Origin of the sequence: Yersinia alsatica, assembly GCF_025133195.1 — a bacterium.
Classification (GTDB): Bacteria; Pseudomonadota; Gammaproteobacteria; order Enterobacterales; family Enterobacteriaceae; genus Yersinia; species Yersinia alsatica.
This window is the reverse complement of record NZ_CP104006.1, coordinates 4,777,938-4,835,608: the sequence shown is the minus strand read 5'-3', so window position 1 is coordinate 4,835,608 and position 57,671 is coordinate 4,777,938. Positions and strand designations below refer to the sequence as shown.

Genomic DNA, 57,671 nt, shown 5'->3' with positions numbered 1-57,671 from the left:
TGTTACTGCGAAGGGGGGACGGAGAAGGCTAGGCTAGCCGGGCGACGGTTGTCCCGGTTTAAGCATGTAGGCGGAGTGACCTGGTAAATCCGGTTGCTTATCAACGCTGAGGTGTGATGACGATGCACTACGGTGCAGAAGTAGTTGATGCCAAGCTTCCAGGAAAAGCCTCTAAGCATCAGGTAACATTGAATCGTACCCCAAACCGACACAGGTGGTCAGGTAGAGAATACTCAGGCGCTTGAGAGAACTCGGGTGAAGGAACTAGGCAAAATGGTGCCGTAACTTCGGGAGAAGGCACGCTGGCATTAGGTAAAGAGACTTGCTCTCGTAGCCGAAGCCAGTCGCAGATACCAGCTGGCTGCAACTGTTTAATAAAAACACAGCACTGTGCAAACACGAAAGTGGACGTATACGGTGTGACGCCTGCCCGGTGCTGGAAGGTTAATTGATGGGGTCAGCCGCAAGGCGAAGCTCTTGATCGAAGCCCCAGTAAACGGCGGCCGTAACTATAACGGTCCTAAGGTAGCGAAATTCCTTGTCGGGTAAGTTCCGACCTGCACGAATGGCGTAATGATGGCCAGGCTGTCTCCACCCGAGACTCAGTGAAATTGAACTCGCTGTGAAGATGCAGTGTACCCGCGGCAAGACGGAAAGACCCCGTGAACCTTTACTATAGCTTGACACTGAACATTGAGCCTTGATGTGTAGGATAGGTGGGAGGCATCGAAGCGTGGACGCCAGTCTGCGTGGAGCCAACCTTGAAATACCACCCTTTAATGTTTGATGTTCTAACTCGGCCCCGTAATCCGGGGTGAGGACAGTGTCTGGTGGGTAGTTTGACTGGGGCGGTCTCCTCCCAAAGAGTAACGGAGGAGCACGAAGGTTAGCTAATCACGGTCGGACATCGTGAGGTTAGTGCAAAGGCATAAGCTAGCTTGACTGCGAGAGTGACGGCTCGAGCAGGTACGAAAGTAGGTCTTAGTGATCCGGTGGTTCTGAATGGAAGGGCCATCGCTCAACGGATAAAAGGTACTCCGGGGATAACAGGCTGATACCGCCCAAGAGTTCATATCGACGGCGGTGTTTGGCACCTCGATGTCGGCTCATCACATCCTGGGGCTGAAGTAGGTCCCAAGGGTATGGCTGTTCGCCATTTAAAGTGGTACGCGAGCTGGGTTTAGAACGTCGTGAGACAGTTCGGTCCCTATCTGCCGTGGGCGTTGGAAGATTGAGAGGGGCTGCTCCTAGTACGAGAGGACCGGAGTGGACGAATCACTGGTGTTCGGGTTGTCATGCCAATGGCATTGCCCGGTAGCTAAATTCGGAAGAGATAACCGCTGAAAGCATCTAAGCGGGAAACTTGCCTCGAGATGAGTCTTCCCTGGGGCTTTAAGCCCCCTGAAGGAACGTTAAAGACTATGACGTTGATAGGCTGGGTGTGTAAGTGCAGCGATGCATTGAGCTAACCAGTACTAATGATCCGTGAGGCTTAACCTTACAACACCGAAGGTGTTTTGGTTATTTGAGAGTATATTTTAATTTTCAGCGACGTTTACAGATTGAATTGGCTGGCTGCATGGGAGTTATAGTGTAGCGGGTTGATTAAAACAGAATTTGCCTGGCGGCCATAGCGCGGTGGGACCACCTGAACCCATGCCGAACTCAGAAGTGAAACGCCGTAGCGCCGATGGTAGTGTGGGGTCTCCCCATGCGAGAGTAGGACACTGCCAGGCATCAAATCAAGCCGAGACCCCATGCCAAAAGCGTGGGGTTTTTGCTATGTGGGATTTAGGATACAAGAGAAAGCCTTCTGCTGCGCAGAGGGCTTTTTTTATGCCTGCACTTAAAACAAAATACAATATGAGTATTATGATCGGTTAGAACAGCGCATGCACTGGTCCCAACGAGGTGAGACTCACCCAGAAATGAGGTGAATAGAGTAGGAAAAACCGCCGGTAACGATTTTTAACGTTGTGAGAATGCTAAAAAACGACGTGAATGTTATTGGCCGTGGATATTGATACGTAGTGCGAAGAATAAAAGAGAAGGCTACCCTAGCGGGTGGCCTTTTTGCTTTTATGATCCTGACGGGGCTGTTCTAAGCCAATGGCAGATAAACTCTGCAATCTGCTCCGGCTGATTAATATCTAACTGTGTCACTAGGGTATCAATCGGTTTATCACTTGCTAAAGCAATAACATAGCTATCAATCAAACCAGAAATAGGTTTACCAACCGCTTCTCTATAGAGTGCTATTTTATTGATTGGCTCATGTTTAAAACCTTCAACCAAGATCAAATCAATAGTTGTGGCATCTAACCTGCTGGCAAGGTAGTGGAGATCCAACGGCTTTTGTTCTGGGGTTTCCGTCATTAATGCCCAACGACAGTCGCTAGCGACCAGAGTCTGATGAGCACCCGCCTTACGTAACTCATAACTATCTTTGCCGGGTGTATCAATTTCCATATTGTGGTGTGTATGTTTGATTAAACCTACCCGGACTTGACGCTGTTGTAGCAGGGGAATCAGGCTTTTTAGTAATGTTGTTTTCCCTGTTCCACTGTATGCAGCTATACCTAATAGCGGCGGTGCTTTCTGACTCATAACTCCCCCTGGTTACCTTGTTCCCATAAATCGCAATCTGCGGGCGTATTGAGATTGCTGAATTGGTCGCGCTGCCCACTAAACATAACGGGTTGAGCATGGATACTATCCATAAATATCATAAGTTTGCGATCGCCATTTGCTAAATATTCAGCCAACAGTGGTTTCAAACTCACATGCATTAGCGCTAATGTTGGATGTGCACGCTCACCATCGTGGACATAAGCCGCCAATGCTTGCTGTTTACCCTGCCAAAGTTGAGACACTAAGTCGGTAGGGAGCATTGGGACGTCACAGGGAACGAATACAACCCATTCAGTAGGGGAATGACTCAAGCCCGCATGCATCCCCGCCAGCGGGCCCACAAAGCCGGTAATAGCATCGTTAATGACAGGAAGACCACTCTCTTGATAGCGTTCCTGATTGCGATTAGCATTAATCAGTACATAGTTAACTTGGGGGTTGAGTCGCTCAATTACATATTGAAACAACGGTTTATCATGAAGAAGAATAAGTCCTTTATCGTTTCCCCCCATTCGGGAAGAGCGACCTCCCGCAAGAATAACGCCGGTAATATTGGGCTGCATTTCTATCACTCCGTTGTATTCAACTAGCAGACGAATTGTATCTTTAAATAGGAGAATACGTCAGGATTTACTTTTATTGACAATAGGCTCTCTTTCCCTGTGTGAATATCCCTGTTACTTTGTCAGCATATTTTTGAATAGGATAAATTTGCTATGAAATGTCATCGCGTTAATGAACTGATTGAGCTTTTACACCCGGCCTGGCAACAAGATCCTGATTTAAATCTGGTGCAGTTTTTACAAAAGCTGTCAGACGAAGCCGGTTTTGAAGGTGAGCTCTCAGAACTAACAGACGATATTCTTATTTATCATCTAAAAATGCGCGGCTCAGCATCAACAGAAGCTATTCCTGGTCTGAAAAAAGATTATGAAGAAGACTTCAAAACAGCCATATTGCGTGCTCGAGGCATCATTAAAGATTAGACATACTCCTGTCTGCGTAGATAGGGGCTTTGATGATACTATTTCTTATTCTCAGCGAGCCGCTGTCACTTATATAGACTGAATGTTGCTATGAACAGCTCTGCTTTTAATTTTCAGACGTTGTCTCCTGACCTGATTATGGATGCCCTTGAAGGGGTAGGGTTACGGGTGGATTCAGGGCTAACCGCTCTTAATAGCTATGAGAATCGCGTTTATCAGTTTATGGATGAAGATCGTAAACGGTACGTGGTGAAGTTCTATCGCCCTGAGCGCTGGAGCAGCGAGCAGATCATTGAGGAGCATCAGTTTTCAATTGATTTGGCAGAGTCCGAGATCCCGGTTATTGCCCCATTACCGCTTAACGGGCATACCTTACATACTCATGGTGGCTTTTTCTTTACCGTTTTTCCGAGTGTGGGTGGGCGTCAGTATGAGATAGATAATCTCGACCAATTGGAATGGGTTGGCCGCTTTCTGGGTCGTATTCACCAAGTGGGTCGCGATAGCCTTTTTGTTGCCCGCTCAACGATCGGCATTGAGGAGTATCTGACTGAGCCGCGTCAGTTGCTGGCCAGTAGCGAATTGGTACCAGCAAAACAGCGAGATAAGTTCCTGGCGGCGACCGACTTACTGATAAGCACTATAAAGCAGTATTGGCATACCGACTGGCAACCATTACGGTTACATGGCGACTGCCATCCAGGTAATATTTTGTGGCGTGATGGGCCGATGTTTGTCGACCTTGATGATGCCAGAAACGGCCCAGCAGTGCAGGATCTTTGGATGTTGCTGCATGGGGAGCGTAATGAGCAATTAATCCAGTTAGATATTTTGTTAGAAGCCTATGGTGAGTTTGCTGATTTTGATCAGCGAGAACTCGCCCTGATTGAACCTTTACGCGCGATGCGGATGGTTTATTACCTTGCATGGGTAGCCAGACGTTGGCAGGACCCGGCATTTCCTAAAAGTTTTCCGTGGATGGCGGAGTCTGATTTTTGGTTACAGCAGACTGCCTCATTTACCGAGCAGGTTAAGCTGTTGCAGGCACCCCCTTTGCAGCTGATGCCAATGTACTAAAGCTAAGATAATGGAGATTGTTATAGTATGAAAAATGTATGGTTAGCACTCGTTGGCATGGTGATGGCATTCAGTGCATCGGCCGCACAATTTACTGATGGCACTCAATACCAGACGTTAAACAAGCCAGTAACTGGTGAGCCTCAGGTTTTAGAGTTTTTCTCTTTCTATTGCCCACATTGCTACCAGTTTGAAGAGGTTTACCATGTTCCTCAGACAGTAAAAAAAGCACTGCCTGAAGGGGTCAAAATGACCCGTTATCATGTGGAATTCCTGGGTCCATTGGGTAAAGAACTGACCCAAGCATGGGCTGTTGCGATGGCTTTAGGTGTTGAAGAGAAAGTGACTCCACTGATGTTTGAGGGTGTACAGAAAACCCAAACAGTACAAACTCCTGATGATATCCGTAACGTATTTATCAAAGCGGGTGTGAGTGGCGAAGACTATGATGCGGCATTAAACAGCTTTGTGGTTAAATCACTGGTTGTTCAGCAGCAAAAAGCGGCTGAAGATTTACAATTACGTGGTGTGCCAGCCATGTTTGTTAATGGCAAATATATGATTAAGAACGATGGCATGGATACCAGCTCAATGGATAACTATGTTAAACAGTATGCGGATGTCGTTAAGTTCCTACTGACTCAAAAGTAATAGTACAAAAAAGAGGAGTGGATTTATTCACTCCTCTTTTACTGACCTAAATATCTGCTCGGCTTCAAGTCTGTTTCTCTCTTCGCCATAAATCATCATATTATCTAATGTGACAGTCATATAATTAAATGCTCACTGTTATTTATTATAGTGTTGTTTATGATTGATTTATCTATTTCAGTGATAGGTAAACGCCGATATTCATGGGGTGAAAAGATAAAAGGAGGTTATGGTGAGTAATAAATAAAGTCGTGAGGATAAATTTACCATAAGTAAAATTTATTTACCTTATGCAGGCGACTGAATAAGTAATATCCACAATTTAGATAAAGAAATAATGACAGTAAAATAAAAAAACAATAACTGTAACACTATGATTATTCTAATTTTAAATATTACGAATTCAAGACTCTGCCGACAGATATAAAATGCACACGTTTTTACGCACAAAGTTATCCACAGGTTAGATCTTGTGGATCTTCACGCAAAAATGCTCTGTTTCGCACAAGAATGGACGCTAAAATTCGTCTCTTGCTGCCAGCTATGGCATTCTTAGCGTCAGACCTTGCTAAATAAAGATGAAGAAACCCTATGGCCCAGATTGCAGAAAACCCATTGATCCTCGTTGACGGTTCCTCTTACCTCTATCGTGCTTACCATGCCTTCCCGCCGCTAACCAACGGCAGTGGTGAACCTACTGGTGCCATGTACGGCGTGTTGAACATGCTACGCAGTCTGTTGCTGCAATATCGGCCAAGCCATGTGGCAGTGGTGTTCGATGCTAAAGGCAAAACATTCCGTGACGAGCTTTTTGCTGAATATAAATCCCACCGTCCACCAATGCCTGATGATTTAAGAGCTCAAATTGAGCCACTTCACCAAATGGTTAAGGCGATGGGGTTACCTTTATTGGTGGTTTCAGGGGTTGAGGCCGATGATGTTATTGGTACTTTGGCACAGGAAGCTGAAAAAGCAGGTCATGCAGTATTAATCAGTACTGGTGATAAAGATATGGCGCAATTAGTTACGCCAAATATCACTCTCATCAATACAATGAATAACGCTATTTTAGGGCCACAGGAAGTGTGCGACAAATATGGCGTTCCTCCTGAGCTGATTATTGATTTTCTGGCCCTGATGGGCGATTCCTCCGACAATATTCCGGGCGTCCCGGGTGTTGGCGAAAAAACCGCTCAGGCTCTGTTACAAGGTTTGGGTGGGCTGGATGCGCTGTTCAGTAATTTAGATAAAATATCCACACTGACATTCCGTGGCGCAAAAACTATGTCTGCCAAGTTAGAGCAGAATAAAGATGTTGCTTATCTCTCTTATAAATTAGCCACTATTAAGACGGATGTTGAATTGGACATAACCTGTGATGAGCTAAAAGTCTCACCACCGGATGATGACCAATTGCATCAGCTGTTCAGCCGTTATGAATTTAAGCGCTGGCTGGCAGATGTTGAAGCAGGTAAATGGCTGGATGGTAAAAAAGGCCGGCCAACGGCGCAGACCAATAATAGAGCCTTTGTCACCGCAGAACCAGTTGCTGCGGCTGAAGTTACCGCCGTGTTATCACAAGAAAATTATCAAACTATTCTGGATGAGAAGTCTTTAGCTGACTGGATTGAGCGCCTTAAAAAAGCCGAAGTTTTCGCGTTTGATACTGAGACTGATGGCCTTGATACCCTCAGCAGTAATCTGATTGGTTTTTCATTCGCTGTTGCTCCGGGTGAGGCTGCTTATTTACCTGTGGCACATGACTATCTGGATGCCCCTGCCCAGCTTGATCGTGATTGGGTTCTGGCCCAACTTAAGCCATTATTGGAAGACGATAAGGCGCTTAAAGTCGGTCAGAATCTTAAATTCGACCAAAGTATGCTGGCGCGTTATGACATAAATCTGCGTGGTATAGCTTTTGATACCATGCTGGAATCTTATGTTTTAGACAGCGTTGCGGGCCGACATGATATGGATAGCCTGGCAGAGCGCTATCTCAACCATAAAACCATTACCTTTGAAGAGATTGCCGGTAAGGGTAAGAATCAACTGACTTTTAACCAAATTGCATTAGAACAAGCTGGGCCTTATGCCGCAGAAGATGCCGATGTCACTCTACAGCTGCATTTGGTGTTATGGCCGAAATTGCAACAAAGTGAAGGTCTGAAGCGGGTGTTCCAAGAAATTGAGATGCCGTTGTTGCCGGTTTTATCTCGTATCGAGCGAACTGGCGTCTTGATTGACCAAAATATCTTAGCGGCTCACTCCAAAGAACTCACCATTCGTCTTGATGAACTGGAAAAACAGGCGCACGAATTGGCTGAAGAGCCGTTTAACCTCGCCTCACCTAAGCAGCTCCAGGTCATTTTGTATGAAAAACAAAAGCTGCCTATCTTGAAGAAAACCCCTGGTGGTGCGGCTTCAACCAATGAAGATGTGCTGGCAGAGTTGGCGCTGGATTACCCTCTGCCGAAGGTTATTCTTGAGTATCGCGGCTTAGCCAAGCTGAAAAGTACTTATACCGATAAGCTACCGCTGATGATTAACCCGGTGTCTGGGCGTGTCCATACCTCTTATCATCAAGCTGTTACTGCGACTGGGCGTCTGTCCTCCCGTGATCCTAACCTGCAAAACATTCCTGTACGTAATGAAGAAGGGCGTCGTATACGTCAGGCTTTTATTGCGCCACAAGGTTACCGCATCATGGCGGCTGACTACTCACAGATTGAGCTGCGCATCATGGCCCATCTGTCGCAGGATAAAGGATTACTGGCGGCCTTTGCGGCTGGAAAAGATATTCACCGCGCTACAGCGGCCGAAGTTTTCGGTTTACCACTGGAAAAGGTCACTAATGAACAGCGCCGCAGTGCCAAGGCGATTAACTTTGGTCTGATTTATGGTATGAGTGCATTTGGTTTGGCGCGGCAGCTGAATATTCCCCGTGGGGAAGCCCAGCGCTATATGGATCTCTATTTTGAGCGCTACCCCGGTGTGCTGGAGTATATGGAACGCACGCGCAAGCAAGCGGCGGATCAAGGCTACGTCACTACTCTGGATGGGCGTCGTCTCTATTTACCGGATATTCATTCACGTAATGCCACTCGCCGTAAAGCCGCTGAACGTGAGGCTATCAATGCGCCGATGCAAGGTACTGCCGCTGATATTATCAAGCGCGCCATGATTGCCGTGGATGCCTGGTTACAACAAGAGCTGGAACCAAAGGTGCGAGTCATTATGCAGGTCCACGATGAATTGGTGTTTGAGGTACATGAAAGTGTATTAGAAAGCGCTGAGCAGAAAGTTCGTGAGCTGATGGAGCAGAGCATGCAACTGGCAGTGCCATTGAAGGTGGATGTCGGTGTGGGTGATAACTGGGATCAGGCCCACTAGTTGTGCGGGTAAGTGGCGATAAATAAAGCATTTTATGTAATTAAGCTACATTTAAGGGCGATAATGCGGGGATGTTGTGCGCTGAATCGTGACAATTTGTGTAACTATACAACAAAAAATTCTTTTGCCCTGCGAAAAAATGATGTAGAGTTACAGATGTAGGGTACAGAGGTAAGATGTTCTATCTTTCAGACCTTTTACTTCACGTAATCGGATTTGGCTGTATATTAGCCGCCCCAGTCATTTATTGACTGGGGCGTTTTTTATTGGGTTTTTGCTGGCAGGATGGATAAGTTTGATGGGCCGAGAGACAGCCCTTGCGGGCTGCTTTAGTCATTACTCACCTTCGTCGTCATACTCATCAATCATGACTTCTGGTGGAATTTCGCTAAACCAGGTATCCAGTTTTTCCCGTAACTTATCAACGCCAATCTTTTTCAATGATGAGAAAGCTTCAACCTGAATATCACCCATAAATGGAATGATTGCTTCCCGCACCATGTTCAGTTGGGCTTTACGCGCACCTGAAGCCAGCTTATCCGCTTTGGTCAGTAATAAAAGAACCGGAGTTCCTACGGCTACTGCCCAAGTGATCATCTGCTGATCCAAATCTTTTAGCGGATGACGAATATCCATCAACACAACTAATCCTTTCAGACAGTTACGCTTCTGTAAATACTCCCCTAATGCGCGCTGCCACTTGAGTTTCATCTCTTCCGGAACTTCGGCATAGCCATATCCCGGTAAGTCGACCAAACGTACACCCTCAACCACTTCAAATAAGTTAATCAGCTGAGTACGGCCCGGCGTTTTACTGGTTCTGGCCAAGCTTTTCTGGTTGGTCAACGTATTGAGGGCGCTTGATTTGCCTGCATTCGAGCGACCAGCAAATGCCACTTCAATACCTTCATCACGCGGCAGATGGCGAATATCCGGAGCACTGATGACGAAGTGCGTCATGTGATAGTTATAATTTCTGATAGTCAAAATTTGTCGTCTCCGTGAGAGATAGCTTACATGGAGCGATTATAACTGCATCAGGCCGAAAAAAGGGGGTTTATCTTTATCCCCTTGGTACTTGAAGCTACAGAGGGGCTAACGAATCTCTTTTCTTGCTTTTTCCGGTGCAATTCCAATTTTTGTGAGTTGGCGGTCATTGTAGATAAGATTAATGGCTTATCATTTATCAACTGTTAAGAAAAACTTTATTAAATATGCGCTATTATTATCAACGGTTGGTTTTTTTCGTAATGTTTTTTCGAATAAAAACAAACGACTGATTACGTTTTCAACAGTGCGGGATGTACTGGCAAGGAGCTTAATCACTCAGGAAGAGTGGCTTATGCTTAAGGAATGTAATGGATATACTGTGAGCCAAGGATGATATAGGGAGCTTATTTAAACGGATGTTTATGGACACAGGCCGGAGTGCTGGGTGAGTCGCCTTCAAGGTTGGAGGGATGGCAAGGATAGCGTATTGCAGAAGGGAGAAACCGGGATGTTATCTAAGTGCAGGGAATGCGCTGTAAGGATATCCTTCCGCAGAAGGTGCGAAAAAAGGCGACAGGTTAATCTGCCGCCTTTTTTCTTTCTCTGCTTTCTGCTAGATTCCGGCCCAATCCTATACCCAATAAATTTCAAGATGCAGGAAGGCGACAAGTTGAGGGATTCTCGATGAACTTACCTAGGTAAGTGATTTGGGTGATTGCGCGTCGCTAACACTTATGCAACTTGAAAGATGACGGGTATATACTCAATCCAATCCCATACTCATTTAAGAGCACAGGTTATGAAGCAGCCAAGTAAAGCACCACGCACCAATAGCGGAGCCCCAAAAGGCACCGCGACGCCAAAGCGTCATAAAAAGACCCGTGTAGAGCTTGATATAGAAGCACGCGAACGTAAGCGCCAGAAGAGACACAGTGGCAATCGCTCTGGTGCAAGAACCAATGTGGAAGGCGGTAATAAAAAGGGTCAGACTCAAACTCAAGAGAAAGATCCACGGATTGGCAGTAAAGTGCCGGTGCCTTTGGTGATGGATAGCAAAGTAAAAGCTAAGCCAGCCACTAAGCCGGTAGCTAAAGTCGAAGCCAAGCCACGTCTGACGCCAGAAGAAGAGCTGACTAAGCTGGAAAACGACGAACGTCTGGATGCATTACTGGATCGTCTGGATAACGACGAAGTATTGAGCAAAGAAGACCAAGCTTATGTTGATCTGACCTTAGACCGTATCGATGCCCTGATGGAACAATTGGGTATTGAACTGGGTGATGAAGATGACGAAGAGAAAGAAGAAAAGCAGGAAGACATTCTAAAATTACTGAAGAGTGGTAATCCAAAAGACGCATTTTAAAGTATGAAGTGGGTGATCCCGACAATAGCCCTACTACTTACATGTTATCTATTGTGGTTATTGGGTAAACTATGGCGGCTGTCGCAACGTAGATCACGATTGCGCAGCGCTACTGCGGCCAGACAACGAAAACATCTGCCCTCTAACCGGCCCGGTAAGCGAAAATATCGGAAGGAATGAACATGTCTGAGCACGCTATAGTTTGGGATCTGTCCCTGATTCAAAAATATAATTATTCAGGGCCGCGTTACACTTCGTACCCCACTGCGCTTGAGTTTAGTGAAGATTACAATGAATCTGCTTTTCAGCAGGCGGTGAAACGTTATCCGCAGCGCCCTTTGTCGCTGTACGTGCATATCCCGTTTTGCCATAAGCTTTGTTACTTCTGTGGTTGCAATAAGCTAGTGACGCGCCAGCAACATAAAGCTGATGAATATCTGGCGGTCTTGGAAAAAGAGATCCGCCAGCGGGCAGCGCTGTTCGCCGGGCGTCAGGTTAGCCAGATGCATTGGGGCGGCGGCACGCCAACCTATCTGAATAAAACGCAAATCACTCATTTGATGAATCTGTTGCGTGAAAACTTTGATTTTCTGCCCGGTGCGGAGCAGTCAATTGAAGTCGACCCACGGGAAATTGAGTTGGATGTCCTTGACCATCTTCGTGCTGAAGGCTTTAACCGCCTGAGCATGGGGGTGCAGGATTTCAATAAAGAGGTGCAACGGCTGGTTAATCGTGAGCAAGATGAAGACTTTATCTTTGCGCTCATTGCCCGCGCCAAAGCCTTAGGTTTTAACTCCACCAATATTGATTTGATTTATGGTTTGCCAAAGCAGACACCTGAAAGCTTTGCTTTTACCCTCAAACGGGTGGCCGAACTCAGCCCTGATCGTCTGAGTGTTTTCAATTATGCCCATTTGCCGAGCCTGTTTGCCGCGCAGCGTAAAATTAAAGATGCTGATTTACCCAGTGCCGAACAGCGGCTGGATATTTTGCAGCACACCATCAGCTTCTTAACTGAGTCCGGCTATCAGTTTATTGGCATGGATCACTTTGCCCGGCCAGATGATGAATTAGCGGTTGCTCAGCGTGACGGTAAATTGCATCGTAATTTCCAGGGCTATACCACCCAAGGTGAGAGCGACTTACTCGGGTTGGGCGTCTCAGCCATCAGTATGCTGGGTGACAGTTATGCTCAGAATGAAAAAGATTTAAAAACCTATTATTCGGTGGTCGAGCAGCGTGGCAATGCATTATGGCGTGGCCTGACCATGACCGAGGATGACTGCTTGCGTCGTGACGTGATTAAAACACTGATTTGTAATTTCCAAATTAGTTATCAGCCGATTGAACAGCATTATGGTATTCGTTTTGCGGATTATTTTGCCGAAGATTTTGAGCTGCTAGCGCCGTTTGAACAAGATGGGCTGGTGGAGCGGGATGACAAAGGTATTCGCGTGACACCGCGTGGGCGCTTACTCATTCGTAATATTTGTATGTGTTTCGATATTTATTTACGTAAACAGGCTCGCCGGCAGCAGTTCTCCCGCGTGATCTAATGATGTTCAACGGCTATACCTGCCATCTTTCAAAATGGCGGATATCGCCGCTGAGGGGCATTTAAAGTCAGAGCCGCGCGATTCTCAGCTACTCCATTCCCAACTCTTTCAACTTACGCGTTAATGTATTGCGGCCCCAGCCCAATAGACGCGCAGCTTCCTGCTTGTGCCCTTGAGTGTGGCGTAATGCGGTAGTTAACAGCGTGCGCTCCATCTCCGGTTGTGCCTCTGACAACAAATCCTGATGGCCAGAACGTAGCGCACGATCAGCCCATTGTGCCAGCAGCGTTGACCAGTTATCTGGCATCCGCTGACCAGAAGCATCTGGCGTACTGGTTTCAAATAACTCAGAAGGTAAATCCTGAACCAGTACTTCCTGCCCGGCAGCCATCACTGTCAGCCAGCGACAGGTATTTTCCAATTGGCGCACGTTACCTTGCCAAGGCAGGCGAGTCAGCGCGACTTCAGTTTCAGGATGCAGATTTTTGGCTTCCACCCCCAGTTCTTTCGCCGCCACTTGCAGGAAGTAGCGGGCTAGACGCGGAATATCTTCACGACGTTCGCGCAGGGGAGGTAAATGGACCCGAATCACATTGAGTCGGTGGAATAAATCCTCACGGAATTTACCTTCCTGAACGCGCTGCTCTAGATTCTGATGGGTCGCCGCAATGATGCGCACATCCACTTTAACTGGAGCATAGCCCCCAACTCGATAAAACTGGCCATCAGCCAACACGCGCAACAGGCGGGTTTGCACATCCAGCGGCATATCGCCGATTTCATCTAAAAACAGAGTGCCACCATCGGCTTGTTCAAAGCGGCCCTGACGCACCTGATTGGCACCGGTAAAAGCCCCTTTTTCGTGGCCGAACAGTTCTGACTCAATTAAGTCTTTTGGGATTGCCGCCATATTCAGCGCAATGAAAGGCGCTTTAGCGCGAGGGCTATGGCGGTGTAAGGCATGGGCGACCAGCTCTTTACCGGTACCGGATTCACCATTAATCAGCACACTGATAGAGGAGCGCGACAAGCGGCCAATGATGCGGAATACATCCTGCATCGCCGGAGCCTCACCGATGATATCGGCGGTCGGGCCACTGGCGGGTTGAGTACGCGCAGGTTGTTGCTGTTCTTGATAATGACTGATAGCCCGTTCAACCAGCGCTACGGCCTCATCAATATCAAAAGGTTTTGGCAGATAATCAAATGCCCCTTGCTGATAGGCGCTAACTGCGGCGTCTAAATCAGAATGCGCGGTCATTATGATGACCGGAAGCATTGGGTGGCGCTGCTTAATCTGTTTCAGCAGGGCCAATCCATCCATGCCAGGCATGCGGATATCTGATAACAACACATCCGGGGTTTGCGTCGCTAAAGCATCCAACACCTGATTACCTGAATCGAATGTCGCACAGTTTAGACCTGCTCCAGTCAGCGCGCGCTCAAGCACCCAGCGGATGGAGCTATCGTCATCGACGATCCAGACTATCCCTCGTTGCATAGAAACCTCACTGGCGAATAGGCAGGTAAACCGAGAATTCGGTATGTCCCGGCCAACTGTTAAATTCAATTTTACCCGAATGCTGATCGATAAGATTGCGGGCAATAGATAAGCCAAGCCCAGTACCACCCTCACGGCCACTTACCATCGGATAGAACAGGGTATCTTGTAATTGCGTTGGCACGCCTGGGCCATCATCTTGAATATCAATTCGGGCCGCCAAACGATAGCGCATGCCATGCAGTGTTATCTGAAATGCCGTACGGGTACGAAGCGTGATAGTGCCACCGGCCTCACCCAAAGCTTGTAATGCATTGCGGGTGATATTCAGCAGCACTTGTTCAATTTGGTCTGGGTCATGAGCCAGCTCAGGTAAGCTTGGGTCATAGTCACGGATTAACGTCACGTTATCCGGTTTTTCCAGAGAGACTAGTTGGCAAACGCGTTCAGCAACCTGATGGATGCTTTGTGTAACATGCTGACCGGGCCGCTGTGGGCCTAATAAACGGTCAACCAAATTACGTAAGCGGTCAGCTTGCTCAATAATTACTTTGGTATATTCCAGCAAGGCTGGATCGGGCAAGGCTTTTGACAATAATTGTGCAGCGCCGCGCAAGCCACCCAGCGGGTTCTTAATCTCATGCGCTAATCCCCGTACCAAATCACGAGCGGCAACTTGTTGTGCATGCTGCAATTGCTCTTGGCTGAGCCGACGTTGGTTATCCATCGGTGCCATTTCCAGCAAAATAAAACCTTCCGGTAGTGACTGTGCGGTCAGCGATAAAATATGCGCCCGACCATCAACGACTAATGTCACTTCGTTATCGGTGAAACCTTGCCCCGATTCCAGACTTTCCCTCATAAGAGCAATATTAAGGGAAAAATAGCCTAATAATTCAGGTAGGGGTGTACCAAAAAGTTTACGCGAGCTTTGCGCCAGAAGTTGCTGGGCTGCGGGATTGGCATAATGAATAGCCAGTGAGTCATCCAATAGCAGAATGCTATTAATGAGAGAATTGAGGATCTGCCCAGCATCGGGCAGCGTGCCTGTTGCCATCATGCAGACTCCTGCACACTCTTGGTGCATTTATACCCATAGATGGGTACATCCTATTGATTCAACCTCAGTTGAGCCAGAGGAATTGTGACAAAAAATGAAAGGTGGAGAAAAAAGCCCATCGTGAGATGGGCCAAAAGTTTCCACGGCAACAAAAAAAACGACTAATTAAAATTAAACGCTGTAATACAGTTCAAACTCGACTGGGTGCGGAGTCATGCGTACGCGGTCCATCTCTTCTTTACGCAGGTCGATGTAAGCATCGATAGCGTCGTCAGTGAACACGCCACCACGGGTCAAGAACTCACGGTCTTCGCTCAGTGCAACCAGTGCTTCGTCCAGGGAGCCTGCAACTTTTGGAATTTCAGCTTCTTCTTCCGGTGGCAGGTCATACAGGTTTTTGTCCATCGCATCACCAGGGTGAATCTTGTTGATGATGCCATCAAGGCCAGCCATCAGCAGTGCTGCGAAGCACAGGTATGGGTTAGCCGCTGGGTCCGGGAAGCGCGCTTCGATACGACGGGCTTTCGGGCTGGCAACCACTGGGATACGGATTGAAGCTGAACGGTTACGGGCTGAGTAAGCCAGCATGACCGGTGCTTCGTAGCCTGGGACCAAACGCTTGTAGGAGTTAGTCGTTGGGTTAGCCAAGGCATTAATTGCTTTAGCGTGCTTGATGATACCGCCGATGTAGAACAGCGCCATTTCAGACAGGCCAGCGTATTTGTCGCCTGCGAACAGGTTGGTACCATTTTTGGACAAGGACATATGGCAGTGCATGCCTGAGCCGTTGTCACCAAACATTGGTTTTGGCATAAAGGTCGCAGTTTTACCAAATGCGTGTGCCACGTTGTGCACCACATATTTGTAAATCTGAATTTCGTCAGCTTTCTTGGTCATGGTATTGAAGCGAGTTGCCACTTCGTTCTGACCCGCGGTAGCAACTTCATGGTGATGCGCTTCAACTACCAAGCCCATTTCTTCCATGGTCAGACACATGGTAGAACGCAGATCCTGTGAAGAATCGACCGGAGGAACTGGGAAGTAACCGCCTTTTACTGCTGGACGGTGGCCTTTGTTGCCGCCTTCGTATTTGGTGCTGGAGTTCCATGCGCCTTCGATATCATCGATAGAGACGTGGGAGCCACGAATGCTGCTACCAAAACGAACGTCGTCGAACAGGAAGAATTCTGGCTCTGGCCCGAACAGGACGGTATCCGCGATGCCAGAAGATTTCAGGAAGTCTTCCGCACGTTTGGAGATAGAACGCGGGTCGCGGTCATAGCCTTGCATGGTGCCTGGCTCAAGGATGTCACAACGGATAATCAGTGTGGAATCTTCGAAGAACGGATCCATAACAGCGGTGCTGGCATCTGGCATCAGTACCATGTCGGATTCGTTAATGCCTTTCCAGCCACCAATCGAGGAGCCATCAAACATTTTGCCTTCTTCGAAGAAGTCAGCGTTGACCTGATGAGCTGGGATAGTGATGTGCTGTTCTTTCCCTTTAGTATCGGTGAAGCGCAAATCAACGAATTTTACTTCGTGCTCATTCAGCATCGTCAAAACATGTTCAGCGGACATACTTATATCTCCCGGATTTGTCATAGTCGTCGTCGTGGAACGATTACCGTGTATTACTAAGGTTTATGGTGTTCTGGCATTTTTGCCGGTAAAAATTTCTTATTTCAATAACCTGTAACTGCAAAAAACCTTTTTACCTGCAAGGATGCGCCACTCAAAACAGCAAACTTGTGACTTTTTATTTCGGACTGTTATTCGTGCTGGCTATTCATGCTAAAATACATTGCGAAATCTATGCCAACTTTCCAAATCCCCCGGTTATGCCATATCATAGGGGTCTGCTGATATTCAGTATGCACCAGGATAGTCATATTGCACTATTTTGGTGCTTCATTTGCGCCGTTGGGCACTGTATTGGTGCAGAAAGGGGCCGAGAGGCTATTTTTGCACCGTGAAAGGGATCACAAACTAACCGCCGTTAGGTTGTTTATAAGAGAAGTTTGTGATCTTGTTTAGTCCCTCGCTTAATACGTGTACAATAGCGCGCTATTTCTAAATGCCTGAGGCAAAAAAGCTGTGATCGAGAATCTGCGTAACATCGCCATTATTGCGCACGTTGACCATGGGAAAACTACCCTGGTTGATAAGTTGCTACAACAATCTGGTACTTTCGGTGAACGTACTGAAGCAACTGAACGTGTAATGGACTCCAACGATTTGGAGAAAGAGCGTGGGATAACCATCCTCGCAAAAAATACCGCCATTAATTGGAAAGACTACCGCATCAACATCGTGGATACCCCAGGACACGCCGATTTCGGCGGTGAGGTTGAGCGTGTAATGTCTATGGTTGACTCTGTGCTGCTAGTCGTCGATGCAATGGATGGCCCGATGCCGCAGACCCGTTTCGTGACCAAAAAAGCTTTTGCTAATGGTCTGAAACCAATCGTGGTAATCAACAAAGTTGACCGTCCGGGCGCGCGTCCTGACTGGGTTGTGGATCAGGTATTCGACCTGTTCGTCAATCTGGATGCAACTGATGAACAACTGGACTTCCCAATCATTTATGCTTCTGCATTGTTGGGTATTGCCGGTGAAGACCACAACAATATGGCGGAAGACATGACTCCGCTGTATCAAGCTATCGTTGACCACGTGTCTGCGCCACAAGTTGAGCTTGAAGCACCATTCCAGATGCAGATCTCTCAGCTGGATTACAACAACTATGTTGGTGTTATCGGCATCGGTCGTATCAAGCGCGGTAAAGTTAAGCCAAACCAGCAAGTGACTATCATTGATAGCGAAGGCAAAACGCGTAACGGTAAAGTCGGTAAAGTTCTGACTCATATGGGTCTGGAGCGTATCGAAGCCACTGTTGCTGAAGCTGGCGATATCGTTGCAATCACCGGTTTGGGTGAGTTGAACATCTCTGACACTGTGTGTGACGTGAACGCTGTTGAAGCGCTGCCAGCACTGTCTGTTGATGAACCAACCGTGACCATGTATTTCTGCGTTAACACCTCTCCGTTCTGTGGTAAAGAAGGTAAGTATGTGACTTCACGTCAGATTCTTGACCGTCTGAACAAAGAGTTGGTTCATAACGTAGCATTGCGTGTTGAAGAAACTGAAGATTCTGATGCTTTCCGTGTTTCAGGTCGTGGTGAGCTTCACCTGTCGGTTCTGATCGAAAACATGCGTCGCGAAGGTTTCGAGCTGGCTGTATCTCGTCCTAAAGTTATCAACCGTGTTATCGACGGTCGCAATCAAGAACCATTTGAAAGCGTAACTTTGGATATCGAAGAGCAGCACCAGGGCGCAGTAATGCAAGCCATGGGTGAGCGTAAAGGTGACGTGAAGGACATGGTTCCAGACGGCAAAGGTCGTATTCGTCTGGATTATATGATCCCAAGCCGTGGCTTGATTGGCTTCCGTACTGAATTCATGACCATGACTTCTGGTACTGGCCTGCTGTACTCCACATTCAGTCACTATGATGATGTGCGTCCAGGCGATATCGGCCAACGTCAAAACGGCGTACTGATCTCTAACGGTCAGGGTAAAGCTGTTGCGTTCGCATTGTTCAAACTGCAAGACCGCGGCAAGCTGTTCATCGGTCATGGTACTGAAGTGTATGAAGGCCAGATTATCGGTATTCACTCACGTTCTAACGACCTGACTGTAAACTGCTTGACGGGTAAGCAACTGACCAACATGCGTGCATCGGGTACTGACGAAGCTACCACTCTGGTTCCTTTCCTGAAGAAAACTCTGGAACAGGCTCTGGAATTCATCGATGACGATGAATTGGTAGAAGTTACCCCGCTGTCGATTCGTATCCGTAAACGTCATTTGACGGAAAACGATCGTAAGCGTGCAGGTCGTGGTCCTAAAGAAGCTTAATTCTTCTTTGTTCTGCTGATACTTAGGGCGCTTGCCGCGCCCTGAGTTCTTTATCCCCTTCGTTCTTGAAATTGCTGCTGTATTAGTGGCGTTCAATCACCTGAATCACTGACTTGAGTGCGCTCATCGGGACTCCTTTCTTGCTGCCTTGCCGCAACTCCAATGTCTTTGGGGATACTTTCTTTTTTCATCAGGGTAAAAAATTATTTTTTCTGACTGACCCCTCCTTTTTCTTCCTCTCTCTGTTCAGTTTTCTCTTTTCCCGTTACAGTGAAACTCACCATCTAATTGGGAGAGCGCCATGCTGTATATCTTTGATCTAGGGAATGTGATTGTTGATATCGACTTCAAACGTGTGTTGGGCGTCTGGAGTAAATTAAGCAGTGTACCTTTGGCTACACTGAGTGAGCGTTTTACGATGGGAGAGGTCTTCCAGCAGCATGAGCGCGGCGAAATCAGCGATGAAGACTTTGCCCGCCAACTCAGTGATGAGATGGGGCTGTCTTTAAGTTTTGAACAGTTCGCCGAGGGTTGGCAGGCCGTGTTTGTCGCTTTACGCCCAGAAGTGATTGCGATAATGCAAAGGTTGCGTCAGGAAGGGCATCGGGTGGTGGTGCTATCCAATACTAATCGGCTGCACTGCAATCATTGGCCACAGCACTATCCTGAAGTTGCCGCTGCTGCTGACCATATGTATTTGTCTCAGGACTTGGGAATGCGCAAGCCAGAGGCCCGAATTTATCAACATGTGCTGAGTGCAGAAAATATTCCGGCGGAACAAGCTGTGTTCTTTGATGATGTTGAAGCAAACATTGTCGCGGCCAGAATCGAAGGCATTACTGCAATCCATGTCACTGACCGAAAGGTTATCCCTGCTTATTTTTCCTGATAAGTTCTTACTCTAATCATTAATGGGTTAGCCTTAAGTTGCTAACCCTTATCACACTGGCCTTAAAATTGTGCCTAACTGTGTTGACTGAGAGATGAACATGGCGAGTTTTCTGCGATCTCCACCGTTTAAACCCTGCGTCACCTTTGGGCGCATGCTCTATACCCGGATTGATAAAGACGGGTTAACAATGCTGGCCGGGCATTTGGCCTATGTATCATTGCTGTCTCTGGTGCCATTGATCACGGTGATTTTTGCTCTATTTGCTGCATTTCCGATGTTCGCGGACATCAGCATAAAATTGAAAGCCTTCATATTTGCCAATTTTATGCCAGCTACCGGCGACATTATCCAAAACTATCTGGAGCAGTTTGTCGCGAACTCAAACCGGATGACCGTGGTGGGCACCTGCGGTTTGATTGTCACGGCGCTCTTGCTGATTTACTCCGTAGACTCGGTACTCAACATTATTTGGCGCAGTAAAACCCAGCGCTCACTGGTATTTTCATTTGCGGTTTATTGGATGGTTCTCACCCTTGGCCCCATTCTGGTGGGGGCCAGTATGGTTATCAGCTCATATCTGCTGTCGCTACAGTGGCTGGCAAATGCCCAAGTAGATAGCATGATTGATGAGGTATTACGGCTATTTCCGTTACTGATTTCCTGGGTTTCATTTTGGTTACTGTACAGTGTGGTGCCAACGGTAAGGGTGCCAGCCAGAGATGCCGTCATCGGTGCGCTGGTCGCTGCACTGCTTTTTGAGTTAGGTAAGAAAGGATTCACGATGTATATCACGCTGTTTCCCTCTTATCAGTTGATTTATGGGGTGCTGGCCGTTATCCCCATTTTATTCCTCTGGGTTTACTGGAGTTGGTGCATTGTTTTACTGGGGGCAGAAATTACGGTCACCTTGGGTGAATATCGTGCGCAGCGCCATATCGCCAGCACCGAGGAAAACCAGAGTCAGGAGATGTAAGGCATTATGATTGCGTTGATTCAACGGGCGCTTAGCGCCAATGTCGTGGTCGATGGGAATGTTGTGGGTGAGATTGGCCCCGGGCTGTTGATATTACTCGGTGTGGAACAAGGGGATAGCGAGCAAAAAGCACAGCGTTTGTGTGAGCGGGTGCTGGGGTACCGGATTTTTGGTGATGAGAACGACAAAATGAACCTCAACGTTCAGCAGGCTGGGGGCAGTGTGCTGGTGGTTTCGCAGTTCACATTGGTTGCTGATACTCAAAAGGGCATGAGACCGAGCTTTTCTCGTGGGGCAGTTCCCGCAGAAGCTGACCGGCTTTATCAGTATTTTGTTGCCCAGTGTCGTGAGCGTGGTGTAAAAACTGAAACGGGGTTATTTGCAGCAGATATGAAAGTCAGCCTGGTGAACGATGGCCCAGTGACTTTTTGGTTGCAAGTTTAGATAGCGAATATTGCCTCAGGATTGAGGGCTATGACATAGATTTTATTGATAATTTTAAAGAGAGAATGCTCCTATGTATCACTTGCGTGTGCCCATAACAGAACAAGAACTCAAAGATTATTATCAATTCCGTTGGGAAATGTTACGCAAGCCGTTGCACCAACCGGTTGGTTCTGAAAAAGATGCTTACGACGCGATGGCCCACCATCAAATGGTCGTGGATGAGCAAGGCAAGCCTGTGGCTATTGGTCGGCTATATATTAATGCTGATAATGAGGCCGCGATTCGTTTTCTAGCGGTAGACCCGTCAGTTCGCGCTAAAGGCTTAGGGACGCTGGTGGCAATGACGTTAGAGTCGGTTGCGCGTCAAGAAGGCGTCAAGCGGGTCGTCTGTAGTGCTCGTGAAGATGCCGTCGACTTCTTTGCCAAGCTGGGTTTTGTGAGTCAGGGAGAAATAACCGCCCCGCAAACCACCCCTGTACGCCACTTCTTAATGATCAAACCGGTGGTGACCATGGATGATATCCTGCATCGCCCCGATTGGTGCGGCCAGCTGCAGCAAGCTTGGTATGATCATATTCCGCTCAGTGAAAAGATGGGAGTGCGCATCAGCCAGTACACTGGCCAACGATTTGTCACGACCATGCCGGAAGCCGGTAATCAGAATCCTCATCATACCTTATTCGCTGGCAGCCTCTTCTCGCTGGCGACCCTGACAGGCTGGGGGCTGATTTGGTTGTTACTGCGTGAGCGCCATCTGGGCGGCACGATTATCCTTGCTGATGCCCACATTCGCTATAGTGCACCGGTTACCGGGCGACCAAGAGCCGTTGCTGAGTTAAGTTCTCTGAGTGGCGATCTGGACAGGTTGGCGCGCGGCCGTCGCGCCAGGGTGCAATTAGACGTAAATTTATTCGGTGATGAAGATGCAGGTGCTGTATTTTCTGGGACTTACATGGTTCTGCCCGTCGACGCTGGGAATGATGGGGTTAACTGATTTTTATACAAGCCCGTTTACTGATAACAGATAAGCGGGTATTTAGTTCCCATCTGTCACTGTACTATTAAACAGAGTTCTGTCTGGGCTCTGAGTATAATATCAGCCTAATGTTTATTTTCCGTATTAGACTAAATAAAAAATACGAAATCATTGAGAAATATACTCGAGCAATTTTTTATAAAATGGGGCATAACAACGGGACATTTTTGACTATACAACAGAATAGCTATCATAGAATCCACGCGTTTTTCATTAGAATACAGTTTAATAAATCAGAATGTTTTATTTCTTAAACTTCCATGCAATAAGAACTCCACTATTTAATTTTATAAGGGAAGTTTTCAATTAATCTTTTTAAAATAATATATACAACAGTCTAAAGAGTAAATAGAGTAAATAATACACTAGACGGAAGAGTGAGTTCGTTATTTAATGATGCAATGTTTGTTGTTAATTGCGGCTCGATGTTAATTATTAAAACCTAATGATTATTATATTAATTGCTATTATAAGGCATAGGAGTAAATAAGATGAACAAAGACTGGCATAGACAAGAGATTTTGGCTGAAATAAGGAAGAAAAAAGGTTCTCTTTCTGCTTTATCAAGAGAAAGCGGGCTTTCACCTGGAACGTTATCTAATGCACTGACCCGTCCGTGGCCAAAAGGAGAAATGATTATTGCGCAAGCTATTGGGATATCCCCTCAAGAGATATGGCCCAGCAGATTTATAGATTATAGCGGGTGTACCATCATTAGAAGGATAAGGAAAAACTAAATCCAGGAGGGAAACATAATGGAAAAATCACTGTTAGACTCATTTAAAATGTTAATCCCCTTTTGGGAAAATAGCTCCGAAGCTTGGGGGGTAAAAGATAACAAATCAATATTTATCTACGCAAACGATAGATTTGGTGAGTTACTAGGTTTGCCGGATAAATATAATGTAGAAGGGCGATTAGACGGGGAGCTTCCGGCTCCCACCGCGGAGTTTCAGGCTGAGTTTCAAGAGCATGATCGTCAGGCGATACTGTCACAAGAGCGCGCTACAACGGTTGAAATACATGCCTTTGAACGACGTTCTTATTTTCAACCTTACTTTTGCGATAAATACCCATTAATAGATGAAGATGGCATGGCGCAAGGGCTTATTTTTCATGCCAGACCAGTGCAAGATATAATATTAACACATTTAAATAAAATAAAAGTCCCGACATCATTGATATTCACTCCGCCATCTGAGTCATTTTCTAAAAGGGAGTGGGAAGTACTATTTTATATTTTGCATTCATTCTCAAGTAGTGAGATTGCTAAGAAACTTCATCTTTCATCACGAACTGTCTGTAATATTACTCAAAAAATATATAGTAAAGCTGGAGTTACCAGTAAACGCCAGATCGTGGAATATTGTTATGAGAAAAAAATCAATAACTATGTTCCGCAAAGTTTCTTTGAATATTCTGGGTCTTTTCCACTGATGTAAGATAAGGGTTAATTACAATAAAGAGGAAATGGTGATGGATAAAACACTATTCAAATCACTAAGATTATTAATACCATTTTGGGAGCGTAGTTCAGAACCTTGGGGCGCAAGGGATAACCAATCAAGATTTATCTATGCAAACCCTAGGTATCATAAATTATTGGCTCTACCTAATAAGTACAGCCTGGAAGGACGAGTCGATGGTGATGTTCCTTCACCCACCGCAGAATTTCAGATTGAGTGGCAGGAACATGACCGACAAGTGGAACTATTACAAGATCGGGTCACAACAGTTGAAATACATACATGGGATGGACATTCACATTTTCAGCCCTATTTCAGTGAGAAATATCCATTAATAGATGAGAATGGGGTCTCTCAGGGGGTTATTTTTCACGGTAGGCCAGTAAATGACTTCATGTCAACCCGCTTAACTAAAATAAAAATACCCACATCACTGATATTCACCCCACCATCTGATTTGTTCACCAAAAGAGAGTGGGAGGTGCTATTTTATATTTTACATGCATTTTCAAGTAATGAAATTGCTGAAAAACTTCATCTCTCACGACGAACGGTGAATAATGTCATCCAGAATATATATAGAAAATCCGATGTTGCCAGCAAAAAACAGGTTATAGAATATTGCTATGAAAACAAGATCCATAATTATGTTCCGCAAAGTTTCTTTGAATATTCTGGGTCTTTTCCACTGATGTAAGATAAGGGTTAATTTAGGAGAGAAACAGAGATGGATAAATCACTGACAAACTCACTAGAGACATTAATACGATTTTGGGAAAATAGTTCTGATCCGTGGGGGATAAGAGATAATCAATCGAGATTTATTTATTCCAATAAAGAGAACAATAAATTAATGGGATTACCTGATAAGTATAATGTGGAGGGCTGTTTAGATGGTGAACTTCCAACACTAATATCAGATTTTCAAGCTGAATTTCAAGCACATGATCGTAAAGTTGAGTTATCACAGGATCGGATAACCTCTGCTGAAATACATAAGTGGTACAGGCGATCTTATTTTCAGCCTAAATTTTGTGATAAGTATCCATTAATAGATGAAAATGGTATTTCTCAAGGGGTTATTTTCCATGTAAGGCCAGTGGAAGACATAATACTAACCCATTTAAATAAAATAAAAGTGCCAACATCACTGATATTCACCCCACCATCTGATTTGTTCACCAAAAGAGAGTGGGAGGTACTATTTTATATTTTACATGCATTTTCAAGTGGTGAAATTGCTAAAACGCTCCATTTATCATCACGAACGATCAACAATGTTATTCAGAGTATATATAGAAAATCCGGTGTTACCAGCAAAAAACAGGTTATAGAATATTGCTATGAAAACAAGATCCATAATTATATCCCTCAAAGTTTTTTTGACTATTCTGGGTCTTTTCCACTGATGTAAGATAAGGATTAATTAAAATAAAGAGGAAATGGTGATGGATAAAACACTATTCAAATCACTAAGATTATTAATACCATTTTGGGAGCGTAGTTCAGAGCCTTGGGCTGTAAAAGATCGTCAATCAAGATTTGTTTATGCGAATCTCCGAGTGAATAAATTATTTAATTTATCAGATAAATATAATTTAGAGGGGAGACTCGACGGTGAAGTCCCCACACCTGCGGCTGAATTTCAGGAGGAATTTCAGAGGCAAGATAGTAAAGTAGTGTTACTGCAAGATCGCGTCACATCCGTTGATATACAGTTATATGATGGAGTTTCATATTTCACACCTTATTTCTGTGATAAATTTCCATTAATAGATGAAAACGGTGTGTGTCAAGGCGTTATTTGGCATGGTAGCCCTGTGACAGAGACAATATTATCTCGTTTAAATAAAATAAAAGTTCCCACATCCCTCATGTTTACTCCACCATCTGATTTATTTACCAAAAGAGAGTGGGAGGTGCTTTTTTATATTTTGCATGCATTTTCAAGCGGTGAGATTGCTAAAAGGCTCCAATTATCATTGGGGACTGTGAACAATGTTATCCAAAAGATCTACAGTAAAGCTGGCGTGACGAACAGGCGGCAAGCCGTAGAGTATTGCTATGAAAACAAAATCGATAACTATGTTCCTCAAAGCTTCTTTGAATACTCAGGGTCTTTTCCACTTATGTAGAATCTTTTATGCCGATTACGTTCGCTATTTCCCGTAATCGGCGGCTTTATTCAATCCAATGTGGAAATCAGTCAAACAGAGACTCTGTAAGCCTCTTTATTGCCCCGTAACGCCGTGCACCTCACCATGCTGTATAGTTTGGTTAACTTGCTGCCCGTGGCTGTCAGTTGCTTGCAGAGAGCCGCTAACGGTAGATTTTAATGCGGTATCTGCTGCCAGGCTGCCTTTTATCTGTAATTTCAGGTTACCCAATCCTTGCAAGGGTAATGCTGGCCAGCCCCAGTTTTGTAAGAGATTGAGATCAACAGAGCGGCCGGTCAGAGCCAGAGATAAGGCCCGAGCGGGTGTTTGGTCAATACTAGCGGTGGCCTCCAATAACCCCTCTTTAGTAAAAGCACTTAAATCACTAAATGTAATTTGTTGCTCATTAGCACTCAGAGCGAGCGATGGGCGACGAACATCATTTTTATTAAAGGTCGCATTACCGGCATTCAACATTAATGAGCCAGACCACACTCCCCACTGATGATTTTTTGCCAGCAGTAAGTTAGTCCCTGCGGCATCCAGCGACGTAATCTGGAATGGAAAGTCTGGGCTAATATCAATCAGCAAGTTACGGTTCGCATTTAACTTGCCGACATACACTTCTGACAACCAGTGAGGCAGTGTTTGTTGCCATTGCTGTTTCCAATCGGCAGGTAAGGTATAAACCAGCGCCACCAGAGTCAGCTCATCCAGTTGTAAACGACCAGTATCGCGCGCCCAGTTGCCTTGAGTTCTTAATAGGCCATCTTGCCAACGAGTTGAAAACTGGCTAATGGCAACGCCTGTGGGCGATAAGGTGAATGTCGCGATCGGATCGATAAGATGAATATTACCTTTAATAATATCGCCAGCATTGAAGGACAATTCCCCGTCATCACTTTGCCAGTCACCTTGCTTAAACGTGATATTTCTTAGTGTCAGATCTAAATCATTAAAGGCCCAGTTTTTCCCTTCAACACGCGCATCAATTAAATCAAAGCGTTTCAATGTAATAGGGGGAAGCTGCAAAAAGGTATTCCAGACATCTTCTAGTGTTGCTGGTGTTTGCAGGCGAATATTGCTCAAGCGCATGCGGTCAACTAACCAACTGCCGTCAGCGGATTGACTAGCATTACCCGTGAGTTCACCTTGCGCGATATCAGCACCGAAATTATTCAGCGTAAGTGCATTTTTCTGTATTGAGCCTTGCAGATAAAGTTTCTGGGCAGTGATGCCATTAATGGTCAACGAACCTGCACTAAACTGAAATTGGGCATTTTCACCCAGACTATTGCCCGGCAATGGCTGCCAAGGGACCAAGCCACCATTGACTTGCTGACCGGTAACTTTCCACTGACCCGCGGTACTTTTGGGCTCAATCGTCGTATTCAGCGCCATATTGGTTAGCTGTAAGGTATCGGCCTGTAAAGGTAATGGCGAAGTGCTGTTGTTGAGGGTTAAGTTACCATTTTGCAGCGTTAGGCTGAGAAGATGGCGCGGCTCTGTCAGTTGCCGCCAACTTAGACCAAACAGCGCCTGCTGGGCGATAAGAAATGGCGGCTGATTGGCGCGGCCCAGAGTGACATCAGTAAAGCTGATTTGCCCGGGCTGTGACCATGAGTGATCTATTTTCCCCAGAGAGAGGCGATATTCGCTGTTATCACTGACCCAACGGCTTAACCAGCCGGCAGCCCAACTGGTCTGAAGCAATACGTAGCACAGCACTACAGACAGCACCAGCAGCAATAATAACGTTAGCAGCACTTTCCCGAGAAATTTCATCCGGTTTTTCCACGCCTATCGGTATACGGAACCCTGTTTATGCCGCAAATTGTCCCTTAGCTCAATAGACAATCAGTTATCGGAGCATAAAAAAATGGCCGGTATCGTTTACGACCGGCCATTTTTGTGACGTGTTAGCGAAAAGATTATTTTTCTTGTGGGAAGAGGAGGTTAAGTACGATGGCTGTAATACCACCGGCTGCAATCCCAGAAGAAAGTAACGTTTTCACCCAATCAGGTGCAAATTGCAGAATCAATGGCTGCTGTGCCACACCCATGCCGACTGCCAATGATAAAGCCATAATCATAATTGCGCGGCGATTGAGAGTTTCACGTGACACGATACGCACGCCGGAGGCAGCAATGGTGCCGAACATCACGAGGGTTGCCCCACCTAGAACAGGTTCAGGGATGTGTTGCACGAATCCAGCCACCGCTGGGAACAGACCCAGAACAATTAGCATCAGCGCCACAACAAAACCGACATAACGGCTGGCAACACCGGTCAACTGGATTACGCCATTGTTCTGACCGAAACAAGAGTTAGGGAAGGTGTTGAACACCGCTGATAACATTGAGTTCAAGCCATTCGCCAACACGCCGCCCTTTAGGCGTTTCATGTACAGTGGGCCATGAACGGGCTGTTCTGACACATCTGAAGTTGCCGTGATATCGCCAATGGTTTCAAGCGAAGTGACCATAAAGATAAGCATCAACGGCACCAGCAGATTCCAGTCAAAAGACAAACCATAGTAAAGCGGCGTTGGAATAGTAATCAGGGCGGTATCGACGACTGGGCGGCTTTCCGGCAGCATGCCGAGCGTCCAAGCCAGCAAGTAACCCACAGCCATGGCGATAACCAAAGACGCGACGCGCAGATAGGGGTTGCGCTGGCGGTTGAGTAAAATAATGACTAACAGTACTGAACCGGCTAATAACAGGTTTTTCGGTGAGCCAAAGGTATGGTCGCTCATTGCGCCATAACCACCGCCAATAGATGTCAGTCCAACCTGAATCAATGATAGCCCGATAATCATCACCACAATACCGGATACCAGTGGTGTAATAATGCGGCGCGCCAGATGCAGGAAGCGGGAAAGTATGATTTCAGTACAGGATGCAACCATCAAGGTACCGAACAGTGCCGCCATCATGGTAGGGATATCCGCCCCACCATTTTTCAGCGCCAGTCCACCCATAATCAGTGGAGAAACAAAGTTAAAACTGGTGCCCTGAATTGATAACAGGCCGGAGCCGACCGGCCCCCACGTTTTAATTTGCAGCAGTGATGCCAAACCAGATGCAAACAGCGACATGCTAATAATGCGTTGGGTATCTTCCGCCGGTAATCCCAGTGCCTGACAAATCAACAGGCCAGGGGTTATTACCGCAACAAACATGGCCAGTAAGTGTTGGCATGCAGCAAATAGTGTTTGGGCGATGGGTGGGCGGTCTTCTAAACGATAAATGAGTTCGCTGGGGCGAGTTGTTGCCTGCTGTGGGGCATCAAGTTCGGCGGATTGCGTAGACATGGAGTGGCATTCCCGGATCGGCAAAGAGGGCATTTTAATGATCCGCCTCACAAAAGCAATCGGTTGCGCCGTATTTTTTTAAATATTCTTATCGGGCGCTCATTCATGTTTTTCTATCACTAACCTTGTAATTAGCGGCATTTTTTTTTCTAATCCCCCTCTAACTGCTTTGGCGTTTATTAAGGAAATGTCTAACGTCATATTTTTACTCGATATTTTAATCGCATGGAGTACCAAGATGTTTCATCTCGATACCTATGGCACGCTAGTCGCGGCCTGTCTGGTTTTATTGTTAGGCCGAAAGCTGGTAAAAACTGTCCCTTTTCTCAAAAAGTACACCATACCTGAGCCTGTAGCTGGTGGGTTATTGGTGGCTGTTATGTTGCTACTGATGCAAAAGACCCTTGGTTGGGAAATCAGTTTTGATATGTCACTAAAAGACCCGTTGATGATGGCATTCTTTGCCACTATCGGTCTGAACGCCAACTTGGCCAGTTTACGTGCTGGTGGCAAGGCTCTGAGTATTTTCGTGTTTGTCGTCGTCGGTTTGCTACTGGTGCAGAACGCGATTGGCATTGCGCTCGCGAAATTAATGGGGCTAGACCCATTGATGGGACTATTAGCGGGTTCTATCACGCTCTCTGGTGGGCACGGTACTGGCGCTGCATGGAGTAAAGTATTTGTTGAGCGCTATGGCTTTGAAAATGCAACTGAAGTTGCCATGGCCTGTGCGACCTTTGGCTTAGTACTGGGTGGGTTGATTGGCGGGCCAGTCGCTCGTTATCTGGTCAAGCACTCTTCCACGCCAGACGGTACGCCAGAGGACAGCGAAGTGCCCTCCGCTTTTGAAAAGCCCTCTGCCGGCCGTATGATTACTTCATTGGTCTTGGTCGAAACCATCGCCATGATTGCTATTTGCCTGATGGCGGGCCAAGTTATTTCGGGTTGGCTGCAGGGCACGATGTTTGAACTGCCGACCTTTGTGTGTGTGTTATTCATCGGGGTTATCCTCAGTAATACACTGTCGGCGATAGGTTTCTACAAAGTCTTTGATCGCGCAGTATCAGTATTGGGTAACGTCAGCTTGTCATTGTTCTTGGCGATGGCCCTGATGAGTCTGAAACTGTGGGAGTTGGCATCGCTGGCATTACCAATGTTGGTTATTCTGTCGGTCCAGGCATTGGCGATGGCGCTGTACGCTATTTTTGTCACTTACCGGGTGATGGGCAAAAACTATGATGCGGCAGTACTGGCGGCAGGGCACTGTGGCTTTGGTTTAGGTGCGACGCCGACCGCTATTGCGAATATGCAGGCGATTACTGACCGTTTTGGCCCGTCACATTTAGCCTTCTTGGTGGTACCTATGGTTGGCGCGTTCTTCATTGATATCGTCAACGTGATCGTCATTAAGCTTTATCTGTTGCTGCCAATCTTCCCTGCAGTCGCAGGGTAATTGAAATTAAGGGCTGGTTTATAGGCCAGCCCTCAACATCAATAGATAAATACTTAAGCATTGGTATAGCGCGTTCGCTCAGGTAGCCAGCGCTCTATTAATGCCCGAGCATGTTCAGGATATTGCTGATGCAGGTGGCGGGCGACCCGCTGTACTTCAGGGATCATTGCCTGATCACGCAGCAAATCAGCCACTTTAAACTCGGCGCTCCCTGTCTGGCGTGTTCCCAATAATTCGCCAGGACCACGAATTTCCAAGTCTCGCTGAGCAATAACAAAGCCATCATTGCTATCACGTAATACTTGCAAGCGCATCTGGGCGGTTTTGCTCAGTGGCGTTTTGTAGAGCAGCACACAATGCGAAGCCACAGCTCCGCGACCAACACGGCCACGTAATTGGTGTAATTGCGCTAAACCCAGGCGTTCTGGGTTATCGATGATCATCAGACTGGCATTGGGGACATCAACCCCGACCTCTATCACTGTGGTGGCAACCAATAACTGCAATTCGCCCTGTTTAAAGGCTTGCATAACCGCCTGTTTTTCTGGGCCTTTCATGCGCCCATGAACCAAACCAACTTTGATTTCTGGCAGCGCAATTTTTAATTCTTCGCAGGTGACTTCGGCGGCCTGAGCCTCCAACAATTCAGACTCTTCAATCAAGGTGCAAACCCAATAGGCTTGTCGCCCCTCTTCCAAACAGGCATTTTTGACTCGCTGGATAACATCGCTGCGGCGAGTATCAGGAATTGCCACTGTCGTGACGGGGGTTCTACCTGGGGGCAGTTCGTCAATTACCGAGGTATCAAGGTCAGCATAGGCGGTCATCGCCAAAGTTCGTGGAATCGGCGTCGCGGTCATAATTAACTGGTGCGGATGGAAGCCTTGCTCCTCGCCCTTTTCCCATAAAGCGAGCCGCTGATGAACACCAAAGCGATGCTGTTCATCAATAATCACCAGCGCCAGCCCAGAAAATTGTACTTGCTCCTGAAACATGGCGTGGGTGCCGACCACCATGGAAACTTGGCCACTGGCAACCGCCTCTTGTTGTGCCAACCGGGCTTTGCCTTTTTGTTTCCCAGCCAGCCAGCCGACCTCTAGACCTAATGGTTCAAGCCATTGACGGAAAGTATTCGCGTGTTGCTCGGCTAATAATTCAGTGGGAGCCATTAGCGCAACCTGCTTGCCATGGGCAATAGCCCGCAGGGCCGCCAGTGCGGCAACCAATGTTTTCCCTGATCCCACATCCCCTTGGATCAACCGCATCATGGGGAAGTTATGGGTCATATCTTGCTCAATTTCCGCCACCACCCGCTGTTGAGCACGGGTTGGCGTGAAAGGTAGTGCCGCCAGAAAACGTGGTTTAAGTTGCTCTTCAGCCAGCAGTGGTAGCGCCCGATAACTTTGCGCTCCCGCTCTGACCGCCAACATGCTGAGGTTATGGGCCAATAACTCTTCCATAATCAACCGCCGCTGGGCAGGGTGCTTGCCTTGCTCTAAATCGGCCAGTTGAATGTCAGCTGGTGGGCGATGCAGGGTATGAATAGCTTCTGGCAGGCTAATCAGAGAGCGGCTTAGTTCTATCGGTAATAACTCAGCAATAACACTGGAATCCAGCATTGCCAGCGCTTGATCGATAAGTTTTCGCAGGGTGGCCTGACGAATCCCCTCAGTGGTGGGATACACTGGCGTCAATGATTCCTGCAATTCAACACCAATATTCTCGCCATGTACCCGATATTCAGGGTGAATGATTTCCGGCCCAGTATTACCCCGTTTGGTTTCACCATAGGCAATAACATGCTTGCCCGGAGACAGGCTGTTTTTCATTGCAGCATTGAAGTTGAAAAAACGCAGGGTAAGGACACCGCTTCCGTCGGTGATTTGGCAGGTCATCATCCTCCGCCGACCAAAACTAATGTCGGAACGAATGACTTCGCCCTCAACCGTCACTGAAAGGCCGGGCAGCAGATCACCAATACGATAGAGCCGGGTGCGGTCCTCATAACGTAGTGGCAGGTGAAGCAACAGGTCTTGAATCGTCTCCAGACCCATTTTCGCCAGTTTCCCAGCCTGACTTGCGCCAACACCGGAAAGTGTACTGAGGGGTACGGCATCCAGCAGGCGGCCTTTCATTTAAGACTCCGTGGATTGCATGGCTGACCACCATTGCGCATCGGCAATAACCTGGCCTTGGTCATCAATATAAGGCTGGGGAAGCCCTTTACGTTTGGCTACTTGCGCCAATACCGGGTATCCACCTTCAAACAAGAGTCGCTGCTGCTCTTCTTGTGGCAAAACACTCTGCGCCCGCTGATACATACCTGCATTTTGCCGCTGTCGCTGCGCTTCATATAAAATCAGCGCAGAGGCGACCGAGACATTCAGTGATTGCACCATTCCGATCATCGGAATAATGATGTCCTGATCGGCCAATGCCAGTGCTTCTTGAGATATGCCGGTTTTTTCCTGCCCCATTAAAATACAGGTAGGGCGGGTGTAGTCGATTTCACGAAAATCGACAGCCTTATCAGATAGATGAGTCGCCAGTATTTGCATACCCTGCGATTTCAGATGGGTAATAGCATCAGCAATATGAGAATGTGTTTTGACCTGAACCCAACTGTTGCTTCCTGCGGCAGAAGAAAGTCGCGTGTACATTTGGGTAGTTGGCCAAATGGCATGTACTTGATGAATACCGACGGCATCAGCAGTACGAATAATCGCCGACACATTATGGGGTTTATGGACTTGCTCCAGACAGACCGTTAGATCCGGCTGCCTGGTGGCAAGCATTTCACAAATCCGCGCATAGCGTTGAGGATTCATAGGCGTTAATTACGATTACGGCTGACTTTAACCACATCTGGCATGATACGAATCTTACGCATAATGTTAGCCAGATGGACTCGGTCACGAGTAGTCAGGCGAATAAAGGCGCTGTATACCCGGCCATCTTTCTCTTCAGTATTCAGACTCTGAATATTAGATTCAGCAGCATTAATTGCCGCCGTCAGATTCGCCAAAGCACCTTGTTGATTGAACATGTCGACTTTGATTTCAGCAATAAACTCTTGCTCAGTCTCTTTATCCCATTCAACCGCCATAAATTTCTCAGGCTCTTTTTGGTAACCACGAATATTACGGCAGGATTCGTGATGGATAACCAAACCTTTACCTGGGCTGATATGGGCGATAATCGGGTCACCCGGAATTGGACGGCAGCACTTGGCAAAGGTAATCAGAACACCATCAGCACCTTTAATTGCCAAATTGCGGGTACCACCGGAGGTTGCCAGTGTTGATGGGTCACCTAAGAGGTTCTTAGCCACCACGACACTCATTGCATTACCCAAGCCAATTTCCGCCAGTAAATCATCCAGCGTAGCCAGCTTCATGCGGTCCAGCTCGCGCTTGATATTTTCTTCTGAAATATCAGATAGTTTCCGCCCATTCCCCAATGCATGATTCAGTAACCGACGGCCAAGGCTGACCGACTCATCGCGTTTAAGGTTTTTCAGTAATTGGCGAATTTTAGCGCGCGCTTTCGAACTGACGACAAAATTCAGCCAGGCTGCATTTGGCCGTGCACCCGGAGCGGTAATGATTTCAACGGTTTGACCACTGCTCAGTGACTGAGAAAGCGGGTATGGCTGGCGGTCAACACGAGCGCCCACACAAGCATGACCGATATCGGTATGCACAGCATAAGCAAAGTCGACCGGTGTTGCGCCAGCAGGTAATTCAACAATGCGCCCTTCCGGGGTGAAAACGTAAATCTCATCAGGGAAAAGATCAGATTTTACACTTTCAATAAATTCAAATGAGCTGCCCGCACTTTGCTGGAGCTCCAGCAAGCTTTGCATCCAGCGTTGAGCGCGGATCTGTGCGGTGGTGCCGGACTCACCTTGCTCTTTATAAGCCCAGTGTGCCGCAACCCCCATTTCGGCCATCTGATCCATATCTTCAGTACGGATTTGCACCTCTACCGGAACCCCATGAGGGCCGATTAATGAGGTATGCAACGATTGATAGCCGTTAGCCTTAGGGATGGCGATGTAGTCTTTTACGCGGCCCGGACGGGGTTTATACAGGCTGTGAGCCTGACCCAGAACACGGTAGCAAGTATCGACTTCTTTAACGATAACCCGAAAAGCATAGATATCCATGATGGAGTGAAAACGCTGCTCCTTCAGGTTCATCTTGCAATAGATGGAATAGAGATGCTTTTCACGACCACTGACACGGCAAGGGATACCTGCCTCGGTCAGACGCCCTTCAATCTCCGCCAAGATTTTCTGAATCATCTCTTTGCGGTTACCGCGAGCCGCTTTTACCACTTCTTTAATGACGCGGTAGCGATTAGGGTAGAGCGCTTCAAAACCCAGCTCTTCCAGCTCGGTTTTTAAATGGTGAATACCTAGCCGATGGGCCAGTGGGCTATATATTTCAAGGGTTTCGCGAGCAATTCGACGGCGTTTATCCGGGCGTAACGAGCCCAGAGTTCGCATATTGTGGGTGCGGTCAGCCAGCTTGATCAAAATGACGCGGATATCCTGCACCATCGCCATGATCATTTTGCGGAAGTTTTCCGCCTGAGCTTCTTTCTTGTCACGGAAGTTCAGTTTATCGAGTTTAGAGACACCCTCGACCAGCTCGGCTACGCTCTTCCCAAACAATTGCTCCATATCTTGATATGTAGCAGGGGTATCCTCGATGACGTCATGCAACAATGCCGCCATTAAGGTTTCGTAATCGAGCCGCATCTCCGCGAGAATACAGGCCACAGCAACCGGGTGAGTGATATAAGGCTCACCACTGGAGCGTGTCTGACCCTCGTGAGCATCACGTGCGACAAGATATGCCTGTTTGAGGCGCTTAATCTGCTCCTCTGGCAGGTAACGTTGAATCAGCAGATTCAGGCTTTCAAACAGGTACAAAGCAGACTCGCTGTCTAATTAACGACGACCTTCAGCAATTGCGGTTACCGCTTGGATCTCTGCGGCTTCCTGCTCTTGCTGTTCTTGGCGTTCACGCACATCAAGAATCTGATTAGTAATCAGGCCTTCTTCGATCTCGCGCAGCGCAATCACAGTAACTTTATCGTTTTCTTCTGGAACCAGTGCGTCTTTACCGCCGGACTGGATTTGACGTGCCCGACGAGCAGCGACCAACACCAGGTCAAAACGGTTACCAATTTTCTCTACAGCGTCTTGAACAGTTACGCGTGCCATAATTCTGCTACTCCACAGGTGACGAAATGACTGGGCATGATACTGAAACTCTGTTCAGTCTGCCAATAATTTGCTGATTAAAGCGTCATGCCGCTGTTTCTGGCGGCCTAAACGCAGTCGTTCTGCACGAATAATGGTTTTCAGATCAGACAATGCCAGATTGAAATCATCATTCACGATTAAATAATCATATTCTGCGTAATGGGTCATCTCAGCGACAGCTTGCGCCATTCGCTTAGCAATAACCTCTTCGCTATCTTGCCCACGGCCACGTAATCGGCGATCCAATTCTTCTTTGGATGGAGGCAAAATAAAAATACTACGCGCGGTTGGCATTTTTGCGCGAATTTGCTGCGCGCCTTGCCAGTCGATATCTAAAAATACATCGACACCGGTTGCAAGAACCTGCTCAATTGCCCGACGTGAGGTGCCATAGTAATTTTCAAATACTTTGGCATGCTCAAGAAAAGCATCATCATCAATCATCTGGCAAAACTCTTCTTTAGACACAAAGAAGTAATGCTCGCCGTGATTCTCCCCTGGACGTTTTGCACGTGTGGTATGAGAAATAGAAACCTGCGTGTCGTACAAAGGTTGTGTTTTTAACAAAGCCTGAATCAGGCTTGATTTCCCTGCACCACTGGGTGCGGAAACTATATATAGCGTGCCTTGAACCATGATGACGTTTCAGTTGATTAGGTTGATATACCCTTATTAGTTGAAGTTACAGTGGGGCTCGCGGGGTTTTCTCGCCAGAGTCGCTGATGTTATCAGGAATCCGTGATTTGCTCGCTTACAGCCTATCTGCAACGCCAATTATGTTGGGTGTATATAGAAAGCAGAAGTGTGAATCTCCGCACAGTATACACGGCTGCTACGCGTCATGCAGCGTTACAACGCATTTCACCTTAATGTTTTGTCTATAAACAGCACGATTTTATGCTTTTGCGGGGAGTATTGCGTAATTTTAGCGAGTTGCAGCAAGCATAAAAGTATTGTTCGGTAGCGCGCGCATTTAAATCTTTTTGCCTTCGACGGATAAAATATTTCAGGTTTTACTGGCGGTTGCCAAGGAGGTGGCGCTGATGAATGTGCAAAATTTTAAAATGTTAAGCCTAATAATTATTGGTTTTATCCATTGGGAGGTTAGGGCTGAATCTATCTGCCCGGAATGGTCGGAAAGACGAATGTCTGATGAAATTAATCTCTTGGATCAACAACTGAATAAGTGGGATATAGCCTATCACCAGCAAGGAATTAGTCTGCTGGATGACAATATTTACGATCAATTGCAGGATAAATTGCGGGGTTGGCGGGAGTGCCGCGAGCTGCCCGATAAAACGAATAATAGGCCCATACCAGGCAATGAGAAACAGCTTCATCCTGTGGCGCATACCGGATTAAAAAAACTTAAAGATGAGACTGCGCTGACTAACTGGATGTCGGGAAGGAAAAATCTTTGGGTACAACCTAAGGTTGATGGCGTTGCAGTTACGCTGGTATATCAGGCTGGAAAACTAACACAGCTCCTTAGCCGGGGGAATGGCTTGAAGGGTCAGAGTTGGATTGATAAAGCGCCATTCATTTCTGCTATTCCACAATATATTGCCATGGCTCCCCCTCTATTAACTTTGCAGGGGGAGCTATTCCTACAGATGGAAGGCCACCAACAAGCCCAATCTGGGGGAGTCAATGCCAGAGCTTCAGTTGCAGGAGCTCTGATGCGCAAGTATGCATCGCCATTGCTGGGCAAACTGGGCATATTTATTTGGGCATGGCCGGATGGGCCCAAGAACATGCTGGAGAGAACCACACGATTGCAAATAATGGGCTTCCCGTTGGCTACTCAATACAGCAAATTGGCGACTTCAAGTGAGGATGTTATTCAGTGGCGAGAGCACTGGTATCGAGCGCCACTGCCTTTCGTGACGGATGGTGTTGTTATCCGCCAAGAAGAGGAACCCGCAGGGCGTTATTGGCGATCAGCATCAGGAAATTGGTCGGTGGCGTGGAAATATCCACCTGTTCAGCAACTAACTGAAATCCAAGATATCCATTTTACCATTGGGCGTACGGGTAAGATCACTGTGGTTTTACAGGTTTCACCCGTAAAAATTGATGATAAATGGATTCGACGCGTGAATATTGGGTCTATGGCGCGCTGGCGGCAGTGGAATATTACCTCTGGAGATCAAGTTACCATCGCATTGGCCGGGCAGGGTATTCCGCGGCTCGATAAGGTCGTTTGGCGTGTCGGCCAAAGGCATGAGTTCAACCCACCGATAGCCGATAGATTTCATCAGTTGAGTTGTTTCCGCTTACCGCCCCTCGAATGTCAACCGCAGTTTATAGCGCGTTTAACATGGCTCAGTGGCCCTAACGGGCTGGATATGCAAAGTATTGGCGGTAAATTCTGGCAAGAGATTGTCTATCATGGGTTTATTAATAACATGGTTGGGTGGTTATCACTGACTGCCGAGCAAATAGCTACTGTTCCTGGTATCGGGCCAACACGAGCAGAAAAAATTTATCAACAATTTCAAAGCACAAAGCAGAAACCTTTTTCTCAGTGGTTGCCAGCATTAGGATTCCCACAGGGAGTGCCCGTTGGTACTCAGTGGCACTCTTTACAGCAACGTAACATTGCCGAATGGCGTTTAATTTCGGGGATTGGGCAGGTACGGGCAAAGCAGATTAACAATTTTTTATACCACCCAGAAGTGCAAGCACTGGCAGATTTTTTATCGCAACAGGGAATTGCAGGTTTCAGGCCCGAAGAGTGATCCTCTGCGGGCTTAGCTTAATGCTCAGAGTGCTCATATTTGAATACTGGCAGACCAAGACGGAATCTCAATGCCAGTAATCGTGCGCTCAGCCCTGTGACGAGTGTAATGATAACAACCCAGTTATGAGACAGCGGAGTGTATTGCAGAGCAATATAGATCCAAGCGGCGGCAAATGAGATACCGGCATAGATTTCTTTCTGAAATACTAACGGGATGCAGTTACAGAACATATCGCGCAGAACACCACCAAAGACACCGGTAATCACGGCTGCAATCGCCGCAATAATCGTACTGTGGCCCATATCGAGAGCAATTTGTGCACCAATAATGGAAAAAACAATAAGCCCAATAGCATCAAGCACTAGAAATAAATGCCGCAAATGCTTCATTAATGGCGCCATCCAAGTTGTGACTATCGCGGCAATGGCGACAATGACAATGTATTCCGGGTGTTTAACCCAGCCAAGTGGATAGTGGCCTAGTAGCATGTCTCTGACCGAACCCCCGCCAATGGCGGTTGCAGAGGCAATAATAATGACGCCAAACATATCCATTTGACGGCGGCCCGCAGCCAGTGCTCCGGTCATGGCTTCAGCTGTGATACCGATAATATAAAGAACACTGAGTAGCATAATGAATTAAATTTCTTAGTGGCTGCAAAGGCCGCAGAGTAATCACTAAGAGATAACGGTGCGACTGAGATTTTCTAAGCCATGCATTTAGGATTACTTAATCTAATCAAAATATTAGCTATCTTGTTAATATATATTCATAAAAAATGAATGATGTGATAATTGTTCATTAATAATTCTAGGTGAAAAACCACTCTATTGAAGAGGGATGGTAACACTATTGAGCGCTTTTATGATTATCTCGTCTTATTGCAGAGTTATTCGTCGGATGATAGCTTTTATTTCTATTTTATCTTTTATTTCAGTGGGATTTGTTCATGGATAAGTGGGTTAATCCGTTCCAATATCGGGCTGTACTTTTAGCGAGTGTGGTTACCGTTGGAGCATTACTAACGGGTTGTATTGATAGCACTAGCCATGCAAATAAATCAGTGGTGAAGGTTGTAGCTCCGGATTGTGTTAAAGGTGAACCAATGACACAAACGACACTCTATTTTGGCTTGAACCGCCCTCATGGTCCCGCCATTTCATCGACTGAATGGCAGTCTTTCGTCGATAATGATGTCACCAGCCGTTTTAAAGATGGTCTGACAGTTATTGAGGCTAAAGGGCAATGGTTGGGGAATGATGGCAAGATCGCCAAAGAAAGCAGCAGGGCGTTGGTGCTTATTCATAACGATGACAAAGAAAGTGCGATTGAAACTCTGCGTTCCCGTTATAAACAGCAGTTTGCGCAAGAATCCGTTATGCGAGTTGATGCGGCTGTCTGCGTTGATTTCTAAGCGTAAGTTTTGAGTCTGAATTCCGGCCTTCTACCTTCGAAATAACGAGAGGTAAAAGGCCGACTTATTATTTATTCTGTACGGTTAGAGTAAGTTTGGCTCACAAGACAAGGCCGGCAATCGCGGCAGAAAGTAAACTGACCAAAGTTGAACCATAGACTAGCTTTAATCCAAATCGTGAGACCACATTGCCTTGCTGCTCATTCAACCCTTTAATGGCACCAGCAACAATGCCAATTGAGGCGAAGTTAGCAAAAGAGACTAAAAAGACCGAGAGAATACCCAAACCACGCAGGGACATTTCGGCTGCAACCTTTTTCAGCTCAATCATGGCTACGAACTCATTTGCTACTAATTTGGTCGCCATAATACTGCCAGCCTGTAAAGCATCTTGAGCTGGGATGCCAATCAGTAGTGCGAGTGGATAAAATAGATATCCCAGCACACCTTGGAAACTGATATTGAATAAAGTGCTAAATAAAGCATTAATAGCAGAAATGATAGCAATAAACCCGATTAACATGGCAGCTATAATCATGGCGATTTTAAAACCGGCCAGAATATATTCCCCGAGCATTTCAAAAAAACTTTGGTCTTCATGAAGCTTATTCAGTTTTAATTCAGGTTCTTCTGTGACTGGGTATGGGTTAATAATAGAAAGAACAATAAAAGTACTAAACATATTCAGTATGAGTGCTGTAACCACAAATTTTGGATCGAGCATGGTCATGTAAGCACTTACAATTGACATGGATACTGTCGACATTGCCGTGGCGGCCATGGTGTACATTCTGCGTGGCGATATATCAGCAATAATGCCTTTATAGGCAATGAAATTTTCTGATTGCCCTAAAATTAAGGTACTTACGGCATTAAAAGACTCCAGTTTTCCCATGCCATTTACTTTGGATAACAATGTGCCGACGACCCGGATGATGAGCGGCAAGATACGGAAATGCTGTAAAATACCAATCAATGCGGACACAAAAATGATTGGGCAAAGGACATTGAGGAATATAAATGCTAATCCTTGCTCATTCATGTTACCAAAAACAAAACTGGTGCCGATTGCGGCAAATTTCATCAAAGATTCGAATAGTCCAGCAAAGTATTTTATCGCGCCCAATCCACTTTCTGAGTGTAAAAAGAAATATGCCAAGGCAATTTCTATAATTAGTAACTGAAAAATATAGCGCAGTTTGATGTTTTTACGATCATGACTTGCGAGTAAAGCCAAGACCGCAATAGCAATCAGCGCTAAGAGAAAATGGAGAATTTGTAGCATAAGAAATCCGTCAGGGATAAAAATTCAGTCAGCATTTTATCCATAATGGCAGGTTTTTTTCATCTGAAATTCAACCTTCTTGAACATATATATTCTACCCATTCTTTAATTGTCTCCTAAACATCCCGCTTGTTTAAATTTTTACTGCATTCCCCGTCATTTATCCATTGGGTGACTCACTATTTATCTGCCAGCTTAAGTTGCCGTCATTAAGGCAAATGTAGCGTTTCCTCAAGGAGGATAAGGCGATAGCACTATCTGTGTTCAACTAACTCATTGGATGGAATATGAATATGATTAATCTGCCTAGTTGCCGCCCTTTTACTGAAGCCGGCCATTTATCTCAAATATCGGCTTATTATGAAGAAGGCCGTAATACCATGTGGATGTTACTACGAGCTCATCCGCGCCCTTGTTTTAATCTAGAGTTAATTGAAAATATTATGACGCTAGTACAGACGGCTAAAGAGTCAAAATTACCCATCGATTTTTGGGTAACTGGCTCAGTGGTGCCCAATATGTTTAATGTGGGAGGGGATTTAAGCTTTTTTGCACAAATGATCAAAAGTCGCAAACGCGAAGCACTCATGGCATATGCTCGCGCGTGTGTCGATTGTGTCCATGCCGCTGCGCGTGGCTTTGATACTGGGGCGATATCTATCGCGATGATTGAAGGTAGTGCTTTAGGTGGAGGGTTTGAGGCGGCATTGGCTCATCATTTTGTGTTGGCGCAAACCACAGCCAGAATGGGTTTTCCAGAGATAGCTTTTAATCTATTTCCGGGTATGGGGGGGTATTCACTTGTTGCCAGAAAGGCAGGTATGAGGGTCGCGGAACAATTGATTTGGACAGGTGAACCCCATGCTGCGGAATGGTATGAGAGCCGTGGATTAGTTGATAAGTTATTTCAGCCAGGTGATGCTTATCTTGCAACTCGCACCTTTATAGACACGATCAGGCCTAAGCTAAATGGTATGAGGGCGATGATTCGAGTTCGTCAGCGTGTTTTGCAATTAACACGTTCTGAGTTAATGGATATTACTGAAGACTGGGTAGATTCGGCATTTTCTATTGAACCAAAAGATATCGCTTATATCGAGCGGTTAGTCATGTTGCAAGACCGGCATACTTCAGCAATGCCAAAAGCAATATAGTGCTGTACACCTAATCCAATAAAAGGTGAGGGTGTTGTGTTACCAGCCAATGCTCCAGTTCATCTGCGGGCATTGGTTTGGCGTAAAGAAACCCTTGTTTTTCATCAATGCCAATGGAGTCGAGAAATGCTTCTTCCTCTTGAGTCTCCACCCCTTCGGCAATCACTCGCATTTTCAGTGCCTCGGCGACAACAATAATGGCTCGAACCAGAGATTGTGAAATGGGATTATTATCAATATGGCGAACAAAACTTTGGTCTAGTTTAATCGCATCAATAGGGATACGCGCTAATTGAGAAAGTGAAGAATAACCCGTGCCAAAGTCATCTAAATGAACCTGAGCACCTAAGTGCCGTAACTGTTTCATGATATTGATGGCAGCATCTTCATCATCAATTAAGCAACTTTCTGTTAATTCAACATCGACCAGACTGCATTCCAGGTTACTGGCTTCAAGGGACTCAATAAAGCTGGTGACGATAGCCTCATCAATTAACTGGCGGGCAGAAACATTCACTGCAACTCGCAGGTTAATCCCACGTTTTTTCCAATCGACAGCCTGTTGCATCGACGTTTGTAGAACCCATTTGCCAAGTGGTCTGATCAACCCTGATTCTTCTGCATATGAGATAAACTCCAACGGAGCAATTAAACCCCTTTCCGGTGATAGCCATCTAACCAACGCCTCGACACTGTGCACTTTTCCTGTTTTTGTGGATATTTTAGGTTGGTAATAGACTTGCAGCTGATGTTGTTCTAAACCTTTGCGCAAATTGGTATCTAGCCAAACATATTCTGAGATTTTTTTATTCATCTGTTGTGAGAAAATCGAATAGGTTTGCTTCCCGTGTTCTTTTGCTGTGTACATGGCGGTATCTGCACTGCGAATAATATTTTCCAATGTGTCACCATGCTCTGGGCATAAAGCTATTCCAATAGAGCATCCGGTATATACTTCAATCAACCCCACCCGGAAAGGCAATTTCATGCGGTTTAGAATTCGCTGAGTTATCATTTCAAGCGAGTTCATGGTGGCATTTTCGACTAAAACAATAAACTCATCACCGCCAAGTCGGGCCAGCATTTCGCTCTCACCCAAGCAGCTTAATATAGCTAGCGAGACATCTTTCAGTAATCGATCACCAAACATATGACCATAATGGTCATTCACTTTTTTGAAGTTATCGAGATCAAGATAAATAATACCTACCGAGGTATCACCACGGGTTTGGATTGCGCTATTAATACGTTCATGAATGGCGTGGCGGTTAGGCAATCCAGTAATCATATCGGTATTAGCCAGAATCCTGAGGCGCTCTTGAGCGCGCCTCTCCTTGGTAATGTCAGTGCCGGAACAGATAAGATAACGTTCGTTTTTTCCACTGCCACTATGAACAAATTTATTACGGAATAAGAACAGGCGCTTTCCTTTGACGGTATTAACCCAACGCTCAACCTCATAAGAGGCACCACGCTGGAAGAAACCCTCAATATTTTTGCGTGATGACGCTCCTTCTTTGGCGGTCATAAACAAGTCATAGACATTTTTGCCAATGACGTCCTGTTCTTTTTTACCCGTATATTCTTCGCTGAGGTGATTAAAACGTTGGACGTAACCATCTTTATCAAGAATAACAATAACTGAATTAGCTTCAGAAACTACCTGTTCTGCAAAGGAAAGGCCCATCACTAAATCACGGGCGACAGATTCAGTATCAGCGTACGCGGAAGCTGTTCCGCCCCACTCTTTGTCATTAATTTTACGGCCCACAAGATGTAAATGAAGGGGATGACCATAAATTTGAATTTCAATATCTAAACTGGCAGTAATACCGGTTAAGCTCCGAATTTTCATTGTTTGAACTGAATTCAGAGGTATTGCAATATTGGGTGTTTCTTTAATCGCAGACAACTCTAAAGCCTGGCTATCAAAAGCAAGCCGCCAAAATGGGCTATGGGTGCCAAAATAAGTGTTAAGGATCGATGTGTCTTGGTCTTCGAACATATGCGATCCTCTAAAAGTGTATATGTGCCTGTTAGTTACCTTAGCCAGAAATTTAAACAGCTTATCCCTAGCTTTCCCAGTCATGATGGTAATTCTAGTCTCTAGAACATGACCCTATCGAGAGCTCTCAACGAATAAAGTATATGTGTAATTTCTTCATACCTGATCGTAGATAGTAGCGATAATCATATTAAATGCTCTTCCTACTTTCAGATTGTGATGAAAGTTAAGCATGAAAAAAATAAAAAATACTAATTTTTTATGTTGTTATGCTCATTTAGGCAAAGTCTTAAAAGTGGAGCGGTATGGAAGATGAACTTTTTACTTATGTGGGTAACGAGGGAGACGTGTCTTTTTTAACGGATTAATGATGAAAGCATACCAGTGGTAAGCGATTTGGGTATTCCATTTCAAATGAATATTAGAATACCCAAGATAAATCATGATCAGGATTTTTCGGCAATTTTTTTCAAATATTCATTGTTTTTAAAGGCAATCATGATCATCTCAAAACAAATTCGAGAAGTCAGACCACCACCAATGATGCTGAAAAAGCCCGCGATAATACTAGTCTGTACCATTACAAATACGCCAGAGATAATGATAAGTACCAGTAAAAGCCAATATAAACCGGTAAGAATTTTTGGTGTCAGCAGTGCATCAAAAAAAAGTACATTCTTAAGCATTACAAGTTCCTTCTTATTTAAACGTTAAATTTCCGGCAGCGATTATGCATTAGCTTTAAAAGGCTGACTATACGTTTACCCTCACTAATGCTGTGGGAATGAAATAATAGGACATTTCTTGTACTTTCTTTTATTAGCGAATGCCTTTACTTAAAGTTAAGTACCATTCCAACACCAACTTCCTCTATATCAACCGTGCTGGCCAGTGCTATTTTTGCTTTTAGGTCAGTACAGTGACAAGGATATAGTGCTTTAGCATTAATTCGTTGGAAATAGTCGGAAGTTCTGTCGAGTATAGTTGTTTCTGTATTTAATAGATGGAATCCACCAATTACCGCTCGCACACGTTTATCACCCGTTATTTTAATAGCATAATCGACAATATTGCAGATGCCAGAGTGGGAACAACCGGTGATAATCACAATCCCTGTTGGGCTGGTATAAACCATTGCACTATCGTCGATGACAAAGTCATCAACCTCATGACCGCAGCAATTGACGGTTTTCCCAATAGGATGCAGACCTTCAAAATCGTTACCACGCTCAATTTCACCTAAAAAAAGCAGATTATCGGTAATGTAATAGACGCCTGACTGATTAACCCGTTCGAAAAACGTTGGGTAACTATCAGCCGGTAAATTGGCACCTATTGATTTATCTTCATGGTATTTAGGTAAAAAAGCATTGGGGTGGGCCACAAGCTTTATTTTATTCGTACTAGGGTGATTTATCCGGTCAAGATGTTGTGCAAGGTGGGTTAAACCCCAGCTATGGTCATTATGGCCATGAGAGAGAATCACACTATCAATGTTGCTAATATCAATACCCAAAATTGCTGCATTACGTAAAAAAATATCGGAATAACCGGTATCAAAAAGGAATGTTTTTCCATCAACTTGAAGGTGATAACAAACGCCTGGCTCAGCGATAAGGTATTTATCTATCAAAGTATTGTTATCAACCAGTACTGTTAACTGCATATCCTTTTCCTTGTTTACTCGTGTTATTCCAATATCGTGACTATTTTCGGCTATCGAACAGTAATTTACAGGCTAATCCGGCAAAAACGCCGCTAAGTAAATAGTTAGGCCAGCGCGCTGAGAATGCTCCGGTATTAAAGCGATTACGCATATTACTGACTAGCAAAATCAGGCCGCCATTAATAACTAGACCTATCGCATTCAGGATGGTTGCTAGTAACAGCATTTGCACAATAACTGAGCCAGATTGCGGCGTGATAAATTGTGGGAATAGCGCTAATACGAACAGCGCCATTTTAGGATTCAATAGATTGGTCAATAGCCCTTGCCGGAATGCCTTATGCGCGGAAGCTGGCTGTGGTGCTGTTTTTGCTGCCGTGTGACGAGTAGATGCCAATGTTTTCCATGCCAGATAAAGTAAATAGCAAGCGCCGAGAATTCGCACTGCATCATAAGCCAATGGGACGACCACAAAAAGTTGTGAAAGCCCTAATGCGGCAGCCAAAGTATGGCAATAAGTTCCCAGTTGGATACCTGCTAGTGAGGCAAAACCTGAGGCGCGCCCCTGACTAATACTGCGTGAAGTGATGAGCAGCATATCTGGCCCCGGTGTTGCTGCAAGTGCAACACAAGCGCCAGAAAACAGCAGTAAAGTGGATGTGGCAATCATAATTACTCCGCAAGAATTACTGGAAAATCGTGGCGATGGATTCTGTTTGCTCAACATACTCCAGATAATAGGGAGAAAATAGTGCCGGTGCTCAGTTGTTTGATATCCGCCGGGGCTTGTTTAACGCGTTACAATTCAGTGATAATTATCCTATAGCTGGCAATCACGAGAGGGTAAGAAACGAATGATAAGACGAGCGATACCTACGGACTCCTCCCGTTTAATCGAAGTTTGGGAAAGTGCGGTTAGAAAAACGCATCTGTTTTTAACTGAGGCGGATATTCAATTTTATTTGCCACAAGTACGGGATATTTATTTACCTGCACTGGAGGTTTGGTTATTTGAAAAGGATGCAGAAGTGGTAGGGCTGATTGGCCTTGATGGTAATAAAGTAGAAATGTTGTTTGTGGATCCTGCTTATCACGGCAAAGGAATTGGTAAAGCGCTGCTAGCTCATGCTCAACATTTAAAGGGAAAATTAAGTGTCGATGTGAATGAGCAAAATCCAGCTGCATTGGCTTTTTACCTACATTGCGGATTTATAAAAACGGGGCGTTCAGAACTGGATGGCGAAGGGAAACCTTTCCCACTGATTCATTTAGCGCAATCCGAGCAATAAAACCCCGTTTTTATTGGCGCGGCCTATTCACTCTCGTCAATGTTGAGCTAGCCAAATAACTTATTGCTCCCGTAATATTTCGCGAAAATGCATCACCAGTGGTCGTTGATTTGCTTTATGCCACACTGCCCACAACTGGGTCGAATATTGCATCCACGGGATTTCACGTAGCACAACGCCTTCTGGCGCATTGTGGCGCAAACTGTTTTGGATTAACGCCAGTCCGAGACCTGCCGCTACCAGCCCAAGCGCAGTTAATGGTTCCCCCGCTTCCAGACGAATGTCCGGATTAAAGCCAGATCTGACACAGGCGGCGACAAAACCATCGCGCGAGTGTGCGTCATCATTGTGAATCACCGCAATCCACTGCTGATCAGCTAACTGCTTCGGTAATATATTTTCCACCTGCGCCAGTGGGTGGTTTTGCGGCAGTGCCAGCAGCATGCGGTCATCAAGCACCTGAATATACTCAAGATCCTGCTCTCCTTCCGGCGGCGTTGTATCTACCAGTGAGAAATCCAGACTGCGCTGGCGCAGACCTTCAATCTGTGTGGCTGGTGGCTGGCTATAGAGTGCAATATGCACATCTGGGCGCGAGGTGCGCAGAGTACGCAGCGCGGTAGAGAGCACACCTGAGTGCATGGCATTTTCGATATAACCAATACACAACCCCCCGTCTTCCCCTCGCCCTAAGCGCTTGCCCAGTGACTCCAGACGATTGGCGTGGGTCAATAATGAACGTGTTTCCGCAAGAAAAGTCTGCCCGTCCGCTGTCAGGCGAATGCGCTGTTGGTTGCGCTCGAACAGCATTAACCCCAAACGTTCTTCAAGCTGGGCAATCTGGCGGCTCAGTGGCGACTGCGAGATATGTAAGCGCTCGGCGGCGCGGCCGACGTGTTCTTCTTCGGCAACCACTACGAAGTATTTCAGCTGGCGTAAATCAATCATGTTAGACCTCAAAGGACTTAAATTAGACAAATTATGTCCTATCAAGTCCTAACCTTGCAAGGTATTGTGATCGCCGTCACAGGGAAGTAGCAAAAACACCCTAACTGAACTCTCCCGATACGGGAAAAAATATTGAGGACATCTTAATGAGCATTAAAAATATTCTTCCAGGCAACATTGGTTTAGGTGGCGCGCCGCTGGGCAATATGTTCCGCGCTATTCCTGAAGAAGAAGCACACGCCACCGTCACCGAAGCATGGGATCTGGGCGTTCGCTACTTCGATACTGCGCCGCTGTACGGTTCGGGTCTTTCCGAAATCCGGATGGGTGAAGCACTTTCTCAGTATCCACGCGATCAGTTCGTCTTGAGCAGCAAAGTCGGCCGCATCATGTTGGATGAAATGGAAGACCCGGCCACTCGCGATTTCGGTGAAAAAGGCGGTTTGTTTGAGCATGGCCTGAAAAACAAAATTCTCAACGACTACTCTGCCGACGGCACTCTGCGTTCTATTGAAGATAGCTTAAAGCGTCTGAAAACAGACCATTTGGATATCGTCTGGATCCACGACCCGGCTCAGGATTTTTATGGTGATAGCTGGCTGGAGCAGTTCAACATCGCCCGTACCGGTGCCTTCCGTGCGCTGACGCGTCTACGTGACGAAGGGGTGATTAAGGCTTGGGGGCTGGGTGTTAACCGCGTTGAGCCATGTGAACTGACATTGGCACTCGATGAGCCAAAACCAGATGCTTTCCTGCTGGCAGGCCGTTACTCCTTGCTGGATCACAAACGAGCCTTACAGCGCCTGATGCCGGAAGCGCTGGAACAGAATGTCGATATCGTGGTCGGCGGCCCTTACAGCTCTGGCGTATTGGCCGGCGGTGACCACTTCGAATATCAGAAAGCCTCTCCACAGATTCACCAGCAGGTTGCGCAAATTAATGCGATTGCTACTTGTTTCAACGTTGACGTGAAAGCCGCCGCACTACAGTTCGCGCTGGCTAACCCAGCAGTTGCTGCGGCTATCCCGGGCTCTAGTCGTCCAGGCCGTATGGCAGAAGATCTGGCTGCACTGCAAGCCTCTATTCCAGCTGAATTCTGGGATGAAATGCGCCGTCAGAATTTGGTTGCTGATAACGCGCCGCTGCCGACTCGTTAATTTTTGCGGGGTCAGAAGGCCCCTCCAAGCTATGAGTAATAACATGAAATTAGATCTTTCCAACAAAATCGCTGTGGTCAGTGGTTCAACATCCGGCATCGGGCTTGGCATTGCTAAAGGACTGGCGCAAGCCGGTGCCACCGTGGTTATCGTCGGCCGTCAGAAACAGGGGGTTGATAGTGCGATTACTGCGATCAGCACAAAACTACCGGGCGCGTCGCTGCGTGGCGTTGTTGCTGATCTTAGCACCGAGCAAGGGGTTGCCACTCTGTGCGCCGCGGAGCCGCAGGCCGATATCGTTATCAATAATCTCGGTATCTTCAACGATAAAGACTTCTTTAGCGTTCCCGACGAGGAATGGATGCACTTTTATAACGTTAACGTCCTTTCTGGTGTACGGCTGTCGCGCCACTATGCCAAAGGGATGGTTGAACAGGGCTGGGGACGCATCATTTTTGTCTCATCTGAATCAGGTGTGGCAATCCCGGCTGACATGATCAACTACGGTGTTACCAAAAGCGCCAATCTGGCGGTGTCGCACGGCTTGGCAAAACGCCTGGCGGGAACCGGCGTGACAGTCAATGCCATTTTACCTGGCCCAACCTTTACTGAAGGCCTGCAAGAGATGTTGGCGGATGCCACCGCATTATCGGGCCTCAGCCCGCGCGAACAAGCCGACGAGTTCGTCAAAACCGCGCGTCCTAGCTCCATCATCCAGCGTGCAGCGGATGTCGATGAAGTGGCAAACCTCGTGGTTTACCTGGCTTCACCGCTCTCTTCGGCAATCACAGGTGCTGCTCTGCGGGTCGACGGCGGTGTCATTGACACCCTGACAATGTAATTTTATCTAACTGAAATTAAGAGAAAAAAATGACTAATACGACTGTATCAATTGAAATCCCTGCTTCTGCCGACACGGTATGGCAACTGATGGGCGGCTTTGACTCCCTGCCTGATTGGCTGCCGTTCATCCCGAAAAGTGTCGTTACAGAAGGAGGTCGCGTACGCACTCTGACCACCGCTGACGGCGGCACCGTTATCGAGCGTCTGGAAGCCTTTGATAATCGTCAGCGCAGCTACAACTACTCCATTATTCAGGCACGGTTCCCGATAGTTGATTATTTGTCGACGATCTCGGTTCACACCACTGCCGACAACAATATTACCCGAGTGGAATGGACCGGCAGCTTTACGCCAGTCGGTGTCAGTGATGCAGAAGCTGAAGCGCTGTTCTCCGGCATTTATCGTGGCGGCCTAGAAGCGCTGAAAAATAACTTTGATGCTTAATAGTATCGAATCAATAGGAATGCGCCAACTCTCCCAGCGCGTTTCTAACCATATGAATATATTAAATAATATCTACAGGATTATGAACATGAAAACGATTAACACTCTTATTTCCGCCAGTATTCTTTCCCTGATGGCTTTTGGTGCTTCTGCACAGACAGTGACTGCTACAGGCAGTACCCTGGACTCAGTTGAAGCGGTGATTGCTAAAAAGGCGAAAGACATGAATGCATCAGGTTACAAAATCATCAGCGCCCGTATGGGTAATAAAGTGATGATGAGCGCTAAGCTGTATAAATAAGTCGGCCAGAAAATCATAACCAGCATAATGAAATGGGTTGTATATCAAGCATATTCTGCTCGCTCTTTGGCTGCTTCCATACTTTAGCGAGAGATAGATCAGAATATGTGCCAATCATCTTAGCCCACTGCTGTATACAAAAAGAGCGCGTCTTAGTGATACAAAGTGGGGCCGCCTAAAACAAAAAAGCCATTATTTATAATGGCTTTTTATCTAGATAGGGCGATTAGAGATTGCTTGAGGTATTACTCAATATTCTGAATCTGCTCGCGCATTTGCTCGATAAGCACTTTCAGCTCGATGGCTGAGTTAGTGACTTCTGCGTTGATAGATTTTGATGCCAGGGTATTCGACTCGCGGTTGAACTCCTGCATCATAAAATCAAGACGACGGCCAACGGCTTCTTTCTTCTTCAGAATATTGTGTGTTTCTTTGACATGCGCTTCCAGACGATCCAGCTCTTCAGCCACATCTACACGCTGTGCCATCAGCACTAACTCTTGCTCCAGACGGGTATTTTCCAACTGAACTTGTGCTTCTTCCAGCTTGCTCAGCAGCCGCTCACGTTGCCATTGCAAGATGTTTGGCATATGTGCACGAACCTTAATCACTTCTGCGCTAACACCGTCGAGACGCTGCTCGATAAGGGCTTTCAAGGCTGCACCTTCGGTCTCGCGGGAAATAATAAAGTCATCCAGCACCACATCCAGCGCTTGCATCAGCTCGGTACTGATAGCATCTAAATCTTGTTCTTCTGCGGCCATAACTCCCGGCCAGCGCAGAATATCGACTGGATTGATTTCGCCTTCATCACTTTGCATTTTGACCCAGTTACCGGCTTCAACTAATTGTTTAGCCAGTTTTTCATTCAGGATCAACGAACTTTGTGCGTTAGCGTCCAGTTCAAAACGCAGATTGCACTCAATTTTACCGCGAGTTAAGCGGCCACGGATGCGTTCGCGGATGACTGGCTCCAGACTACGGAACTGTTCAGGTAAGCGAATATAAGTTTCTAAGTAGCGTTGGTTAACGGAACGCAGCTCCCAAGCTGCGCTACCCCACTCACCCTTAATGTCACGCCGAGCGTAGGCGGTCATGCTGCGGATCATTGTTGCGTACCCGTTTTAAAGAAAAGATGCAGGGATTATAGCCTCCGGGGCGCAGGCAGGATAGGCATTACATCACTAAGGCCGTATAATGCGCGACCAATATCGATTTAAAGCCGGAGAAAGCCCATGCGTCCAGCAGACCGAGCAGCACAACAAGTCCGCCCATTGACCCTGACCCGTAATTACACGAAACACGCTGAAGGTTCAGTGTTGGTTGAATTTGGCGATACCAAAGTATTGTGCACCGCCACGGTCGAAGAGGGTGTTCCGCGCTTTCTGAAAGGCCAAGGGCAAGGCTGGATAACAGCTGAATATGGCATGTTGCCGCGTTCCACCCATAGCCGTAATGCCCGCGAAGCAGCGAAAGGTAAACAAGGTGGCCGTACTTTAGAAATTCAGCGCCTGATTGCTCGCTCTTTGCGTGCAGCGGTTGATTTGAAGAAGCTGGGTGAGTTCACCATCACTTTAGACTGCGATGTTTTGCAGGCCGATGGCGGTACTCGTACAGCTTCAATCAGCGGCGCTTGTGTGGCGTTGGCCGATGCACTGAATAAATTGGTTGCGAGCGGCAAATTGAAAGCGAACCCGATGAAAGGGCTCGTTGCCGCTGTTTCTGTCGGTATCGTTAAAGGTGAAGCCCTTTGCGATCTGGAATACGTAGAAGACTCTGCAGCAGAAACGGATATGAATGTGGTGATGATGGAAGACGGCCGGATGATTGAGGTGCAAGGCACCGCTGAAGGCGAGCCGTTCAGCCATGAAGAGTTATTGGCGTTGCTGGATTTGGCCCGGGGAGGAATAGAAACTATCTTCCAGGCGCAGAAGGCGGCGTTAGCACAATAATTGATTTAGGCGACTTGGTAGTCGCCTTTTTTTTGCCTGCTAGCCCAAGGCTTATCACCTTGATAAACACATCGTGATGAGCAGGTTGGTGGTGTACCAAATAACTAAACAAAGTGATTAACGAAAGCGGTCACAATCTGGAGAGGAGAAGTACCAATGAAAGCCTATCAGCGCGAGTTTATCGAGTTTGCGCTTAACAAGCAGGTGTTGAAGTTTGGCGAGTTTACCCTGAAGTCAGGGCGGATTAGCCCCTATTTCTTTAATGCTGGATTGTTTAATACCGGGCTTGATCTGGCAAAACTCGGGCGCTTTTATGCCGCAGCATTAATGGATTGTGGTGTTGAGTTCGACCTTTTATTCGGGCCAGCCTATAAAGGTATTCCTATTGCGACTACCACGGCTGTGGCTTTGGCGGAGCATCATGAGCGCGATGTGCCTTACTGCTTTAACCGTAAAGAAGCGAAAGATCACGGTGAAGGCGGCAGTCTGGTGGGTAGCCCACTGCAAGGTCGCGTCATGCTGGTGGATGATGTAATAACCGCAGGTACTGCGATTCGTGAATCTATGGAAATTATCACTGCACACGGCGCGACTCTGGCTGGTGTGATGATTTCATTGGATCGCCAAGAACGTGGCCGCGGCGATATTTCGGCAATTCAGGAAGTTGAGCGCGATTATCACTGCAAAGTGATTTCTATTGTGACCCTGAAAGATGTCATTAGTTATCTGGAAGAAAAACCCGAAATGGCTGACCATTTGGCTGCTGTGCGTCAGTATCGCCAAAAATACGGTATCTAAGGTTTCCTCAACCCAAAATACGAAAAGGGCCAAATGGCCCTTTTTACATAGTTTTTAACCTACCCTGAACTAAGTTTATTGCAACTGAGCCACAATCAGAGGCCAGCGGGCATCAAACTCTTGTGTTGGTCGGTAGCGGAATTCCGAACGAACAAAGCGTGAAAGCATCCCTTCACAAAACGCCAGTAACTGAGTTGCCAGTAAGGCTTCATCATGGATAAAACCCTGCCCATCGCGCAGTTTTTTCTCACGAAGAACTTGGCGTAATTGCACTTCAATACGCTCAAACAGTTGGTTAATTCGCCCTTGCAAGCGGTCTTGCTCGAACATCAGAGCATGCCCAGTCATGATACGGGTCAGCCCAGGGTTGCGTTCTGCAAAGCCTAATATCAGCAGCAAGATTAGCCGAAGACGGTTAAACGTCTCTTTTTCATCTTGCAGAATCAAATTAATGCGGGACATCAGACTGTCTTCAATAAACTCGATCAGGCTATCAAACATCCGCGTTTTGCTGGGGAAATGCCGATAAAGCGCTGCTTCAGAAACACCCACATTAGCGGCGAGTTTGGCGGTAGTAATGCGTTGGCTGCCATCGCTGGATTCCAGCATTTGCGCTAAAGCCTGCAAAATTTCCTCGCGCCTGTTCCTTTTCGTATTTTCTTTTTCTGCCATGTCCGAGTAGACCCTTGCTAAAAATGACTTAATAACAAAAACCCAAATACCGGCCGCACTGAGGTCATGCCCCGGCGGCTTATGTGATAGCTTTTTTACGGTATCGAGGTCTAGGGTAGGTTATTGGCGCCCAGAATGACCAAAACCACCGGTACCACGTTCACTAAGGTCAAAATCTTCAACCAGATTGAATTCTGCTTGTACAACAGGGACAAACACCATTTGTGCAATACGTTCGCCGGGCTCGATAGTGAAAGGCTGTTGACCACGGTTCCAGACGGAAACCATCAACTGACCTTGATAATCAGAATCAATAAGCCCGACCAGATTACCTAATACCACCCCGTGCTTATGCCCAAGCCCAGAACGCGGCAAAATAACAGCAGCCAGTGCGCTATCGCCGATATGTATTGCCAAGCCGGTAGGCAGCAAGGTTGTTTGCCCTGGGAGTAAATCAACGGCCTCGCTTAGACAGGCACGCAAATCCAGACCGGCAGAACCTTCTGTGGCATAAGTTGGTAAAGGAAATTCATTGCCAACTCGTGGGTCCAGAATTTTAATGTCGATTTTTTTCATCATAACGGCTGACAATCTCGTCTATTAAATGCTGACTAAGGAGATGTTTATCGCTAAGCGGTAAGCGTTTTTCTCCCGTCGGCCAAAAAAGGTGCAAGGCATTAGTGTCACTGTTAAAACCATGCTCTGCGAGTGATACATCATTAGCGCAAATAAGGTCTAATTTCTTCCGCACTAACTTTTGTCGCGCGTATTCTTCCACATTCTGGGTTTCGGCAGCAAATCCAACAACAAATGGACGATTTTTAGTCATCGCAGCGACCCCGGCGACAATGTCCGGATTTTTCACCAACTTAAGCGTTATTTCATCGCCTTGTTTTTTTATTTTCTCGTCAGAAACCTGCTCGGCGCGGTAATCCGCTACCGCAGCACAAGAAATAAAAATATTCTGCTGGGCGATTAAGTTCTGGACTGTTTGCTGCATCTCAAGCGCGCTGACAACATCAATACGCTTAACACCCGCGGGTGTTGGCAGTGTCACCGGCCCGGCAACCAGAGTCACATTTGCTCCTCGGGCGGCGGCGGCTTGAGCAATCGCGAAGCCCATCTTGCCTGAACTTTGGTTGCTGATAAAGCGCACCGGATCAAGAGCTTCGCGTGTGGGGCCGGCGGTAATCATGACACTCAAATGTTGCAGATTTTGCTTGGCAGAAAAATAATCTTGCGCCAGAGCGACAATTTCCAGCGGGTCTAGCATTCTACCTGGGCCGACATCGCCACATGCCTGGCTGCCGCTATCTGGCCCCCACAATAACATTCCACGATTGGCGAGTGTCTGTAAGTTAGCTTGGGTGGCAGCTGCCCGGTACATTTGCTGATTCATGGCAGGCACTGCAGCAATAGGCGCTGGCGTTGCCAGACAAACTGTTGTCAGCAAGTCATTTGCCATACCGGCCGCGACTCTGGCCAGTAAATCAGCGGTGGCTGGAGCCATAATCACCAAGTCAGCCCATTTACCCAGTTCAATATGACCCATAGCCGCTTCTGCCGCAGGGTCGAGTAAATCATCAGAGACGGGATAACCCGAGACTGCCTGCAACGTGAGTGGCGTAATAAACGCTTTGGCAGCGCTGGTCATAACCACGCGCACCTCTGCGCCTCTGTCGCGCAAGCGGCGTACCAGCTCTGGAGATTTATACGCGGCAATGCCCCCGCTAATCCCGAGCACAATATGTTTGCCGGAAAGTCCCGTCATCATGATTGTCCGAATGAAAGCCGTAAGAGGCGATATTTTAGCATAACCGCAGGGCAGATTAGCTATCAGGGCATCTCCTGATGCCATCAATCATCAAATTTGCGAGACGCTACGCATGCTGTCAATTACTGGCTCGTCAGCCCCTAAGCCTTCAGGCATGCTGCTCACGCTGCTTAGGGATAACAGGAGCCAGGGAATGGACGAGTGGTATGGGCAGGTGGCACCAAGGGAAAAATTACTGAAATATGGTGCAGCAGCGCTGACTGACGCCGAATTGCTCGCTATTTTTCTGCGCACCGGTATTCCGGGTATGCACGTAATGAAAATGGCTGAGTATCTGATTGAAGAGTTTGGTTCACTGCATGAGTTACTATCGGCAGATTACGCCACTTTATGCACCAAAAAAGGGATTGGTGTTTCGAAGTACAGTCAGATTCAAGCTATCGCAGAATTGGCCGGTCGCTGCTTTTCAACTCATCTGATGCAGGAGAGTGTCCTGCTCAACCCCGAGATCACCCAAAAATTTCTGCAAAATATTCTTTCTCACCGCGAGCGTGAAATTTTTTTAGTCATGTTTTTGGATAACCAGCATCGTGTTATTCGCCATGAGGAGATGTTTACTGGTACCATCAGCAGCGTAGAGGTCCATCCGAGGGAAATTGTGCGTGAAGCGCTGAAGGTTAATGCCGCCGCGCTGATTCTGGCGCATAATCACCCCTCGGGTAAGGCTGAACCGAGCCAAGCCGACCGTTTGATGACCACGCAGGTCGTAAAAGCCTGCTCATTATTGGATATTAGGGTGCTCGATCATTTGGTGGTTGGACGGGGTGAATGTGTCTCATTTGCCGAACGCGGATGGCTTTAGCGAAATAATAATTGATCCTTTCGGGATCTTTAGCTGTTCGGGACTTGAGCACTTACGCTTCAGAGCGTATACTACGCCACCTTTGAGAATCTTGGGTTTGGCGTGAAGAGCCTATCTCAGCAGGTTTATAGCCTGGTGACAGGGGTTTCTGACCTGATGACAGTGAGTCTTCTCAGTGAATTTGCTGAGATGGGCTCTAAAGCCTGACGAGGCGGCCAAATC

The 57,671-nt window shown here is 46.7% G+C and carries 52 protein-coding genes, 2 rRNA genes and 1 pseudogene (1 of these 55 only partly in view); 31 read left to right on the top strand and 24 right to left on the bottom strand.

Features of this window, described 5'->3' with window-relative positions; translation table 11 throughout:
• A 23S ribosomal RNA gene (locus N0H69_RS21875) occupies positions 1–1,500 on the top strand (it extends 1,407 nt beyond the left edge of the window).
• A gap of 120 nt (positions 1,501–1,620) precedes the next feature.
• A 5S ribosomal RNA gene (rrf, locus tag N0H69_RS21870) occupies positions 1,621–1,736 on the top strand.
• Positions 1,737–2,079: 343 nt separating this feature from the next.
• Here the strand turns inward: rrf and mobB are convergent.
• Positions 2,080–2,607: a molybdopterin-guanine dinucleotide biosynthesis protein MobB gene (mobB, locus tag N0H69_RS21865; RefSeq protein ID WP_050135802.1), complete on the bottom strand. Its 528-nt coding sequence runs from the start codon at positions 2,605–2,607 to the stop codon at positions 2,080–2,082.
• Complete coding sequence (gene mobA / locus N0H69_RS21860; protein WP_050152081.1) at positions 2,604–3,194, bottom strand: molybdenum cofactor guanylyltransferase MobA; 591 nt, start codon at positions 3,192–3,194, stop codon at positions 2,604–2,606. Before mobA ends, mobB begins: the two co-directional genes overlap by 4 nt.
• Positions 3,195–3,347: 153 nt before the next feature.
• On the opposite strand from mobA, the gene N0H69_RS21855 reads away from it, so the two are divergent.
• The 5 genes and pseudogenes from N0H69_RS21855 to spfP form a co-directional block, all read left to right on the top strand.
• Positions 3,348–3,617 (top strand): YihD family protein, encoded by a 270-nt coding sequence (locus N0H69_RS21855; protein ID WP_050110168.1) that lies wholly within the window; start codon positions 3,348–3,350, stop codon positions 3,615–3,617.
• Positions 3,618–3,707: 90 nt separating this feature from the next.
• Positions 3,708–4,694, top strand: a complete 987-nt coding sequence (locus tag N0H69_RS21850) for a serine/threonine protein kinase (RefSeq protein ID WP_050152082.1) — start codon at positions 3,708–3,710, stop codon at positions 4,692–4,694.
• 27 nt (positions 4,695–4,721) lie between these two features.
• Positions 4,722–5,345: a thiol:disulfide interchange protein DsbA gene (gene dsbA, locus N0H69_RS21845; protein ID WP_050110166.1), complete on the top strand. Its 624-nt coding sequence runs from the start codon at positions 4,722–4,724 to the stop codon at positions 5,343–5,345.
• A gap of 591 nt (positions 5,346–5,936) precedes the next feature.
• Positions 5,937–8,735 (top strand): DNA polymerase I, encoded by a 2,799-nt coding sequence (gene polA, locus N0H69_RS21840; protein WP_151420008.1) that lies wholly within the window; start codon positions 5,937–5,939, stop codon positions 8,733–8,735.
• A 176-nt stretch (positions 8,736–8,911) separates the two neighbouring features.
• Positions 8,912–8,956, top strand: a pseudogene (gene spfP / locus N0H69_RS22360) (small protein SpfP); the annotation flags it as partial.
• 115 nt (positions 8,957–9,071) lie between these two features.
• Here spfP and yihA read toward each other — a convergent pair.
• Positions 9,072–9,722 carry a ribosome biogenesis GTP-binding protein YihA/YsxC gene (gene yihA, locus N0H69_RS21835; RefSeq protein WP_032912141.1) on the bottom strand — a complete coding sequence of 217 codons (651 nt, stop codon included), beginning with the start codon at positions 9,720–9,722 and terminating at the stop codon, positions 9,072–9,074.
• A gap of 802 nt (positions 9,723–10,524) precedes the next feature.
• Between yihA and yihI the strand changes: the two genes are divergently transcribed.
• The gene (gene yihI, locus N0H69_RS21830) at positions 10,525–11,088 is read left to right on the top strand and encodes a Der GTPase-activating protein YihI (RefSeq protein ID WP_050123977.1); all 564 of its coding nucleotides are present in this window, start codon (positions 10,525–10,527) and stop codon (positions 11,086–11,088) included.
• Positions 11,089–11,270: 182 nt separating this feature from the next.
• Positions 11,271–12,644, top strand: coding sequence for an oxygen-independent coproporphyrinogen III oxidase (gene hemN, locus N0H69_RS21825; RefSeq protein ID WP_050146986.1), 1,374 nt, complete (start codon positions 11,271–11,273; stop codon positions 12,642–12,644).
• An 88-nt stretch (positions 12,645–12,732) separates the two neighbouring features.
• On the opposite strand, the gene glnG is transcribed toward hemN, so the two are convergent.
• From glnG to glnA, 3 genes are all read right to left on the bottom strand, one after another.
• Positions 12,733–14,145, bottom strand: a complete 1,413-nt coding sequence (gene glnG / locus N0H69_RS21820; RefSeq protein WP_050110158.1) for a nitrogen regulation protein NR(I) — start codon at positions 14,143–14,145, stop codon at positions 12,733–12,735.
• Between the two features lie 7 nt (positions 14,146–14,152).
• On the bottom strand, positions 14,153–15,202 hold the full coding sequence (gene glnL, locus N0H69_RS21815) for a nitrogen regulation protein NR(II) (RefSeq protein ID WP_050135808.1): 1,050 nt from the start codon (positions 15,200–15,202) through the stop codon (positions 14,153–14,155).
• Positions 15,203–15,376: 174 nt separating this feature from the next.
• Complete coding sequence (glnA, locus tag N0H69_RS21810; protein WP_050110156.1) at positions 15,377–16,786, bottom strand: glutamate--ammonia ligase; 1,410 nt, start codon at positions 16,784–16,786, stop codon at positions 15,377–15,379.
• Positions 16,787–17,302: 516 nt separating this feature from the next.
• On the opposite strand from glnA, the gene typA reads away from it, so the two are divergent.
• From typA to N0H69_RS21760, 10 genes are all read left to right on the top strand, one after another.
• On the top strand, positions 17,303–19,126 hold the full coding sequence (typA, locus tag N0H69_RS21805; protein WP_050110154.1) for a ribosome-dependent GTPase TypA: 1,824 nt from the start codon (positions 17,303–17,305) through the stop codon (positions 19,124–19,126).
• 301 nt (positions 19,127–19,427) lie between these two features.
• Positions 19,428–20,015 carry a glucose-1-phosphatase gene (yihX, locus tag N0H69_RS21800; protein ID WP_050110153.1) on the top strand — a complete coding sequence of 196 codons (588 nt, stop codon included), beginning with the start codon at positions 19,428–19,430 and terminating at the stop codon, positions 20,013–20,015.
• A gap of 100 nt (positions 20,016–20,115) precedes the next feature.
• Complete coding sequence (locus N0H69_RS21795) at positions 20,116–20,991, top strand: virulence factor BrkB family protein (protein ID WP_050110151.1); 876 nt, start codon at positions 20,116–20,118, stop codon at positions 20,989–20,991.
• A 6-nt stretch (positions 20,992–20,997) separates the two neighbouring features.
• Positions 20,998–21,435 carry a D-aminoacyl-tRNA deacylase gene (gene dtd, locus N0H69_RS21790; protein WP_050152085.1) on the top strand — a complete coding sequence of 146 codons (438 nt, stop codon included), beginning with the start codon at positions 20,998–21,000 and terminating at the stop codon, positions 21,433–21,435.
• 73 nt (positions 21,436–21,508) lie between these two features.
• Positions 21,509–22,432 carry a fatty acid biosynthesis protein FabY gene (gene fabY, locus N0H69_RS21785; RefSeq protein WP_050110147.1) on the top strand — a complete coding sequence of 308 codons (924 nt, stop codon included), beginning with the start codon at positions 21,509–21,511 and terminating at the stop codon, positions 22,430–22,432.
• Positions 22,433–22,965: 533 nt separating this feature from the next.
• Entirely contained in the window at positions 22,966–23,211 is a 246-nt protein-coding gene (locus N0H69_RS21780) for a helix-turn-helix domain-containing protein (RefSeq protein WP_050110145.1), read from the top strand.
• Positions 23,212–23,229: 18 nt separating this feature from the next.
• Positions 23,230–23,916 (top strand): helix-turn-helix transcriptional regulator, encoded by a 687-nt coding sequence (locus tag N0H69_RS21775; RefSeq protein WP_050152086.1) that lies wholly within the window; start codon positions 23,230–23,232, stop codon positions 23,914–23,916.
• Between the two features lie 34 nt (positions 23,917–23,950).
• The gene (locus N0H69_RS21770; protein ID WP_050152087.1) at positions 23,951–24,637 is read left to right on the top strand and encodes a helix-turn-helix transcriptional regulator; all 687 of its coding nucleotides are present in this window, start codon (positions 23,951–23,953) and stop codon (positions 24,635–24,637) included.
• A gap of 30 nt (positions 24,638–24,667) precedes the next feature.
• Positions 24,668–25,354: a helix-turn-helix transcriptional regulator gene (locus tag N0H69_RS21765; RefSeq protein ID WP_050152088.1), complete on the top strand. Its 687-nt coding sequence runs from the start codon at positions 24,668–24,670 to the stop codon at positions 25,352–25,354.
• A 34-nt stretch (positions 25,355–25,388) separates the two neighbouring features.
• Positions 25,389–26,075: a helix-turn-helix transcriptional regulator gene (locus tag N0H69_RS21760; RefSeq protein WP_050123973.1), complete on the top strand. Its 687-nt coding sequence runs from the start codon at positions 25,389–25,391 to the stop codon at positions 26,073–26,075.
• A gap of 96 nt (positions 26,076–26,171) precedes the next feature.
• On the opposite strand, the gene N0H69_RS21755 is transcribed toward N0H69_RS21760, so the two are convergent.
• Together N0H69_RS21755 and N0H69_RS21750 are read right to left on the bottom strand one after the other, a co-directional pair.
• The gene (locus N0H69_RS21755; protein WP_050152089.1) at positions 26,172–27,881 is read right to left on the bottom strand and encodes an AsmA family protein; all 1,710 of its coding nucleotides are present in this window, start codon (positions 27,879–27,881) and stop codon (positions 26,172–26,174) included.
• A gap of 146 nt (positions 27,882–28,027) precedes the next feature.
• On the bottom strand, positions 28,028–29,413 hold the full coding sequence (locus tag N0H69_RS21750) for a uracil-xanthine permease family protein (RefSeq protein WP_050110140.1): 1,386 nt from the start codon (positions 29,411–29,413) through the stop codon (positions 28,028–28,030).
• A 238-nt stretch (positions 29,414–29,651) separates the two neighbouring features.
• Here N0H69_RS21750 and gltS point away from each other — a divergent pair, with 238 nt between their 5' ends.
• Entirely contained in the window at positions 29,652–30,866 is a 1,215-nt protein-coding gene (gene gltS / locus N0H69_RS21745) for a sodium/glutamate symporter (protein ID WP_050123971.1), read from the top strand.
• A gap of 53 nt (positions 30,867–30,919) precedes the next feature.
• On the opposite strand, the gene recG is transcribed toward gltS, so the two are convergent.
• From recG to gmk, 5 genes are read right to left on the bottom strand one after another with little or no spacing between them, the layout of a single operon-like run.
• On the bottom strand, positions 30,920–33,001 hold the full coding sequence (gene recG, locus N0H69_RS21740; protein WP_050152090.1) for an ATP-dependent DNA helicase RecG: 2,082 nt from the start codon (positions 32,999–33,001) through the stop codon (positions 30,920–30,922).
• A complete protein-coding gene (gene trmH, locus N0H69_RS21735) occupies positions 33,002–33,694 on the bottom strand; it encodes a tRNA (guanosine(18)-2'-O)-methyltransferase TrmH (protein ID WP_050110137.1) in 693 nt (230 codons plus the stop codon).
• A gap of 5 nt (positions 33,695–33,699) precedes the next feature.
• Complete coding sequence (gene spoT / locus N0H69_RS21730; protein WP_004710426.1) at positions 33,700–35,805, bottom strand: bifunctional GTP diphosphokinase/guanosine-3',5'-bis pyrophosphate 3'-pyrophosphohydrolase; 2,106 nt, start codon at positions 35,803–35,805, stop codon at positions 33,700–33,702.
• Positions 35,806–35,823: 18 nt separating this feature from the next.
• The gene (rpoZ, locus tag N0H69_RS21725; RefSeq protein ID WP_004392061.1) at positions 35,824–36,099 is read right to left on the bottom strand and encodes a DNA-directed RNA polymerase subunit omega; all 276 of its coding nucleotides are present in this window, start codon (positions 36,097–36,099) and stop codon (positions 35,824–35,826) included.
• Positions 36,100–36,153: 54 nt separating this feature from the next.
• Positions 36,154–36,777, bottom strand: a complete 624-nt coding sequence (gmk, locus tag N0H69_RS21720; RefSeq protein ID WP_004710427.1) for a guanylate kinase — start codon at positions 36,775–36,777, stop codon at positions 36,154–36,156.
• A 407-nt stretch (positions 36,778–37,184) separates the two neighbouring features.
• On the opposite strand from gmk, the gene ligB reads away from it, so the two are divergent.
• Positions 37,185–38,882, top strand: a complete 1,698-nt coding sequence (ligB, locus tag N0H69_RS21715; protein WP_050152091.1) for an NAD-dependent DNA ligase LigB — start codon at positions 37,185–37,187, stop codon at positions 38,880–38,882.
• A gap of 17 nt (positions 38,883–38,899) precedes the next feature.
• Here ligB and N0H69_RS21710 read toward each other — a convergent pair whose 3' ends face one another.
• Entirely contained in the window at positions 38,900–39,517 is a 618-nt protein-coding gene (locus N0H69_RS21710) for a trimeric intracellular cation channel family protein (RefSeq protein WP_004710431.1), read from the bottom strand.
• 317 nt (positions 39,518–39,834) lie between these two features.
• Between N0H69_RS21710 and N0H69_RS21705 the strand changes: the two genes are divergently transcribed.
• Positions 39,835–40,299, top strand: coding sequence for a DUF3574 domain-containing protein (locus tag N0H69_RS21705; RefSeq protein ID WP_050123968.1), 465 nt, complete (start codon positions 39,835–39,837; stop codon positions 40,297–40,299).
• 100 nt (positions 40,300–40,399) lie between these two features.
• On the opposite strand, the gene N0H69_RS21700 is transcribed toward N0H69_RS21705, so the two are convergent.
• Positions 40,400–41,584, bottom strand: a complete 1,185-nt coding sequence (locus N0H69_RS21700; protein ID WP_050152092.1) for a NupC/NupG family nucleoside CNT transporter — start codon at positions 41,582–41,584, stop codon at positions 40,400–40,402.
• A 287-nt stretch (positions 41,585–41,871) separates the two neighbouring features.
• On the opposite strand from N0H69_RS21700, the gene N0H69_RS21695 reads away from it, so the two are divergent.
• Positions 41,872–42,738 (top strand): crotonase/enoyl-CoA hydratase family protein, encoded by an 867-nt coding sequence (locus tag N0H69_RS21695; RefSeq protein WP_050152093.1) that lies wholly within the window; start codon positions 41,872–41,874, stop codon positions 42,736–42,738.
• 10 nt (positions 42,739–42,748) lie between these two features.
• Here the strand turns inward: N0H69_RS21695 and pdeR are convergent, their stop codons facing one another.
• The 4 genes from pdeR to N0H69_RS21675 all read right to left on the bottom strand — a co-directional run bounded on the left by pdeR (position 42,749) and on the right by N0H69_RS21675 (position 47,079).
• Positions 42,749–44,743, bottom strand: coding sequence for a cyclic di-GMP phosphodiesterase (gene pdeR / locus N0H69_RS21690; protein ID WP_050152094.1), 1,995 nt, complete (start codon positions 44,741–44,743; stop codon positions 42,749–42,751).
• A gap of 446 nt (positions 44,744–45,189) precedes the next feature.
• Positions 45,190–45,429: a DUF4282 domain-containing protein gene (locus tag N0H69_RS21685; protein ID WP_050110131.1), complete on the bottom strand. Its 240-nt coding sequence runs from the start codon at positions 45,427–45,429 to the stop codon at positions 45,190–45,192.
• 146 nt (positions 45,430–45,575) lie between these two features.
• On the bottom strand, positions 45,576–46,409 hold the full coding sequence (locus N0H69_RS21680; RefSeq protein ID WP_050152095.1) for an MBL fold metallo-hydrolase: 834 nt from the start codon (positions 46,407–46,409) through the stop codon (positions 45,576–45,578).
• Between the two features lie 40 nt (positions 46,410–46,449).
• Positions 46,450–47,079 carry a LysE family translocator gene (locus N0H69_RS21675; RefSeq protein WP_050152096.1) on the bottom strand — a complete coding sequence of 210 codons (630 nt, stop codon included), beginning with the start codon at positions 47,077–47,079 and terminating at the stop codon, positions 46,450–46,452.
• A 184-nt stretch (positions 47,080–47,263) separates the two neighbouring features.
• On the opposite strand from N0H69_RS21675, the gene N0H69_RS21670 reads away from it, so the two are divergent.
• Positions 47,264–47,698 (top strand): GNAT family N-acetyltransferase, encoded by a 435-nt coding sequence (locus tag N0H69_RS21670; protein ID WP_050152097.1) that lies wholly within the window; start codon positions 47,264–47,266, stop codon positions 47,696–47,698.
• 60 nt (positions 47,699–47,758) lie between these two features.
• On the opposite strand, the gene N0H69_RS21665 is transcribed toward N0H69_RS21670, so the two are convergent.
• Positions 47,759–48,646: a LysR substrate-binding domain-containing protein gene (locus N0H69_RS21665; protein WP_050152098.1), complete on the bottom strand. Its 888-nt coding sequence runs from the start codon at positions 48,644–48,646 to the stop codon at positions 47,759–47,761.
• Between the two features lie 146 nt (positions 48,647–48,792).
• Here N0H69_RS21665 and N0H69_RS21660 point away from each other — a divergent pair, with 146 nt between their 5' ends.
• The 4 genes from N0H69_RS21660 (at position 48,793) to N0H69_RS21645 (ending at position 51,391) form a co-directional block, all read left to right on the top strand.
• Entirely contained in the window at positions 48,793–49,803 is a 1,011-nt protein-coding gene (locus N0H69_RS21660) for an aldo/keto reductase (RefSeq protein WP_050152099.1), read from the top strand.
• Between the two features lie 43 nt (positions 49,804–49,846).
• A complete protein-coding gene (locus N0H69_RS21655) occupies positions 49,847–50,644 on the top strand; it encodes an SDR family NAD(P)-dependent oxidoreductase (protein ID WP_050152100.1) in 798 nt (265 codons plus the stop codon).
• 29 nt (positions 50,645–50,673) lie between these two features.
• Positions 50,674–51,090, top strand: coding sequence for an SRPBCC family protein (locus N0H69_RS21650; protein ID WP_050152101.1), 417 nt, complete (start codon positions 50,674–50,676; stop codon positions 51,088–51,090).
• A gap of 88 nt (positions 51,091–51,178) precedes the next feature.
• Complete coding sequence (locus tag N0H69_RS21645) at positions 51,179–51,391, top strand: YdgH/BhsA/McbA family protein (RefSeq protein WP_050123961.1); 213 nt, start codon at positions 51,179–51,181, stop codon at positions 51,389–51,391.
• A gap of 245 nt (positions 51,392–51,636) precedes the next feature.
• Here N0H69_RS21645 and N0H69_RS21640 read toward each other — a convergent pair whose 3' ends face one another.
• Positions 51,637–52,500: a YicC/YloC family endoribonuclease gene (locus N0H69_RS21640; RefSeq protein WP_050110111.1), complete on the bottom strand. Its 864-nt coding sequence runs from the start codon at positions 52,498–52,500 to the stop codon at positions 51,637–51,639.
• Between the two features lie 126 nt (positions 52,501–52,626).
• Between N0H69_RS21640 and rph the strand changes: the two genes are divergently transcribed.
• Positions 52,627–53,343, top strand: a complete 717-nt coding sequence (rph, locus tag N0H69_RS21635; RefSeq protein WP_050110110.1) for a ribonuclease PH — start codon at positions 52,627–52,629, stop codon at positions 53,341–53,343.
• Between the two features lie 156 nt (positions 53,344–53,499).
• Positions 53,500–54,141, top strand: coding sequence for an orotate phosphoribosyltransferase (gene pyrE, locus N0H69_RS21630; protein WP_050123959.1), 642 nt, complete (start codon positions 53,500–53,502; stop codon positions 54,139–54,141).
• A gap of 75 nt (positions 54,142–54,216) precedes the next feature.
• Here the strand turns inward: pyrE and slmA are convergent, their stop codons facing one another.
• The 3 genes from slmA to coaBC form a co-directional block, all read right to left on the bottom strand.
• Positions 54,217–54,813 (bottom strand): nucleoid occlusion factor SlmA, encoded by a 597-nt coding sequence (slmA, locus tag N0H69_RS21625; protein ID WP_004710465.1) that lies wholly within the window; start codon positions 54,811–54,813, stop codon positions 54,217–54,219.
• Between the two features lie 120 nt (positions 54,814–54,933).
• Positions 54,934–55,392 (bottom strand): dUTP diphosphatase, encoded by a 459-nt coding sequence (dut, locus tag N0H69_RS21620; protein ID WP_050101102.1) that lies wholly within the window; start codon positions 55,390–55,392, stop codon positions 54,934–54,936.
• Positions 55,370–56,587, bottom strand: a complete 1,218-nt coding sequence (coaBC, locus tag N0H69_RS21615) for a bifunctional phosphopantothenoylcysteine decarboxylase/phosphopantothenate--cysteine ligase CoaBC (RefSeq protein WP_050296607.1) — start codon at positions 56,585–56,587, stop codon at positions 55,370–55,372. Before coaBC ends, dut begins: the two co-directional genes overlap by 23 nt.
• Positions 56,588–56,780: 193 nt before the next feature.
• Here coaBC and radC point away from each other — a divergent pair, with 193 nt between their 5' ends.
• Entirely contained in the window at positions 56,781–57,449 is a 669-nt protein-coding gene (radC, locus tag N0H69_RS21610; protein ID WP_050123957.1) for a RadC family protein, read from the top strand.
• Positions 57,450–57,671 lie beyond the last annotated feature (222 nt).

What these genes read in the sequence shown, in the direction of transcription:
- N0H69_RS21650 (WP_050152101.1), top strand. Translation starts at nt 50,674, where the DNA reads ATGACTAATACGACTGTATCAATTGAAATCCCTGCTTCTGCCGACACG.
- hemN (WP_050146986.1), top strand. Translation starts at nt 11,271, where the DNA reads ATGTCTGAGCACGCTATAGTTTGGGATCTGTCCCTGATTCAAAAATAT.
- coaBC (WP_050296607.1), bottom strand. Translation starts at nt 56,587, where the DNA reads ATGATGACGGGACTTTCCGGCAAACATATTGTGCTCGGGATTAGCGGG.
- N0H69_RS21775 (WP_050152086.1), top strand. Translation starts at nt 23,230, where the DNA reads ATGGAAAAATCACTGTTAGACTCATTTAAAATGTTAATCCCCTTTTGG.
- glnG (WP_050110158.1), bottom strand. Translation starts at nt 14,145, where the DNA reads ATGCAACGAGGGATAGTCTGGATCGTCGATGACGATAGCTCCATCCGC.
- N0H69_RS21755 (WP_050152089.1), bottom strand. Translation starts at nt 27,881, where the DNA reads ATGAAATTTCTCGGGAAAGTGCTGCTAACGTTATTATTGCTGCTGGTG.
- N0H69_RS21700 (WP_050152092.1), bottom strand. Translation starts at nt 41,584, where the DNA reads ATGCTACAAATTCTCCATTTTCTCTTAGCGCTGATTGCTATTGCGGTC.
- pdeR (WP_050152094.1), bottom strand. Translation starts at nt 44,743, where the DNA reads ATGTTCGAAGACCAAGACACATCGATCCTTAACACTTATTTTGGCACC.
- dsbA (WP_050110166.1), top strand. Translation starts at nt 4,722, where the DNA reads ATGAAAAATGTATGGTTAGCACTCGTTGGCATGGTGATGGCATTCAGT.
- N0H69_RS21705 (WP_050123968.1), top strand. Translation starts at nt 39,835, where the DNA reads ATGGATAAGTGGGTTAATCCGTTCCAATATCGGGCTGTACTTTTAGCG.
- N0H69_RS21645 (WP_050123961.1), top strand. Translation starts at nt 51,179, where the DNA reads ATGAAAACGATTAACACTCTTATTTCCGCCAGTATTCTTTCCCTGATG.
- trmH (WP_050110137.1), bottom strand. Translation starts at nt 33,694, where the DNA reads ATGAATCCTCAACGCTATGCGCGGATTTGTGAAATGCTTGCCACCAGG.
- dut (WP_050101102.1), bottom strand. Translation starts at nt 55,392, where the DNA reads ATGATGAAAAAAATCGACATTAAAATTCTGGACCCACGAGTTGGCAAT.
- pyrE (WP_050123959.1), top strand. Translation starts at nt 53,500, where the DNA reads ATGAAAGCCTATCAGCGCGAGTTTATCGAGTTTGCGCTTAACAAGCAG.
- N0H69_RS21675 (WP_050152096.1), bottom strand. Translation starts at nt 47,079, where the DNA reads ATGATTGCCACATCCACTTTACTGCTGTTTTCTGGCGCTTGTGTTGCA.
- gmk (WP_004710427.1), bottom strand. Translation starts at nt 36,777, where the DNA reads ATGGTTCAAGGCACGCTATATATAGTTTCCGCACCCAGTGGTGCAGGG.
- glnA (WP_050110156.1), bottom strand. Translation starts at nt 16,786, where the DNA reads ATGTCCGCTGAACATGTTTTGACGATGCTGAATGAGCACGAAGTAAAA.
- mobB (WP_050135802.1), bottom strand. Translation starts at nt 2,607, where the DNA reads ATGAGTCAGAAAGCACCGCCGCTATTAGGTATAGCTGCATACAGTGGA.
- N0H69_RS21640 (WP_050110111.1), bottom strand. Translation starts at nt 52,500, where the DNA reads ATGATCCGCAGCATGACCGCCTACGCTCGGCGTGACATTAAGGGTGAG.
- N0H69_RS21780 (WP_050110145.1), top strand. Translation starts at nt 22,966, where the DNA reads ATGAACAAAGACTGGCATAGACAAGAGATTTTGGCTGAAATAAGGAAG.
- N0H69_RS21680 (WP_050152095.1), bottom strand. Translation starts at nt 46,409, where the DNA reads ATGCAGTTAACAGTACTGGTTGATAACAATACTTTGATAGATAAATAC.
- radC (WP_050123957.1), top strand. Translation starts at nt 56,781, where the DNA reads ATGGACGAGTGGTATGGGCAGGTGGCACCAAGGGAAAAATTACTGAAA.
- glnL (WP_050135808.1), bottom strand. Translation starts at nt 15,202, where the DNA reads ATGGCAACAGGCACGCTGCCCGATGCTGGGCAGATCCTCAATTCTCTC.
- rph (WP_050110110.1), top strand. Translation starts at nt 52,627, where the DNA reads ATGCGTCCAGCAGACCGAGCAGCACAACAAGTCCGCCCATTGACCCTG.
- yihI (WP_050123977.1), top strand. Translation starts at nt 10,525, where the DNA reads ATGAAGCAGCCAAGTAAAGCACCACGCACCAATAGCGGAGCCCCAAAA.
- N0H69_RS21655 (WP_050152100.1), top strand. Translation starts at nt 49,847, where the DNA reads ATGAAATTAGATCTTTCCAACAAAATCGCTGTGGTCAGTGGTTCAACA.
- N0H69_RS21665 (WP_050152098.1), bottom strand. Translation starts at nt 48,646, where the DNA reads ATGATTGATTTACGCCAGCTGAAATACTTCGTAGTGGTTGCCGAAGAA.
- N0H69_RS21685 (WP_050110131.1), bottom strand. Translation starts at nt 45,429, where the DNA reads ATGCTTAAGAATGTACTTTTTTTTGATGCACTGCTGACACCAAAAATT.
- N0H69_RS21855 (WP_050110168.1), top strand. Translation starts at nt 3,348, where the DNA reads ATGAAATGTCATCGCGTTAATGAACTGATTGAGCTTTTACACCCGGCC.
- rpoZ (WP_004392061.1), bottom strand. Translation starts at nt 36,099, where the DNA reads ATGGCACGCGTAACTGTTCAAGACGCTGTAGAGAAAATTGGTAACCGT.
- dtd (WP_050152085.1), top strand. Translation starts at nt 20,998, where the DNA reads ATGATTGCGTTGATTCAACGGGCGCTTAGCGCCAATGTCGTGGTCGAT.
- N0H69_RS21695 (WP_050152093.1), top strand. Translation starts at nt 41,872, where the DNA reads ATGAATATGATTAATCTGCCTAGTTGCCGCCCTTTTACTGAAGCCGGC.
- ligB (WP_050152091.1), top strand. Translation starts at nt 37,185, where the DNA reads ATGAATGTGCAAAATTTTAAAATGTTAAGCCTAATAATTATTGGTTTT.
- recG (WP_050152090.1), bottom strand. Translation starts at nt 33,001, where the DNA reads ATGAAAGGCCGCCTGCTGGATGCCGTACCCCTCAGTACACTTTCCGGT.
- N0H69_RS21710 (WP_004710431.1), bottom strand. Translation starts at nt 39,517, where the DNA reads ATGCTACTCAGTGTTCTTTATATTATCGGTATCACAGCTGAAGCCATG.
- N0H69_RS21660 (WP_050152099.1), top strand. Translation starts at nt 48,793, where the DNA reads ATGAGCATTAAAAATATTCTTCCAGGCAACATTGGTTTAGGTGGCGCG.
- N0H69_RS21750 (WP_050110140.1), bottom strand. Translation starts at nt 29,413, where the DNA reads ATGTCTACGCAATCCGCCGAACTTGATGCCCCACAGCAGGCAACAACT.
- slmA (WP_004710465.1), bottom strand. Translation starts at nt 54,813, where the DNA reads ATGGCAGAAAAAGAAAATACGAAAAGGAACAGGCGCGAGGAAATTTTG.
- polA (WP_151420008.1), top strand. Translation starts at nt 5,937, where the DNA reads ATGGCCCAGATTGCAGAAAACCCATTGATCCTCGTTGACGGTTCCTCT.
- N0H69_RS21765 (WP_050152088.1), top strand. Translation starts at nt 24,668, where the DNA reads ATGGATAAATCACTGACAAACTCACTAGAGACATTAATACGATTTTGG.
- gltS (WP_050123971.1), top strand. Translation starts at nt 29,652, where the DNA reads ATGTTTCATCTCGATACCTATGGCACGCTAGTCGCGGCCTGTCTGGTT.
- fabY (WP_050110147.1), top strand. Translation starts at nt 21,509, where the DNA reads ATGTATCACTTGCGTGTGCCCATAACAGAACAAGAACTCAAAGATTAT.
- N0H69_RS21670 (WP_050152097.1), top strand. Translation starts at nt 47,264, where the DNA reads ATGATAAGACGAGCGATACCTACGGACTCCTCCCGTTTAATCGAAGTT.
- N0H69_RS21770 (WP_050152087.1), top strand. Translation starts at nt 23,951, where the DNA reads ATGGATAAAACACTATTCAAATCACTAAGATTATTAATACCATTTTGG.
- N0H69_RS21850 (WP_050152082.1), top strand. Translation starts at nt 3,708, where the DNA reads ATGAACAGCTCTGCTTTTAATTTTCAGACGTTGTCTCCTGACCTGATT.
- N0H69_RS21795 (WP_050110151.1), top strand. Translation starts at nt 20,116, where the DNA reads ATGGCGAGTTTTCTGCGATCTCCACCGTTTAAACCCTGCGTCACCTTT.
- yihX (WP_050110153.1), top strand. Translation starts at nt 19,428, where the DNA reads ATGCTGTATATCTTTGATCTAGGGAATGTGATTGTTGATATCGACTTC.
- N0H69_RS21760 (WP_050123973.1), top strand. Translation starts at nt 25,389, where the DNA reads ATGGATAAAACACTATTCAAATCACTAAGATTATTAATACCATTTTGG.
- mobA (WP_050152081.1), bottom strand. Translation starts at nt 3,194, where the DNA reads ATGCAGCCCAATATTACCGGCGTTATTCTTGCGGGAGGTCGCTCTTCC.